This is a genomic window from Stenotrophomonas sp. GD03794, from assembly GCF_029842145.1.
Taxonomy (GTDB): domain Bacteria; phylum Pseudomonadota; class Gammaproteobacteria; order Xanthomonadales; family Xanthomonadaceae; genus Stenotrophomonas; species Stenotrophomonas riyadhensis.
In genome coordinates, this window is record NZ_JAOCFV010000011.1 from 1 (window position 1) to 56966 (window position 56966).

Below are 56966 nucleotides of genomic sequence, written 5' to 3' on the forward strand. Positions count from 1 at the left end.
TGCATGACCATGGTCATGCGGCATTGGCCGGGGTGATTGGCTACCATTGTCACCCCGTCGCTGCCGCGACGGCATCCAGCCACGCCGCGCCCGCGGCCCCGCCAGACAACTCCCTCCCCGCTGCCCGTGGTGCCGTGAACGCGCCGACGGGCCCGCATGTCCCTGCGCGCGCAGGGCGCAGGATGCCCCATGTCTGTCGCCGAAAATTCCCGCTTCCGTCGTGCCCGCCTGTTATGGGCGGTGCTGGCCATCGCCCTCGTCGCCGTTCTGGCGTGGTGGCTGTGGCCCCGGAATGGTGCCGGCAGCAGCGACGATGCGCCGGGCAAGACGGTGCCGGTACGCGTGGCACGCGCCAGCGCCGAGCCGCTGGTGCTGCGCCTGAAGGCGGTCGGTACGGTCACCCCGCTGCACAGCGTGGTGGTACGCAGCCGCGTGGATGGCGAACTGCTGCGGCTGCATTTCCAGGAAGGCCAGCAGGTGAAGGCCGGCGATCTGCTGGCGCAGATCGACCCGCGCCCGTATGAGGTGAAGCTGGCACAGGCGCAGGGTACCCAGCAGCAGAATCTGGCCGAGCTGGAAAACGCCGAGCGCCAGCTGCAGCGCTACCGCGAACTGCAGAAGCAGAACTACGTGTCCGGGCAGGAACTGAGCGACCAGCAGAGCAAGGTGCGCCAGCTGCAGGGCCGCCGCCTCAGCGATCAGGCGTCTGTTGATGAAGCGCGCCTGCAGCTGCAGTACACCCGCATCACCGCGCCGGTCAGTGGCCGCGTCGGGCTGCGCCGTTTGGACGTGGGCAACCTGGTGCGCGCCAGCGATGCCGAAGGCCTGGTGACGCTGGCGCAGACCGCGCCGATCAGCGTGCTGTTCACGGTGCCCGAACCCGAGCTGCCTGCGCTGCTCGATGCCGTGCAGGCGCAACCGGCACTGGCGGTGGAAACCTGGGACCGCGAAGAACGCCGGCAGCTGGCCCGCGGCTCGCTGTCCAGCGTCGACAACCGCATCGATACCACCACCGGCACGTTGAAACTGCGTGCGCACTTCGACAACCACGATCTGGCGCTGTTCCCCAACCAGTTCGTCAACGTCCGCCTGCAGCTGGGCGAGCAGCCCGCGCTGCTGATTCCCGATGCCGCCGTGCAGTTCGGCAGCCAGGGCAACTACGTGCATATCGTCGACAAGGACAGCAAGGCACAGCGCCGCACCGTGGTGCTCGGTCCAGCCGATGATGGACGCGTGGCCGTGCGCTCCGGGCTGGCCGCAGGGGACAAGGTGGTGATCGAAGGCATCGACGGGCTGGAAGACGGCACGGCGGTGGAGATCATCACCGAGGAGGCCGCGACCAAGGCCGGCGCATGAACCTCTCGCGCCCGTTCATCCTGCGCCCGGTCGCAACGACTCTCCTGATGGTGGCGCTGCTGCTGTCCGGCGTGCTGGCCTATCGCCTGCTGCCGGTGGCGGCGCTGCCGCAGGTCGATTACCCGATCATCCAGATCACCACGCTGTATCCGGGGGCCAGCCCCGAACTGACCACACGCACCATCACCGCACCGCTGGAGCGCCAGCTCGGCCAGATTCCCGGCCTGAAACAACTGTCGTCGACCAGTTCCGGTGGCGCCTCGGTCATTACCCTGCAGTTCGGGCTGGAGGTGTCGCTGGGTGTGGCCGAGCAGGACGTGCAGGCCGCCATCAACGCGGCGGGCAGCTTCCTGCCCGGGGACCTGCCGGTGCCGCCGGTGTACCGCAAGGTCAACCCGGCCGACACCCCCATCCTGACCTTGGCGGTGACCTCGCAAGGCCTGTCGCTGCCGCAGGTGCACGATCTGGTGGATACGCGCATCGCCCAGCGCCTGGCGCAGTTGCCCGGCGTCGGCCTGGTCAGCCTGGCCGGTGGCCAGCGCCCGGCGGTGCGCATCCAGGTCAATCCAGCGGCGCTGGCCGCCAACAACCTGGGCATGGACCACATCCGCACCGCCATCGCCGCCGCCAACGTCAACCTGCCCAAGGGCAGTTTCGATGGCCCGATCCGCGCGGTGATGCTCGATGCCAACGATCAGATGCGCAGCGTGGATGAGTACCGTGCCCTGGTACTGGCCTGGCGCGACGGCGCGCCGCTGCGGCTGGGCGATGTAGCCACCATTGCCGATGGCGCCGAGAACCGCCAGTTGGCTGCGTGGAGCGGTACCACGCCGGCAGTGCTGGTGAACATCCAGCGCCAGCCCGGCGCCAACGTGATCGCCGTGGTCGAGCAGGTGCGTACGCTGCTGCCGCAGCTGCAGGCCACGCTGCCCGCCGGCGTGCAGATGAATGTACTGAGCGACCGCACCGAATCGATCCGCGCGTCGGTGCGCGGCGTGCAGAAAGAACTGGTACTGGCCATCGGCCTGGTGGTGCTGGTCACCTGGGTGTTCCTGCGCAATCTGCCGGCCACGCTCATTCCCAGCGTCGCGGTGCCGCTGTCGCTCATCGGCACCTTCGCGGTGATGCTGCTGGCCGGCTATTCGCTCAACAACCTCACGCTGATGGCGCTGACCATCGCCACCGGCTTCGTGGTGGACGATGCCATCGTGATGCTGGAGAACATCGCCCGCCATCTGGAGGAAGGCGAAAGCCCCCGCGATGCAGCGCTGAAAGGCGCAGCCGAGATCGGCTTCACCCTGGTGTCGCTGACTGTTTCGCTGATCGCGGTGCTGATCCCGCTGCTGTTCATGGCCGACCTGGTGGGTGCACTGTTCCATGAGTTCGCAGTGACACTGGCTGTAGCCATCGGCATTTCGCTGGTGGTCTCGCTGACGCTGACGCCGATGCTGTGCGCGCGGTTCCTGAAGCCGCACGCGAAGACTGCACATGCGCCCGATGTCTTCGACCGCGTCATCGGCCTCTACGACCGCCAGCTGCGCTGGGTGCTGCAGCGCCAGCCGCTGATGCTGCTGGCCACCGTTGCCACCCTCGCACTGACCGTGGCGCTGTACTTCGCCGTGCCCAAGGGTTTCTTCCCGGTGCAGGATGCCGGCCTGGTGCAGGGCATCAGCGAAGCGCCGCAGGCGATCTCGTTCCAGGCCATGCGCGAGCGCCAGCAGGCGCTGGCGGCGGCCATCGAAGCCGACGAGGCGGTGGCCAGCGTCTCGTCCTACATCGGCGTGGACGGCAACAATGCCACGCTCAATACCGGCCGCCTGCTGATCGAGCTGAAACCGCACGGCGACCGCGATGGCGCCGCCGTGGTGATGGCGCGCCTGCAACAGCGCGTGTCGAAGATCCCCGGCATCACCCTGTACCTGCAGCCGGTACAGGAGCTGGGCATCGAAGACCGCATCAGCCGCACCCAGTACCAGTTCACCCTGACCACGCCGGATCTTGAAACACTGGAACGCTGGACCCCGAAGCTGCTGCAGGCGCTACGCCAGCAACCTGCACTGCGCGATGTCGCCAGCGATCTGCAGATGCAGGGCCGGCAGGCGCGCGTGGCGATCGACCGCGATGCGGCGGCGCGCCTGGGCGTGAGCGTGGAAGCAGTAGCCGATGCGCTGTACGACGCCTATGGGCAGCGCCAGATTTCGACCATCTTCACCCAGGCCAGCCAGTACCGGGTGGTGCTGGAGGCCGATCCTTCACGACAGCCCGGGCCGGAGGCGATCACGGGCCTGCGTGTGCGCAGCAGCAGTGGGCAGACCGTGCCGCTGGGTGCGGTGGCGCGGGTAGAGGTGGGTCCGTCCGCACTGCTACGCAATCACGTGGGCCAGTTCCCGGCGGCCACGCTGTCGTTCAACCTTGCCCCGGGTGCTTCGCTGGGCGAAGCGGTGGAGGCTGTGCACGCCGCGCGCGCACAGGTGAACCTGCCGCAGAGCATCGAACTTCGCCTGCAGGGTGCCGCAGCGGCCTTCAGCAGCTCGCTGTCGTCCACACTGTGGCTGATCCTGGCCGCGGTGGTGGTGATGTACATCGTGCTGGGCGTGCTCTACGAGAGCTTCATCCACCCCATCACCATCCTCTCCACCCTGCCCTCGGCCACCGTCGGTGCGTTGGCGGCACTGTGGGTAAGCGGACGCAGCCTGGACCTGATCGCGGTGATCGGCATCGTGCTGCTGATCGGCCTGGTGAAGAAGAACGCGATCATGATGATCGACTTCGCGCTGGACGCGCAGCGCACACGCGGCATGTCACCGCGCGAGGCGATCCATCAGGCCGCGCTGCTGCGCTTCCGGCCGATCCTGATGACCACGCTGGCCGCGCTGTTCGGCGCAGTGCCGCTGATGCTGGCCAGCGGTTCCGGCGCCGAGCTGCGGCAGCCACTGGGCTGGGTGATGGTGGGGGGGCTGCTGGTCAGCCAGGTACTGACCCTGTTCACCACGCCGGTGATCTACCTGGCCTTTGATCGCCTGCAGCGTGGCCGTGCGACGTCCCCGGTGGCCGTTGACGAGGCGAGCGCGTGACCCCCATCGCGCGCCTGGCGCAGGCCTGCGTGCAGCGCCCGGTAGCGACGATCCTGCTGGCGGTGGCGCTGGTGCTGGCCGGCCTGCTGGCATTGCGCCTGTTGCCGGTGGCGCCGCTGCCACAGGTCGATTACCCGGCCATTGAAGTCAGTGCCAGCCTGCCCGGCGCCTCGCCCGAGTCGATGGCAGCCACCGTCGCCACGCCGCTGGAGCGCGCACTGGGCAGCCTGCCCGGCATCTCACGCATCGACTCGGCCAGCACCCAGGGCCAGACCCAGATCGAACTGAAGTTCGTACTCGGCCGCGACATCGATGAGGCAGCGCGTGAAGTGCAGGCCGCCATCAATCTTGCACGCGGGCAGTTGCCCAGTGGCATGCCCGGCATGCCGCAGTACCGCAAGGTCAATCCCTCACAGGCACCGATCCTGGCGCTGGCACTGACCTCGGACACGCGTTCGCCAGGCCAGCTGTATGATCTGGCCTCCACCGTGCTGGCGCAGAAGCTGTCGCAGGTACCGGGCGTGGGCGAAGTGCAGGTGGGCGGCAGCGCCTTGCCCGCCGTGCGTGTATCGCTGGACCCGAATGCACTGAACCATGCAGGCCTGGCGCTGGAGGACGTGGCCCAGGCCATCGGCCGCGCCAACGCCATGCGCCCGCTGGGTGCCGTGGGCGATGACCGCCAGCAGTGGCAGCTGGAAGCGCCGCTGCAGCTGCGCCAGGCCGCGCAGTACCGCGAACTGGCATTGAAGGTCAGCGACGACCGCACGCTGCGGCTGGGCGATGTCGCCGCCGTTGCCGATGGCGTGGAAGACCGTTACGCCAGCGGCTTCCACAACGAACGCCCCGCCGTGCTGCTGATCGTCAGCCGCCAACCCGGCGCCAACATCATCGCCACCGTTGATGCCATCCAGGCGCAGCTACCGCAACTGCATGCGCTGTTGCCCTCCAGCGTGGACATGCGGCTGGTGATGGACCGCTCGCCGGTGATCCGCGCCACCCTGCACGAAGCAGAGCTCACGCTGGTGCTGGCGATCGTGCTGGTGGTGCTGGTGGTGCTCGGCTTCCTCGGCCACTGGCGTGCAGCGCTGGTGCCCAGCGTGGCGATTCCGGTGGTGCTGTTCGGTACGCTGGCGCTGATCGCGCTGATGGGCTTCTCGCTCAACACGCTCTCGCTGATGGCGTTGATTGTCGCGGCGGTGCTGGTGGTGGACGATGCCATCGTGGTGCTGGAGAACATCGCCCGCCATCGCGAACTGGGCGCCGACCGCTGGCAGGCGGCAGTACGGGGTGCATCGGAAGTCGGTGCCACGCTGCTGTCGATGAACGTTGCACTGGCCGTGGTGTTCGTCTCCATCCTGTTCCTGGACGACTTCGTCGAACGCCTGTTCCGCGAATTCTCGTTGACCCTTGTGGCGGCCATGACGGTCTCCGTGCTGGTCGCGCTGAGCCTGGTGCCGATGCTGTGTGCACGATTGTTCGTGGATGCCGCGCAGCAACCCTCGCGCTGGCAGCGGGGCAGCAATGCGCTGTTCGAACGTGTGCGCAGCGCCTACCTGCGCACGCTTCAGGCCAGCCTGCGCCGGCTGCGCTGGCCGTTGCTGGCCTTCGTTGCAGTCATCGCGCTTAACACGTGGCTGTTCCAGCAGGTGCCCAAGGGCATCGTGCCCAAGCAGGACACCGCGCAGCTGCGCGGCTTCGCGCGCGGCGATGACGGCCTGTCCTTCCAGGCCATGCAACCGAAGATCGATGCGTACAGGAAGCTGTTGCTGTCCGATCCGGCCATCGAGGAAATCATCGGCTACATCGGTGGCAGCAACGGGGTCAACAACGCCTTCATCATGATCAAGATGAAGCCGATGGCCGAGCGCAAGGTGTCCAGCCAGCAGGTGATCGACCGCCTGCGCGCGCGGCTGCCCAAGCTGCCCGGCGGCAATCTCTATCTGTGGGTGGACCAGGACATCCGCCTGGAGGGCGCCGGCAGCAGTGGCAAGTACGAGTTCCAGCTGCTGTCGGCCGATACAGCACCACTGCGCGAATGGGCGCCGAAGGTGGCGGCCGCGCTGCGTGGCCTGCCCGAACTGGTTGACGTGGAAGCACAGGGTGAAGCGGGCATGCGCCAGGTGGTGCTGGATATCGACCGCGAAGCAGCCGCGCGCCACGGCGTGGACCTGCGCACGGTGGCCAACATGCTCAACAACTCCTTCAGCCAGCGCCAGGTCGCCACGCTATACGACAGCCTCAACCAGTACCGCGTGGTGATGGAGCTGGACCCGAAGCACACCCAGGACCCGGGCACGCTGTCACGACTGCAGGTGATCGATGGCAACGGCCAGCGCATTCCGCTGTCGAGCATCGCCAGCTGGCGCTATGGCATGGTACCGGACCGGGTGTACCACAGCGAGCAGTTCGCCTCGATCTGGATCGAGTTCGCGCTGGCATCGGGGGTGGGCCTGGAACAGGCCACGCAGGCGATCGATGGTGCGATGTCGAAACTGATGCTGCCGCGTTCGGTCCAGGGAAAACTGTCCGGTGAAGCCGGCGGGCTGGATCAGCTGCGCGCGCGCCAGCTATGGCTGGTGCTGGGCGCCACGCTGGCGGTCTACCTGGTGCTGGGCATCCTCTACGAGAGCTTCCTGCAGCCGCTGGTGATCCTGTCCACCCTGCCTTCGGCCGGTGTCGGCGCGCTGCTGGCGCTGTGGCTGTTCGGCAACGAACTGAACCTGATCGCGCTGCTCGGTCTGTTCCTGCTGGTCGGTGTGGTGATGAAGAACACCATCCTGCTGGTGGACTTCGCGCTGGCCGGCGAGCGGCGCGGGCTGAGCGCGCAGGATTCAGTGATGGAAGCCGCGCGGTTGCGCCTGCGGCCGATCCTGATGACCTCGCTGGCGGCGCTGCTCGGCACGCTGCCGCTGATGCTGGCCAACGGCGAAGGCTGGGAGCTGCGGCAACCGCTGGGCATTGCGATTGTCGGCGGCTTGCTGGTCAGCCAATGGTTGACGCTGTACACGACCCCGGCGATGTATCTGGCGTTGGCGAGGATTCGGGCGAAGCGGTGAAGGTGGGGCGGGGAATTCATCCACGCGTGGCGTGGATCTACCGTCAATGCCGCACGACGAACCCGCCGGACCGGCCGCTGGATGGCGCCTGCAGCTCCTCGTTGAAGGCTGCCTTGATGGCCTCGACCACCACGTCACGGTCCATGCCCTCACTGGTCACCAGCGCGTCGGCAACGTGCTGGGCAACATCTGCAAGAATTCGCCCCCAGGCACGTTCTTCGCGGATGTCGGGGCGATCCTCGTACAGCCCCACTTTCAATGATGCATGCAGCCCGCGCTCAGCGATCCACACGCGAATCATCTCGACCGAAGATTCGTCGCGTTGGGCAGCTTCAGGGATGATCAGTTCTTTCATGGCGGCAGCCGCAAGGAGAAGTGATCGCATTGTGGCCCACATCCATACATGGCGTGGATCTACTGCGGACCTTGAGTAGAGTCGAGCTTGCTCGACTGCCGTTGGTGCACGTTTTTCCGCAGTCGAGCAAGCTCGACTCTACGTGTCCAAGGCGGATCATCGCACTGTGCGGACTGGACCACTTGGCGTGCCGGGTGCGACCCGACGGGCCCGCGACAAATGTGGCCTCCAGCGGGTCGTAGCCGTCATTGCCGGGGACGGCGAATCGTCCACGCATGGCGTGGATCTACTGCCACCCCGGCGATGTACCTGGCGCTGTCGCTCATGCGCAGCGCCAGGCGCATCGCCGGTGCAGATGGGCCGGTCTCCAACTCCGACCGGCCCTGATCGCGGCCGCACCCCCGCAGGCGCTGGCCGCCATCCACACACGTGCCGCACTCAGGCGGCTTCCATCAAGCTGCTTCGGACACCTTCACGTCGCGACGGGCGCGCACGGCCGCAGCCAGTCGCTCCAGCACCGTCACGGTGGTGTCCCAGTCGATGCAGCCATCGGTGATGCTCTGCCCATAGACCAGCGGCTGGCCTTCCACCAGTTCCTGGCGGCCACCGACCAGATGGCTCTCGATCATCACGCCAACGATGCGCTGTTCGCCGTCTTCCAGCTGAACGGCGATGTCGTCGATCACCTTCGGCTGGTTCTCCGGGTTCTTCAGGCTGTTGGCATGGCTGGCGTCGATCATCAGACGCGTCGGCAGCTTGGCCTTGGCCAGCACCTGGCAGGCCTCGGCAACACTGCCTGCGTCGTAGTTCGGCTGCTTGCCGCCGCGCAGGATCACATGGCAATCCGGGTTGCCGGTGGTCGACACGATGGCGGTACCGCCCTGCTTGGTGACCGACAGGAAGTGATGCGGATTGGACGCGGCACCCACCGCGTCAGCGGCGATCTTCACGTTGCCATCGGTGCCGTTCTTGAAGCCGACCGGGCACGACAGCCCCGAGGCCAGCTCGCGATGCACCTGGCTTTCGGTGGTGCGTGCGCCGATCGCGCCCCATGCCACCAGGTCGGCGATGTACTGCGGCGAGATCACGTCGAGGAACTCGACACCGGCCGGCAGGCCGAGCTTGTTGATGTCGCGCAGCAGGCCGCGGGCGATGCGCAGGCCCTTGTCGATCTTGAAGCTGCCGTCCAGGTCCGGGTCGTTGATCAGGCCCTTCCAGCCCACCGTGGTGCGCGGCTTCTCGAAGTACACGCGCATGACGATTTCAAGTTCCCCGGCCAGCGCGTCACGCAGCGGCTTCAGGCGCTGGGCGTACTCGATGGCGGCCTTCGGGTCGTGGATCGAGCATGGGCCCACCACCACTGCCAGGCGGTCGTCACGGCCATGCAGGATCTGGTGCAGGGCCGCGCGCGAGGCGCTGACGGTGTCGGAGGCTTCATCGTCACAGGGCAGCATCGCCAGCAGCTGCGCGGGCGGTGTCAGCGGTTCGATGGTGCGGATACGCAGGTCGTCGGTGTGCGGGGGCATTGCAGGAGATCTCCGGAACGTTGGGGGTCCCCAGCGTGGCGGCATGAAAAAAGCCGCCAGGTTCGCTGGCGGCTTTCGGGAATGCGTCTGAAGCTTTCTTCAGGGTGAGCGCAGTCCTTCCTCCGCCAGTGGCTTCGGAAAGTAATACCAGTAAAAGCGGGTGGCGGCTGCGTTCATGGGATCTATTGATAGCACAGCTTTTGCGCAGTGCAAAATGTTTCATCCGCAACTGGGGACGCGGTTCAGCGAGGTGCGCGCCAGCCCTGCCTACGCGGCAGCAGCCACGCAATGTTGCTCATTTGCCATGCACTTCCACGTCCAGCAGCAGGCCCTCATGGATGTCGGCCCAGCGCTCCAGCACGCGGTCCAGCTCCAGCCTGGCCTCGTCCAGCTGCTCGGGATTAAGCAGGGAACGCGCGGTGTAGAGGTCGGAGACCAACTGCCGCAGGACCGATTCCGGGATGGCCACCGACGGCCCTTCCAGCCCCGGCAACTGCAACGCCGGGCTGTCGCCAAGAGGGCCGAACAGCGTGACCTGGAGCGTGCTCTGCATGATCGACTTCCCTGCGGATGGACATGGGCAATGTCCTGTTTACCGTGTCTGGGTGACAGGCGCATGTGCCACTCATGCCGAGGACCGGGATCTGTCGGCGTCTGCCACGCCGCTACAACCCCGCCAGGTCGGCCAGGTGCTGGTCCATGCTGTCCACCGCGCCTGTCGCATGGGTAGTGGTGAAGTACGCATGCCAGCCGGTCGCGGCAATGCCGGCGACCAGCGCATCGACCTCCTCGCGGCTGGCGCAGCGCCAGACCGCATAGAACTGCTCATCGCTGCCGTGCGGTACGTCCGTGGCAATGCGGCCCATCGCCAGCGGCGTGATGCGGGCTGGATCGAACTGCTGCATGCCGGCTCCGATACGAGCGAAGAAGGCATTCCGCTGCTCGGGCGGGAGTGCGGTCCAGGCAGGTGTGGCGGTGTAGAGCTCGATGAAGGTATGGGACATGAGGTTCTTCCTTGAGGTTTACGAGGTTGCGGGGTTGCCGGCCAGCGGCCGGCACTACCGGAACGAGCGCAGTGCGCGTTTGCGGATGTAGGTGTTGGCGTCGCTGTGGCGCTCGTGCTGCCAACGCGTGCACAGCTCGCGCAGCCACTGCGGCCGAGTCTTGCCGGCGTCATTGAGCCAGTTGCCGACCGAGTCCTGCACGTAGCGTTCCGGGTCGTCAGCCAGTGCTTCCAGCAGCGCGGAAGCATGCTCCGGGTGCTGCTTGAACAGCGCGATATGCGTGGCCCAGACACCGCGCGGACGCAGTGCTTCACAGGCAAAGCGACGCAAGTACGGCGACGCTTCCAGCGTCCACGGTTGCAGGTACTCAAGCGCCTGCATCGGCGCGGCAACGATGTCCGTGCGTAGCGCCAGCCACGCCCATTCGCGCACACCGAAGTGTGGGTCATCGGCCAGCGTGCGCATCTGCTGCAGCTTCTCTGCCAACGTTGCGCGGGCATCGCTGCCGATCAGGTAGCAGGCCCAGCCGCGCACGGTATCGGAGCGGTGATGCTGCCAGAGCAGAGGCTCGCCCTGCCCCGCCTCACGCAGCAGTTGCGCGGCCAAGGCCATGCGCAGCGTGATGCCCTTGCCTGAGGCATCCCGCATGCGCTGCAGCGCTTCCGGTGCAAGCGCAGTCGCCACCACCTGCAGCAGTGCGGCGAAATCCACTGCCAGGCATTCGCCCAGATGGGTGGCGGGGACGTTGCCGGTGTTGAGTTCATGCAGCCGTTCCGCCGCAATCGCCGGGCTCATGCTGCGGGCTCTCGTCCAGCATCGGTGTGCTGCCAGACCTTGTGCAGCAACCGCGACAGCTGCTGCTGTTCATCGGTGTCCAGACCATTGAACAGGCCACCGATCCACTGCGTGTGCTGATCGAACAGCGTCTCGGCCAAGCGTTTTCCCTGTGCGGTCAACACGATCTGGAGACGACGGCCATCTTCGGGATCGCTGCGCCGCTGCAGCTGGCCTTCGCGCTGCAGGCCATCGAGGAGGCCGCTGATGGTGGCGCGGGTGACGCCAGCGCGCTCGGCAAGCTCATGGGGCGGCAGCGTGCCACCGGCGCCGTGCAGCAGGAACAGCACGATGAAGCGCCCTTCGCTGAGCCCATGTGGCGCCAGCCGGGTGGCGCAATCGTGGTCGATGGACGACGACAACGACAGCAGCTGGAAGCACAGGCGCAGCTGCGCGACATTGGCATGGCCGCGTCGCAGCGCCTCTTCCAGCAGGGCATTGTGCTTGGCTTCGATCATCATCCATACCGATATGATTAGGCGCCTAATCATAAATCGAAAGGGCGGGGCCGCGTCAATCCGTACGTGCTGTCAGGGAGCCGTCCCCAGCAGCAGGCGGGCGATCAATCCACCGCCATCACGTTGCAGCAGCTGCAGTTCGCCTGCATGCCGCCGTGCCACGTTGGCCGCCACTGCCAGCCCAAGTCCCGCTCCGCCGGTGGCGCGACTGCGCGAACTCTCGCTGCGCTGGAACGGTTGCAGCAGGCGTACACGGTCGCCCTCGGCGATGCCCGGTCCGCGGTCCATCACATCCAGCTGCGCCCTGCGCCCCACCACCGCGACCCGCAGTTCCACTGCGCCGGCATAGCGAGCGGCGTTGTCGATGAGGTTGTCGATCGCCCGCCGCAGCAGGAGCGCATCGCCCTGCCAAGGCAGCACGTCCGGTCCCTCGGCGGAGATTTCGATGCCGCGCAGGAGAGCACTCTGCACGCACTCTTCCAGCAACGCCGCCAGGTCAAGCCGCCGCAACTCCAGCGGTTGCAGTTCGCCGCGTGCGTAGTCGAGCACCTGCTCGATCATCGTATCCATGCGTTCGATGTCGGCCACCATCCGTGCGGCCTGTGCCGGTGGTGCGAACTCCGCACGCAGGCGCAGGCCGGTCAGCGGCGTGCGCAGGTCGTGCGCTACAGCAGCCAGCATGCGGGTCATGTCCTGTGCCTGTTCGCGCAGCCGCCCACGACCCGCGCTGATCGCCGCAGCCAGCACCTGCACTTCGCGCGGGCCGTCATCCGGCAAGGGTGTGTCGGCCTGCAGATCCACACGTGCACTGGCTTCGGCCAAGCGTCGCAACGGGCGCCCCAAGCGGATTGACGCCCATGCTGCCAACGGCGCCAGCAGTACGGCACCGCCCAGCAGGGCAAGCACCACCTGGCGGCGCCAGGCCGCCAGATCGCTGTGATCGCTGCCCACCACCCGCCAACGGCCATCGGCCTGGCGCACGCCCAGTTCGAACGGCGGCCATTGCATGGCGGTCAGCACTGCTGACTGCGCCTTCAGTACGCCGGCCCGCGCCGTGGCATCCAGCACCGCGCCACCTTCGATGATCTGCACATCGGGCGCCTTGCCTTGTCCACTCCATACCAGCCGAACATCCTCCACCGGCGAGCCCAGCTGCAGCGCCGCCAGCTGCGTAAGCCAGTCGCTGGCGCTGCCTTGCGGCGGCGCTGCCTGCGTCGCCAGATGCAGGCCCAGCGACGCCGGCGCCTGTTCCCCCCGCAGCACCTGCGTGGCCTGGTCCAACCGCATCGGCGGCGGCGCGGGGCGTGGCATCCAGCCCACCACCGCGACGCTGACCAGGGTGGCCAGCAACAGGCTGGCCAGGGCCAGCACCGCGATCCAGCGCGCAGTGGACCAGCGCGTATTCACAGCACCTGGACCTCGGTACCGAAGCGATAGCCTTCCCCGCGCAGTGTCTGCACCAGGGTTTCAGCGCCGGGCACAGCGTGTCCCAGCTTGCGGCGCAACCGGCTGATCGCCAGATCGATGGCACGATCGACGCTGTCGCTGGGTTCGCCGTGCATCAGCTGCAGCAACTGCTCGCGGCCGAGCACCCGCCCGGGGCGCTCGGCCAGCACCAGCAGCAGGGAGAATTCACCACGGCTCAAGGCCAGCTCAGCGCCATCCGGCGTGATCAGGCGGCGCTGCCCAGGAAGCAACCGCCATCCAGAAAAGCGCAGCTCGTTGGCCACCTGCTCACGCAGCTTGTGCTGGCGGCGCAACAGCGCCCGCACCCGTGCCAGCAGCTCACGCGGATCAAACGGTTTGGCCAGGTAGTCGTCTGCCCCCATCTCCAGACCGATCACCCGGTCCGGCGCGCTGCCCATCGCCGACAGCATCAGGATCGGGATCGCCCGCGCCTGCAGCCGGCGGCAGACCGACAGGCCATCCTCGCCGGGCATCATCCAGTCGAGGATGATCACGTCCGGGCGCTCGGCCTGCAGCAGCACATCCAACGCTGCCGCACCGCCCGCCACCCGCACATCGTAGCCATGCAGCTGCAGGCAGTCGGCGATGGCATCACGGATGCTGGCGTCGTCATCGACAACGATGACCCGGGCGGGAGCGTTCATGGGGTCAGTATCGGGCCGTTGTGTATCAGGACGGTATCAGCGCCGATATTCCCGCGATACGCCAGGGCGCGCCAATGGTCGTCATCGATCACTACGGAGATGGCCCTTGCGCCTCACCCTGCTTCCCCTGCTTCCCCTGCTTGCCCTCCCGCTGCCTGTGCTGGCAGGCGATGCCCCCGAACACGTGTTGCCGATGTGGATGCAGGGCGGGCATCCGGCCGTGGCCGTCTCGCTGGACGGGCGTGCGGAGCCGTTGCGCTTCGTGGTCGACAGTGCAGCCGGTGCGACCCTGGTGGATGACCGCGTGACCCGGCGCTATGGTCTGGAGGACGCCGATGCAGCGGTGTCGCATGCGCAGGGTGCCAGTGCGAAGACGGCCCAGCTGCGACGGATGCGCAGCACGTCCTGGCGGCTGGGCAGCTGGCAGCTGCAGGCCAGTGGCGTTCAGGCCGATCTGTCCTCGTTGGCGAAGGATGATGAGGCGGTCATTGATGGCCTGGTCGGCAATGACCTGACCGGACGCTGGGATACCCGCTGGGACTTCGGCCGCCAAGAGCTCGCGCTGTGGACCCCGGGCCGGCTCGCGCTGGATGGAAACGGGTGCCAGGCCAACGCGCTGCCGGATCGCAAGGCTGGATTGCGCCACTTCGGTTTCATCACGGTGGCACTGGGTGATGCCGGTGTGGAAGCCATCACCGTGGTCGATACCGGCGCGGCGCAGACCGTGCTCAATGCCGAAGCCGCACGCGCATTGGGCGTGCGTACCGACGGCAGCGACCAGCGCGTGCGTGTTCGCGGGAAAGGCACTGAAGGCCTGGGTGGCGGAAGCCAGGCCACCTGGCTGTACACCCTGCCCAGCATGACCAGCGCTGGCTGGCGACATCCCCCGATGGAAGTACGGATCAGCGAGCTGCCGGTATTCAAGGCCATTGGCCTGGAGGCACGGCCGGCGCTGATCCTCGGTGCCGATGCAATGCGCGGCGGCCAGGTGGACATCGGTGCCGGCGCCGCACGGATCTGCCTGCGTCGGCCGGCCAACTGAGCAGCGGCCGGCGCCTGCGAACGTGCTACCAGTCCATCACCTTCGGCGCCGGCCCCGGATGCGACGGGAACAGCGGCAGCACCTCCTCCGCCAACTCCTGCAGCACGTCGCCGGCAGGACGCGCGGCGAACTGGATACCCAGCGCCGCGTGATTCACGCCGGCGCGCTGCCAGGCCTGCAGCAGGTCGATGAGGCCCTTGCGGCCGGTGCGCAGGGTATAGCCCCCTTGCAGCGGCGTGCGTGGATGATCCGGGTCATCCACCAGGTCGATCCACTCGTTGGTCATGTGCGGACGGAAGCCGCCATCCGGAATCAGCGCGCGCCAGGCGCCGATCTTCGCGGCCAGCCGCTGCGGACCGGCGTTGTCATGGGTGGCCTCTGGATAGGTCAGCCACCCATCGGCATGCTGGCCGATCCACTCCAGTGGCTGACGTGCGCCACCGGTGACAACCAGCGGAACGCGGCCACTGACCGTGGGCGGCAGCAACTGCACGCCCTGCTCGGCCCAAGCATGCGTCATCCGCCCACCCACCCCCGGTTGCAGCCAACGGCGCATCTCATTCATGGCGATGGCGAAGCGCTCTCCGCGCGCCGCGTGCTCCACCCCATAGGCCGGGAACTCCAGCGGTCGATCACCGGACGCCACACCCATCACCAGCCGCCCACCGGACAGCTGATCGATCGACGCCGCCGCCTTGGCCAGATCGATCGGGTGGCGCAGCGGCAGCACCACACTGCCGGTGGCCAGGGCCACGCGCTGCGTGCGCGCTGCCAGCCACGCAAGGTAGGTGAATGGATCGAACAGCTGGCCTGCATCACCGAACAGCGGATCGAACAGCGGTACGTCACGCACCCATACCGCAGCGAAGCCATGGCGGTCGATCTCCTCCACCAGCCGCGCCTGGCCCTGCAGCACGGCCATGTCGCCCTGGTAGAAACGCAGCGGCAGGTAGATGCCCAGGGTCAGCGCGTCGGCGCGGAACATGCGCTGGTAGCCCGGGTGCGTGGCAAAGGCGGGCGCCGATGCGCCCGGCATCGCAAGGGAATCATTCATCAGCATCGCCTCCTTACGGTCCGGTGGCCGGTTCGGGCAGCTGCACGCCGCGCTGTACCGCAGGGCGTGCGGCAACCCGTGCGTACCACGCATCCAGATGGCGATGCCGCGACAAATCGATGCCGATGATGCGGGCGATGTGCAGCCAGCCGAAGTGGGCGATGTCGGCAATCGAGTAGTGATCGCCAGCCAACCACTCGCGTCCCTGCAGGCGCTGGTCGAGTACGCCGAACAGCTCGTCGCTCAGGCGGCGGTAGCGTTCGATTGCCGCGGAATCGGGCTGTTGTGCGAAGTGCTCGAAATGCACGCGCTGGCCGAGGATCGGGCCGACGCTGGCGGCATGGAACATCAGCCAGGTCAGCGTCTCCCAGCGTGCAGCCGGTTCGGAAGGCAGCAACGCATTGCCCTGTTCGGCCAGGTACATCAGGATCGCCGCCGATTCGAAGACAACGATGCCGCGCGCGCGATCTTCCAGCACGGGAATGCGGCCATGCGGGTTGAGCCGCAAGAAGTCGGGATGGCGATGTTCACCATCGGCGATGTGGACGTGGTGAAGGTGATAGGGAAGACCCAGTTCTTCCAGTGCGATGGTGGCCTTGAAGCCATTGGGCGAGCTGTCGGTATACAGGTGCAGCGATGGTTCGTTCACGAGGATTCCTGGACGGCAGGGAGCGACGGCACGCACCGGCCTTCGATGGACGAGGCCAGGCGATGCGGAAACGGGCGCTGCAGCAGCCGTGCGGGCAGTCTAGGAAAGACCTGCATCGTGGGGAAACGATGTCTCCTGCACGGGGAGTTGAGCGGGGCTCAACGTGCGCGACGCGCGCGCGACAGCCTGCAGTGCGGTCGATATGCTGTCGTCGCTCGGCGGGTGCCGACGCGGTTACAGGAGAGTGGAGATGGGTGCGGTGCTGCCGCTGCTGGGCCTGCGGGCCTTCGTTGAAACCGGCCGCCATGGCAGCCTGACCGCCGCCGCCGATGCGATGGGGGTGACACCTGGTGCAATCAGCCAGCAGCTTCGACAGCTGCAGGAGCGGCTGGGCGTGAGCCTGTTCGACCGCACCCGGCATGGCGTGGTGCTCAGTGCAGCCGGCACGCGCGTGTATCCGGAGCTGCTGCAGGCCTTCGATCAGATCGCACAGAGCCTGCAGACACTCGAACGCTGGGAAACACGGTGCACGCTACGCATCAGTGCCGCACCCAGTTTCGCCGCACAGTGGTTGGCGCCGCGACTGGGCGGGTTCAGTGCGTTGCATCCGCAGGTGGACGTTCAGCTGGATGCGAGCGCGGCGTTGTCCAACCTGCGCCGCGACGGCGTGGACATCGCGATCCGTCATGGACTGGGCCGCTACCCTGGCCTGCATGCCGAGCATCTTCTGGCGCCGGTACTGCTGCCGGTGGCCAGCCCTGCGCTGCTGGCCAGCGCGCCTGCCGTGGGTACGGTGCAGGATTGCCTGCAGTTGCCGCTGCTGCAGGACGCCGACCGCAGCGACTGGCGGCTGTGGTTCCAGGCACTGGATCTGCCCATCGATGAACGACTGGAGCGCGGCCCTGCGTTCGATGACGACCTGTTGCTGATCCGCGCGGCGGTGGCCGGGCAAGGCATCGCCCTGGTGCGCGACATCCACGCGGCCGAAGAACTCGCCAATGACCGGCTGCAGGTGGTGATCGAGCAGCCCTGGCCACAGGCCTTCGCCTACTACGCGGTGACGCGTGCGGACGGCGAGGCCAACGCGGCGATACCTGCTTTCATGACCTGGTTGCATGCAGCACTGATGACGCCGCAGGAAGCAAGCACACACACCCTGCAGGACGCAGGATGAGCCGCTCGGAAAGCGATGCCATCGCAGCCGGCCACAAAAAACCCCGCCTTGCGGCGGGGTTTTTCATTGCGGGGCGAACGTGGGGACTTAGAAGTCCATGCCGCCCATGCCACCCATGCCGCCCATGCCACCGGCGCCACCCATGGCCGGCTCGTCCTTCTTCGGAGCTTCGGCAACCATGGCTTCGGTGGTGATCATCAGGCCAGCGATCGAGGCCGCGTTCTGCAGCGCCGAACGGGTCACCTTGGTCGGGTCCAGGATGCCGAACTGCAGCATGTCGCCGAACTCGCCGGTGGCGGCGTTGTAGCCGAAGCTGCCGGTGCCTTCCTTGACCTTGTTGATGATGACCGACGGTTCTTCACCGGCGTTGGCCACGATTTCGCGCAGCGGGGCTTCCATCGCGCGCAGGGCGATCTGGATGCCGTGGTTCTGGTCTTCGTTGGCACCCTTCAGGCCGGCCAGTGCGGTGACCGCACGGACCAGGGCCACGCCGCCGCCCGGGACCACGCCTTCTTCAACGGCTGCACGGGTAGCGTGCAGGGCGTCGTCGACGCGATCCTTCTTTTCCTTCATCTCGATTTCGGTCGAAGCACCGACCTTGATCACGGCAACGCCACCGGCCAGCTTGGCCACGCGTTCCTGCAGCTTCTCGCGGTCGTAATCCGAGGAGGTGTCCTGGATCTGGGTCTTGATCTGGCCGACGCGTGCGTCGACGGCAGCCTTGTCACCCACGCCATCGATGATGGTGGTGTTCTCCTTGGAGACCTGCACCTTCTTGGCGCGGCCCAGGTCCTTGATGGTGGCCTTTTCCAGCGACAGGCCCACTTCTTCGGAGATCACGGTGCCGCCGGTCAGCACGGCCATGTCTTCCAGCATCGCCTTGCGACGGTCGCCGAAGCCCGGCGCCTTGACGGCCACGACCTTGACGATGCCACGGATGGTGTTGACCACCAGGGTCGCCAGCGCTTCGCCTTCGACTTCTTCGGCCACGATCAGCAGCGGCTTGCCGGCCTTGGCGACGCCTTCCAGCACCGGCAGCAGGTCACGGACGTTGGAGATCTTCTTGTCGTGCAGCAGGATGAACGGGTCATCCAGGTCAGCGGTCTGCGACTGCTGGTTGTTGATGAAGTACGGGGACAGGTAGCCGCGGTCGAACTGCATGCCCTTGACCACGTCCAGCTCGTTGTCCAGGCCCGAGCCTTCTTCAACGGTGATCACGCCTTCCTTGCCGACTTCCTTCATCGCGTCAGCGATGATCTGGCCGATCGACTCGTCCGAGTTGGCCGAGATGGTACCGACCTGGGCAATCGCCTTGTCGTCGGCGGTCGGCTTGGAGATGGTCTTCAGCTCGGCAACGGCGGCCACGACGGCCTTGTCGATACCACGCTTGAGGTCCATCGGGTTCATGCCGGCGGCAACAGCCTTGGCGCCTTCGCGGATCAGGGCCTGGGCCAGCACGGTGGCGGTGGTGGTGCCGTCGCCAGCGTCGTCGTTGGTGCGGGAAGCAACTTCCTTCACCATCTGCGCACCCATGTTCTCGAACTTGTCAGCCAGTTCGATTTCCTTGGCGACGGAGACGCCGTCCTTGGTGATGGTCGGCGCGCCGAAGCTCTTTTCCAGCACGACGTTGCGGCCCTTCGGGCCCAGGGTGGCCTTGACGGCATTGGCGAGAACGTTGACGCCGCGCACCATGCGCGAACGGGCGTCTTCACCGAAACGAATATCCTTGGCAGCCATTGCAATTACCTCATTGGTAGCGCCGGACGATGCCCGGCGGCTGGGATTTGGGGATCAGGTTGAAACAGGTCGCGCCGAGGCTCAGCCGATGACGGCGAGCACGTCGTCTTCGCGCAGGACCTTGTACTCGACGCCTTCGCTCTTGTACGAGCTGCCGGCGTACTGGCCGTAGATGACCTTGTCGCCGACCTTCAGCGACGGAGCGCGCACGCTGCCGTTGTCCAGCGGCTTGCCCGGGCCGACGGCCACGACTTCACCCTTGGTGGACTTTTCCTTGGCCGAATCCGGAATGACGATGCCACCGGCGGAGATTTCGTCGGCTTCGATCGGCTTGACCACAACGCGGTCGTGCAGCGGCTTGATGCTCATGAGAGACCTCTTAAGTTATTGATTGGTCTGAAAAAGTCTGGCGATGTTAGCACTCACCCCAGGTGACTGCCAGCATTGCTCGCGAAAAAGCCCGATGAATCGGGAGCAGGACAGAGATGGAGCTGGCCCCGGACCTTTCAAGGCCGCTCGCGGAAAAAATTTCACTGCCCCGGGCCCGCTCGATCCGCGCTGGTGTGAAGGCCTGGAGGCCGGTGCAACGCGGCAACCCTGTCGCTGGAACCCTCGACTTTTGGTGACTGGCGTCGCACTGTCAGATATCTGACGTTCATTTACGACAAAGTGTCACTGGATCGGCCTTAGGCTCGGCCGCGCATTCCCAATCACAAGGAGTAGTCGATGCGATTGCTGTCCCCGCTTGCCGCCGCCTGCCTGCTGGCGCTGGCCGCCGCGCCGGCCCAGGCCGAGGTCTTCATCAACGAACTGCACTACGACGACAGCACCGCCGCCGGTGACGTCGGCGAAGCGATCGAGGTCGTGGCCACTGCCGGTGAGGACCTTTCCGGCTACCGCCTGTATCTGTACAACGGCGCCAACGCCTCGGCCGCGGTGGTCTACGCCAACAACCCGGTCCCGGCAGGCACCGCCGCCGGCTGCGGCAGCGCCACCATCGCCGTGGTCAGTTACCCGACCAACGGCATCCAGAATGGCCCCAACGACGGCATCGCCCTGGTCGACGCCAGCGGCAAGGTGGTGCAGTTCCTCAGCTACGAGGGCGCCATCACCGCCTCCGGTGGCCCCGCCGCCGGCATGACCAGCCAGAACATCCCGGTGGCCGAGACCAACAGCACGGCGCCGGGCACCTCGCTGCAGCTGACCGGCAGCGGCAGCCAGTACGCCCACTTCACCTGGGCCGAGTCGGCCAAACAGACATTCGGCAGCTGCAACAACGGCCAGACCTTCAGCGGTGGCGGCACCCCAGGCCCGAACACGCCGCCGTCAGTGTCCACCACCACCCCGGCGCAGGGCAGCAGCACCTTCCCGGCCGCGGCCGATCTGGAAGTGGTGTTCAGCGAAACGGTGAACCTGGCCAGTGGTGCGTTCGCACTGAGCTGCGGCACTTCCGGCAGCGTACCGCTGACCTACCCGACCAGCGGCCGCAGCGTGAAACTGTCCACCAACTCCGCGCTGGTGGCCGGTGAAGCCTGTCGCTTCGACATCCGCGCCGCGCGCATCACCGACCTGCAGGGCGCGCACCCCGCCGCCGACAGCCGCATCGCCTTCACCGTGGCCAGCACCGGCGGCAACCCGGACCCCGGCAACCCGGGCGTGCCGGCCGGGTACTACTCCAAGGTCAATACCAGCAGCCCCAGCCAGCTGCGCTGCTCGCTGCACGCGACCATCAAGGGCCACACCGCCTACCCGTACAGCGGCTCGGGCACCAGCACCTGGACCATCCTGGAAATCGCCGACGAAGATCCGAACAACAGCGGCAGGATCCTGGATGCGTACCGCAACCGCAGCTACGCCAAGGTGACCGATCGCGCCGGCAGTGGCAGTGGCCTGAAGTACAACCGCGAGCACACCTGGCCGAACTCGCTGGGCTTTGCCAGCACCACCGGCGACAAGGGCCTGCCGTACGCGCCGTACACCGACACCCACATGCTGTACCTGACCGACGCGCAGTGGAACGCCGACCGTGGCAACAAGCCGTTCGGCAAGTGCGATGCGAGCTGCGGCGAACGCGCCACCGAGGCCAACAACGGCCAGGGCGGCGGCAGCGGCGGCTACCCGGGCAACTCCAACTGGGTGCGCACGCCGGACGGCAACACCGGTACCTTCGAGGTGTGGGGCAAGCGCAAGGGCGACATGGCGCGTGCGGTGATGTACATGGCGATCCGCTACGAGGGCGGCAAGGATGCAGCCACCGGCCAGTCCGAGCCGGACCTGGAGCTGACCGACGACCGCAGCAAGATCGTCAAGACCAGCAGTTCGCCGGCCTACATGGGCCTGCTGTCAACGCTGATCGACTGGCACCTGTCCGATCCGCCGGATGATGCCGAGCGTGCGCGCAATGACGTGGTCTACAGCTTCCAGGGCAACCGCAACCCGTTCATCGACCACCCCGAGTGGGCGACCCCGGCCCTGTTCACCTCGGCCAAGCCGGCCACCTGCCAGCTGGCCAACTGACCGCGCAACGCAGCGGTCCACTGCCGCCGCCGGGCCCTGACCCGGCGGCGGCCCTATACTCGACGGTCATGTCGACCGTCGATCCCGTCCTGCTGCTGTTGACCACCTGCCCGGACCGGGCCAGTGCCGAGCGCATCGCGCACGCGCTGGTCGGCGAGCGCCTGGCCGCGTGCGTGACCCGCCTCGATGGCGCGCAGTCGACCTACCGCTGGCAGGGCGAGGTGACCACCGACGCCGAGCTGCAGCTGCTGGTGAAGACCACCGCGAGTCGCGTCGATGACGCGATTGCCCGGATCGTCGAACTGCATCCGTATGAACTCCCGGAGTGCATTGCGGTCGAAACCCGGGCCGGCCTGCCGGCGTATCTGGACTGGATCCGGGCACAGACCCGGGAGGACACTGATTGAAGACTCTGTTTGCGCGTGGCGCCGCCCTGTGCGCCCTGTTGTGGCTCTCGCTGCCGGCGTTCGCCCTGGATGAGAAAGACCTGCTGCCGGTGGACCAGGCGTTCGCACTGACCGCGACCGCCGCCGAGCGTGGCCAGGTGCAACTGCAGTTCAAGATCGCACCGGGCTATTACCTGTATCGCCACCGCACCAGCGTCAAGGCGGACCCGGCCTTCAATGCCGGCGCGCTGCAGATGCCCAAGGGCGACAAGCACCACGACGATTTCTTCGGCGAAGTCGAAACCTATCGCGAACGCCTGCAGGCCACCCTGCCCGGCACGCCGACCGACGCCGCCGGCACCATCAGCCTGGAAGTGCGTTACCAGGGCTGCGCCGATGCCGGTGTCTGCTACCCGCCGCAGAAGCGCGTGGTGCAGGTCACCCTGCCCGGTGCCGGTGCACAGGCCAACGCCCCGGCTGCACGCACCGGTGCGGCCAGCCCGTTCAACAACCCGCTGGCCGGTGCCGGCAACAGCGGCGGCCTGCGCCTGCCGGGTGCGGCCAGCAACAGCCAGGCGCTGCCGCTGCCGTCGGAGCAGGCGTTCGGCTTCGACGCCATCGCCAGCGACGGCAATACCCTGCTGCTGCGCTTCAGCCCGGCGCCGGGCTACTACCTGTATCGCGACCGCACCTCGCTGAAGCTGGAAGGCAGCACCGGTGTGCTGGCCGACAAGCCGCGCTGGCCGGCCGCGCAGTCGCATCGCGACGAGCACTTCGGCGATGTCTCGGTCTACTTCAACCAGGTGGAAGTGCCGCTGCCGCTGCGCCGCTCCGTCGCCGATGCGGTCGACAGCACCCTGGTGGTGACCTTCCAGGGCTGCCAGACCGATGGCATCTGCTACCCGCCGATGACCCGCCGGGTGAAGCTGTCGATCCCTGCCGGCAAGATCAGCGCCAGTGCCGATCAGGCGCCACCGCGCAACGAGGTGATCAGCCCGCTGCCCGCTGCCAGTGGCGCACCGCGCGAAGCCGCCAACGGCGCCCCGTTGCGCCTGCTGCCGACCGTGCCCAACGATGGTGCAGCGGCCCCGGCAACCGTCGGCAGTGAAGGCGCAGGCAATGAATTCGCCCCCGACGCGCGCGGTGACAACGCGCTGCGCACGCGACCGCCGGTGACCACGCCGAATCCGGACCGCTCGTTCGTCTGGGTGCTGCTGCTGGCGCTGGCCGGTGGCCTGGTACTGAACCTGATGCCCTGCGTGCTGCCGATCCTGTCGCTGAAGGTCCTGAGCCTGGCGCAGAGTGGCGAAAGCCCGCAGCGCGCGCGCAGCCACGCCCTCTGGTACACGCTGGGCGTGCTGGTCGCATTCGCGGTGATCGGTGCGTTGATGGTTGGCCTGCGCGCGATCGGCAACGCCGTCGGCATCGGCTTCCAGCTGCAGCACCCGGGCGTGGTGGCGGCGCTGGCCTACATCATGTTCGCGGTGGGCCTGAGTCTGTCCGGCGTGTTCACCCTCGGCGGCGGCATCGGCAACCTCGGCCAGTCGCTGGCCAGCCGCAGTGGCCCGGCCGGTGATTTCTTCACCGGTGCGTTGGCCTGCGTGGTCGGCAGTGCCTGCGTCGGCCCGTTCATGGGCGGCGCGATTGCCTACGCCTTCATTGCCCCGCCGCTGAAGGCGATGACCGTGTTCCTGTTCCTCGGCCTGGGCCTGGCCCTGCCGTTCCTGCTGATCGGCTTCGTGCCGGCGCTGGCGCGCCGCCTGCCCAAGCCAGGCCCGTGGATGGAAACGCTCAAGCACGTGCTGGCCTTCCCGATGTATGCCACCGTGCTGTGGCTGCTGTGGGTGCTGGGCAAGCAGCGCGGCGTGGACGGCATGGCGCTGGTACTGGGTGGCCTGCTGCTGCTGGCCTTCGGCCTGTGGCTGTTTGAACGCAACCGCTGGACCGGCTCGCGCGCCGTCACCCTGCTCGGCGTGCTGCTGGCGATCGGTGCACTGGTCCCCGCCTGGGGCGTGACCCAGCTGGCAGCGCCGGCGCGTGCCGCACAGACCGCCAGCGACAATGTGGTGGAGTATTCGCCGCAGCTGCTGGACCGCCTGCGTGCCGACAACCGCGTGGTGTTCGTGAACATGACCGCCGACTGGTGCGTGAGCTGCAAGGCCAACGAACGCGCCGTGCTGTCGCGGCCGGAGTTCAAGGAACTGCTGAAGCGCACCAACGCGGTGTACATGCGCGGTGACTACACCAATGTGGACCCGCAGATCACCACGTTCCTGGAAGAGCACAAGGCCGTGGGCGTGCCGCTGTACGTGGTGTACGGCCCCGGCGCACCGCCGACCGTGCTGCCGACCCTGCTGACCCAGGCGGTGGTCGAGGAAGCGCTGCTGCGCACCGCACGATGAAATGGCAACGGCCAGCGCTGCTGTGGACAGCGGTGCTGGCCGCCGGCCTCGGCCTGTGGGCCGGGCATCGGCTGGCACCAGCGCCAGCGGCATCCGACACACCGCCTGCCGCGTCCCCTGCTGCCGCCGCGACGCCTGCGCTGCAGGTAGGCGACCTGCTGCCGGCGCTGACGCTGCCGGATCTCGATGACCGACCGCTGGACCTGCGCCAGCGCTTCGCCGGCCGCCCCCTGCTGATCAACGTCTGGGCCAGCTGGTGCGCGCCCTGCGTGGAAGAAATGCCCGAGCTGGCCCGCTTCGCCCGCGGCCAGGGCGACAATGGTGTGCAGGTTCTTGGCCTGGCGCTGGATACCCCGGAGGACGTGCGTGGCTTCCTGCAACGGGTGCCGGTGGGCTACCCGATCGTGATCGAGACACCCGGGCCGCGCGATGCCAGCGTGCAGCTGGGCAATACCCAGGGCCTGCTGCCCTACAGCGTGCTGTTCGATGCACAGGGGCGGCTGGTGAAGGCGAAGCTGGGACCGTTCGCCCACGGCGAGATCGACCGCTGGGTGAAGTGAGGGTGTTTTTTGCAGGGCTTGCAGCCCTGCACCCTGCTCAATGCAACGGCAACGGCAACGGCAACAACCAAAGCCAAAGCGGGCATTCCGTGGGATGGCGGGGCACTGTGGGTGGTCAGGACACGCCGTAAACCCGTCCATGGGGGCTCGATGGCGCCATCCATGGCGCCAACGGTCCTGACCACCCACACCGCCCCACCTCTGACAGATCTTCGCGGCTGTTGGTAGGTGTCGACCTTGGTCGACACATCTGTCAGATATCGATATTCAGAACGGAATCAGACCCCGTGCCGACCAACGGTCGGCACCCACCAAAGCAGAACGCCGTTCCGACAGATCGCAGGAAACTGTCGAAGGCGGGGTGGGTCCGGTTGAGGGGGCGTGAGCGCCATGGATGGCGCGACCGAGGCTACATGGACGTATTCACGCCGTCCCCCGCAACCGGACCCACCCCGCCTCCTCACAGGAAACCCGCTGTTGCTTCGGCTGTTGCTTCTGAGGTTGCCGGCCAGCGGCCGGCACTACGGCCGGTGCCGGGCGCAGCCCGGCCGGTACCCCCCTGCTTGACCGCAGCCGGAGCGCCACGGAGAATTCCGCGACTAATTCTCATTTGCTGTTGCGCAGGATGCGGGCGGCAGCCTTCCAGGCCCTCCTTCTTCGATGTTCAAGAACGTCCTGTTCCAACTGCACTGGCTGCTGGGCATCACCGCCGGTGCCGTGCTGGCCGTGATGGGCCTCAGCGGCGCCGTGCTGTCCTTCGAGGATGAACTGCTGCGGGCGGCCAATCCCGGCTTCGCCGAGATCGCCGAGCACCATGCCGACGGCCAGCTTCCGCTTGAACTCAGCGAACTGGTGCCGCTGCTGCAGGCCGGCAGTGATCGCCCCCTGCAACGCCTGCGCGTGGATGCCACCGGGCAACGGCCGTCGGTGGCGCGCTTCGCCGGCGGCAAGGAACACTGGGTCTACTTCGATCCGTACAGCGGCGAGCGCTTCAGCGCCCTGCGCGGGCAGGCGTTGTTCGATTTCGTCGAGGATCTGCATCGCCACCTCGCCGCCGGCGAGCGCGGCAAATGGATCACCGGCAGTTGTGCCATCGCGCTGCTGTTCTTCACCCTGTCCGGGCTCTACCTGCGCTGGCCGCGGCGCTGGTGGCACTGGCGCAGCTGGCTGGCGGTGGAATGGACGCGCAGCGGCCGTGGCTTCCTGTGGAGCCTGCACTCGGTGGTCGGCACCTGGGTGCTGTTGATCTACCTGATGAGTGCGCTGACCGGCCTGTGGTGGTCGTTCGACTGGTATCGCAGTGCCGCCAACACCCTGCTGGGCGTCGCACCGGCCGCCAGGCACAAGGTCGCCACCGACGCCGCCCTGAACCTGGAACGCATCGAAGCCACGCTGTACGCACTGCCCGGCGTGCGCACCGGCTACATCGACCTGCGCCTGCCGGAGAAGCCGGGGCAGGCACTGAACGTGCGGGTGATGGCCGGTGATCCGTCGCAGCGCGGCGGCCAGCATGACCGCGCGCATGATCTGCTGCAGCTGGACCCAGGCACGGGGGCCACGCTCGATGCCCGCCCCTATGCGCGCCAGGGCGCCGGCGCGCAGCTGGCCACCAGCGTGTTCGCGCTGCACTCGGGCAGCTACTTCGGCGTGCCCGGGCGTGTCGTGGTGATGCTCAGCAGCCTGGGCATGAGCCTGTTCTTCATCACCGGCTGGATGCTCTACCTGGACCGCCGCCGCAGCCAGCGTGCGGCGCGAGGGCTGCGCCGCTCGCTGCCCACGACGCCTGCCGAGGGTGCCGGCGCGCCGTGGCTGGTGGTGCACGCCAGCCAGAGCGGCCTGGCCGAACAGCTGGCGTGGCGTGCGGCCGCACAGCTGCAGGCCGCCGGTCATGCGGTGCAGGTGCTGCCGCTGGCCCGCGCCGATGCCGCGAAGCTGCAGGCCACCTCCCAGGCACTGTTCGTGCTGAGCACCTTCGGCGACGGCGAGCCACCGGATGCAGCGCGGCGCGCTGCACGGCTGCTGCTCGCGCAGCGCCTGGACCTGTCGCGCCTGCAGTTCGGCCTGCTCGCACTGGGTGACCGCCAGTACCCGCAGTACTGCGGCTTCGGCCGCCAGTTCGATGGCTGGTTGATCGGCAACGGCGCGCGGCCGCTGTTCGAGCGCATCGATGTCGATGCCGCCTCGGTGCCGACCCTGCGCCAGTGGCAGCAACAGTTGGGTGCACTGACCGGTATCACCACCGATGACAGCGTGCTGCCAGCCGCCACGCAGATGCATGACTGGCGCCTGCTCGGCCGTGACCGTCTCAACCCGGGCAGCATCGGTGGCGCGATCTGGCGTATCCGCCTTGCCACGCCGGCCGATGTGCAGTGGCAGGCAGGTGACATCCTGCACATCGCGCCGCGCCACAACGCGCGGCATGCCAGCGCGGTGTTGAAGGCGCATGGATTGGATCCGCTGCAGCCGCTGCTGGTCGACGGCCATCCGCGCACACTGCTGGCGCTGGCCAGTGAACGCGAGCTGCCCGATGCCGATGCCGCGCTGGCGGTGCAGGACGCCTGCCTGTGGCTGGCAGCGCTGCCGCTGCTGCCTGGCCGCGAGTACTCGATCGCCTCCTGTACGGATGATGGCGTGGTGGAGCTGGTGGTGCGGCTGGTACAGGACGCCTCAGGGCGGGCAGGGCTGGGTTCGGGCTGGCTGTCGCTGCATGCGCCGATCGGTGCCAGCATCGTCGCCCGTGTGCACCACAATCCTGGATTCCATCGTGTCGGCACTGCCCCGATGGTGCTGATCGGCAACGGCACCGGCATTGCCGGCCTGCGCAGCCTGTTGCGCGAAGCTGCCCACGCAGGCGAGCACGGGCACTGGCTGCTGTTCGGTGAGCGCCAGCGCGCACACGACTTCCTGTTCGCCGACGAGATCGAGGCCTGGCAGGCCGACGGCCATCTTGCACGGGTGGACCTGGCGTTCTCGCGCGATGGTGAGGGTGGCTACGTACAGGATCGCCTGGGTGCGGCCGTCGATGCGCTGCGCGAGTGGATGCAGCGCGGTGCGGTGATCCATGTCTGCGGCTCGCTGCAGGGCATGGCCGAAGGCGTGGACCAGGTGCTGCGCGCCGCGCTGGGTGATGACGCGGTGGAAACGCTGCTGGAGACCGGGCGCTACCGCCGCGACGTGTATTGAGCCACAAGGGTAGTGCCGTCCGGCGGCCGGCACTACCGGAACAGAATCAGGCCGCAGCGCGCGCCCGTGGCATTGGCTGCAAACGGAACGCGCCCACGGCTTCTGCCAGGGCATGCACCTGCGCCTGCATCTGCGCAGTCGAGGCTCCCGCCTCTTCCACCAGACTGGCGTTGCGCTGGGTACTGGCCTCCATCTGCACGATGGTCTGGTTCACCTGTGCGATGCCGGCATGCTGGTCCTGCGACGCGCTGCGGATCCCGGCCAGCAGATCCGCCAGCTGCTGCACGCTGCCGACAATTTCGCCCATCGTGGTGCCAGCCTGCTCGGCCTGCTGGTTGCCCTGCCCGACACGCGTCACCGAATCCTCGATCAATCCCTTGATCTGCTTGGCCGCCTCGGCACTGCGCTGTGCCAGCAGGCGCACTTCGGCAGCCACGACAGCGAAGCTGCGGCCCTGCTCTCCGGCACGTGCCGCTTCCACCGCCGCGTTGAGCGCGAGGATGTTGGTCTGGAAGGCGATGCCATCAATCAGCTGGGTGATGTCACCGATCCGCCGTGAGGCTTCGCTGATGCCATGCATGGTTGCCACCACCTGGCCGACCGCCTCACCGCCGCGCTGGGCCACTGCCGCCGCGCCCTTGACCAGCGCGTCCGCGCGGCCAGCGGCGTCAGCATTGCGGCCCACGGTATCGGTCAGCTCATGCATCGACGCTGCGGTCTCTTCCAGGTTGGCGGCCTGCTGCTCGGTGCGCTGTGACAGGTCGTGGTGACCGGCGACGATCTCGCCAACGCCGGTATCGAGGCTGGACGTGGCCTGCTGGATCCGGGTGACGATGCGACCCAGTTGCGCGACGGTGGCGTTGGCATCATCGCGCATGCGCGCGAACACGCCCTGCAGTTCACCCTCCATGCGTACGCTGAGATCACCACGGGCGAGCGCAGCCAACAGTGCCTGCAGATCGCCGAGGTTGGCCTCGAAGGTGGCCAGCAAGCGGTTGATGCTGGTGGACAATGTACGTACGAAGCCCTGCTTGCCCTCCAGCGCGATGCGCCCGTGCAGGTCACCGTGCGCGGCCGCGTCGACCAGGGCCGCCACTTCGGTTTCCAGCAGGGTTTCCAGCGCGCGGCTGCGCCATTCCACCGCCACGCCGAGGAAATGCTCCTCGTCGACAATGGGATTGGCGACCAGCTGATAGCGCACACCGGAATGGCCGATCTCGCGTTCTTCGCGTTGTCGCACGCCAGCCAGGCTGGCCAGCGCCGGATGCAGGCCTACTGCATCGCTGCCCACCAGCTCATCGCCCTGGCGTTCCAGCTGCAGCAGCAGCGCCGGGTTGGCATAGGCCACCTGGCCTTCGGCATCGACCACCATCAGCCCGGTCTGCGCACTGTCCAGCGCCTGGCGCACGCGGGTGTTGCCGCGCGCCACAGCACGTTCGGTCTCGATGCGCGCGCGCAGGCGCTGCTGCATGTCGACCAGGCGCTGGGCAAGCTGACCGATCTCATCGTTGGCGTTGTACACACGCAACGTCGTGTCCAAGCGGTCGTCGGCGATATCGCTGGCGAAGCGCAGGGTGTCCTGGATCGGCTGGCGCACCGCGCGCAGCACCAGCACCAGGCTGGTGATCAGCACGCCAGCGACCAGCAGCAGGGTCAGTACGAACAGCACGCTCATGGTGCGTGCGCCGGCCTGCTGGCGCGCCTGCGCCCTGGCCAGCGCCGCCACCTGGGCCTGCTGGAAGGCGGCCAGCGCCGGTGCCACGCCGGCAGCGGTATCCAGCAGCGACTGCGCCTCCACATCCAGGCCGACGCGGGCCGCGGTGTAACCCAGCAGGGCAACCTGGTAGCCCTCCATTCCGCTGCGCAGGGCATCCTGCACGTCGGTGGACAGGCCCGCCAGCGCGAGATCGAACGGCAGCTTCTCCTCGCTGGCGCGGTCGGCATGGACGGAGTCACCATCCAGCAGCAGCAACGCCTCCTGGCGGCGCATCTTCTGCAGGGACAGCGCCAGCGCGGGCCGCTGCTGCGCATCCACCTGCGCCTGCAGCGTGTCTGCAGCCTGTTGCAGTTGCGCAGCGAGGCCGGCCTCACCGCGGCCCATCTCGTCGACCCGTTCGAACAGGGCCGCCACGCCCTGCGAGAAGGCGTCGGCGGCTTCGGTCAGCGCCTGCAGCGCCTTGCGCCGGCCGGCATCCATCGGCATCGCGCGCAGCGCCTGCAGGTCGGCCTGCAGCGCCTTCTGCATGGCCAGCAGCTGGCTGCGGTCAGCATCATCGAAACTGCGTGCATACTGGGTCTGCAGGCGACGCGCTTCCGCCACGCGGGTGGCCAGGCTGGCGGCCAGGTCACTACCGCGCTGGTAGCTGGCCTGGGTGCGTGCGGCCTGCGCACTGCCATGTCCAGTCCAGGCGTGGACGGCGGCGATCGCCACCAGCCCCAGGCCACAGACCCACAGGGTCGCCTTGAGCTTGTTGGCTACGCTGAGCCGGTGTGGTTGCAGCCACAGCAGCAGGCCGGGGGACACCGAACGCAACGTGGCAAGACGCGTGCGCAGGGACCGGAGGTGGGGAACAACGGCCGACATGACAGACTCCAGGCGGAAGGACGCACCTGTATCGGCTGGATATGGAGCAACTTTAGGGGTTTTTTTGGTTCAGTCGCACCGACTGCTGGCGGACGCCGCCTTTGTACCCGGCACACGCGACGGGGCGATGACACCAGCACGGTGCTTGACCTCAACCCCGGTTGGGAGAGCACAGTGGACCTCCCTTCCCCGCCCGGTGCCCCCATGACGACGCTCGATGTTCCCCGCTACCTGCAGCGCCTGCAGCTGGATGCGCCGCCGCCGCTGACGCTGGCCGGCCTGACCCTGCTGCAGCAGCGCCACAACGCGCTGCTGCCGTTCGAGACCCTCAGCTGCCTGCTGCGCGATGCGGTACCGATCGACCTGGACAGCGTGCAGCGCAAGCTGCTTGACGACCGCCGTGGCGGTTACTGCTTCGAGCTCAACGGCGGCCTGCTGGCGCTGCTGCAGGCGCTGGGCTTCGATGCGCAACCGTTGAGCGCGCGCGTGCTGCTGGCCGCCCAGGACGGCCAGCTGACGGCGCGTACCCACCTGCTGCTGCGCGTGCACGTGGACGGTGATGACTGGCTGGTGGACGCCGGTTTCGGCAGCCTGACCCCGACCGTACCGCTGCGCCTGCATGACCCGCAGCCGCAGGCCACGCCGCACGAACGCTACCTGTTGCAGCGGTTGGAAGACGGTGGTGATTTCGTGCTGTCGGCCGAATCCAGCGAGGGCTGGCGGGCGATGTACCGCTTCGATCTGCAGGCGCCGGCGCCGATCGACAACGTGGTGGGCAACTGGTACGTGTGCACCCATCCCGACTCCAGTTTCCCCGGCCAGCTGCGCGCATCGCTGACCGGCCCGGACTGGCGCCGCACCATCGGCAGCGGCAACTACACCGAGTATCGCCTCGGGCAGGCGCCGGACAAGCGCCCGCTGCATGACGTCGGAGACGTGCGCGACGTGCTGGAGCAGCGCTTCGGCATCCAGCTTCCGGACGACCCGCGGCTGGATCCCGCGATCAACGACTGGCTGCAGCGCTCACGCGCCGCGACGGTGTAGAGCCGAGCCGATGCTCGGCTGAGCGTTGGCAGCTGGGTCAACAGCAGCCGAGCATCGGCTCGGCTCTACAGAACCGCGCGCGCCTGCAATGCAATCCGGTTGCCTTCGCTGTCGCGGATCTCGGCCACGCGCCAGTCGCCGGCATCTGCCGGGCCGAAGCGCAGCTCGGCCCCGGCCTGCAGCGCACGCTCGAGGCTGGCATCCAGGTCATCGACACCGATATAGATGCGCGTGCCCTGCTCGGAGGGCCGGTAGTCCGCTCCCTGCACCAGCGACATGCTGGCGCCGGCGGCCTCATCGGCAAACGGCAGGTACGCCATCCTGCAGTCGTGCAGCAGGACCGGCTCATCCACCACCACCTGCAGCCACTGCTGGTAGAAGGCGATCGCACGGGCCAGGTCAGTGGCCGGGATCTCGACATGCAGGATCGGGTTCATTGGCGCTCCTTGCGCGGCTGACTCAGATGATGCGCAGGGTAATCGCCTTCAGGACCGCGCGGGTACGGTCGCGGGTGCCGAGCTTGTCCAGGATGGCGGACACGTAGTTCTTCACCGTGCCCTCGGCCAGGAACAGGCTGCGCGCGATCTCCTTGTTGCTGTAGCCCCCGGCCAGCAGGCGCAGGATTGCCACTTCACGTTCGCCGAAGGTATCGGTGGGCGGCGCTTCATCGTGGAAGCGGTAACGCGCGCGCACCGGATCGGTACTGACCGGCAGCAGCAGGGTCTCGCCAGCAGCAACGCGTTCGATGGCCTCGCGCAGGTCGGCCGGCGCGGCATCCTTGAGCAGGAAGCCCTGCGCACCGGCCTCGCTGGCGCGCAGCAGCAGATCACTTTCATCGAAGGTGGTCAGCAGCAGCCACGGCGTGGCATCGCCGCGCGCGCGCAGCTGGCGCAGTGCCTCGATCCCATCCAGCCCGGGCATGCGGATGTCACTGAGCACCACGTCCACGCGCTGCGTATTCAGCGCATCCAGCAGGGCCTGGCCATCCTCGGCCTCCAGCACCACGTCCACCCCCAGGCCCTGCAGCAGCGCACGCAGGCCTGCACGCACCAATGCCTGGTCGTCGGCCAGCGCTACGCGGATTGCCGCCGGGCTCATGCCGGCAACCGCGCGGTCAGATGCATGCCGCCCTGCGCGGTTCGGGCCAACTCCAGCCGCCCCTGCACAGCCGCCAGGCGCTCGCGCATGCCGGCGATGCCATTGCCCTCGCGGATGCGTTCGGCGCGCTGGCCATCATCGCGAATATCGATACGCAACTGGGATTCCTCTTCATTGATCGTCAACCACACGGTGTCTGCATTGCCGTGCCGGGCGGCATTGGTCAGGGCTTCCTGTACCAGCCGCAGCACGGTCTCGGCCATCAACGGGTCAGCCACGCGCACCCCGTCGCCGATCTGCAGCTGCAGCTTCGGTCGTGGGAAGGGTGCGGCCAGCGCATGCAGCGCGGTGGCCAGATCGAGGCCGCGATCATCGCGCATCGATTGCACTACCTGGCGGATGTCGGCCAGCAACTCGCCGGACAACTGTTCGGCCAGCACCAGCCCTTCGCGACCGGCCAGCGCAGGGTCAGCGGCCAGGGCGCGCAGGTTGAGCCGCATCGCGGTGAGCTTGTGCCCGGCCACATCATGCAGTTCGCGGGCCAGGCGCAGGCGCTCGGCATCGCGTGCACTGTCAGCCAGCAGCGCGCGGGTGGCCAGCAGGTCGGCGTTGACCCGGGCCAGGTCATCGCGGGCCAGCGCCGTGCTGCGGGCATAGTGCGCGGTCAGCGCGGCAAAGGCCTGGAAACCGCCATACAGCAGCACCACCAGCAGGGGCTGGCTGAAGCCGCTGTGGCGCAGCACGGCATACACCGCCAGGTTGGCCAGCAGCGCAACACCCAGCACAAAGCGCGGCGGCCAGTGCTCGGCCAGCTGTGCAACCAGCACCACCAGCAGCACCGGGGCGGTGCCGGTACGCGGCTGCAGCGCAACCAGCACAACCGCCAACAGCGCCTGCAACACCGCGGCGGCGGCGCGCACGCGGGATGGCATCGACGCCCAGCCGTGCACCACGAACAGCAGCAGGAACACAGCAAGCAGCAGCAGGCTCAGCCCGGCGCCGCTGCGCTGCACTGCGAACGACAGGCCGACCACCAGCACGGTGACCAGACCGGCGAGGCTGAGCGGACGCAACAGATGGCGGAACAGGCTGGGCATGGCCAGATGCTGACGGCCGCGCACGCCGGCGGCAATGGGTCCGGCGCAGAAAGTGACTTCTGGCACGTCGAATCGATGACCACTGGCCCTGAACCCGGTGCACCGCCCCACGCAGACTGGCTCCACACCGCCTCACCCACTTCCGGAGCCACCGCCATGATCCGCACCGCCCTGCTCAGCACCGCCCTGACTGCCCTGGCCCTGGCCGGCAGTGCCCACGCCGCCGACCTGGCCGTGACCGTGCACGACGTCCGCGTGCAGACCGGCACCCTGCGTGCTGCCCTGGTTGACAGCGCGGCCGCCTGGGACGGCAAGGCCAGGCCCGTGCAGGCCCAGCAGGCGGCGCCCAGCGGTGACAGCGCCCGCTTCGTGTTCAAGAACCTGCCGGCCGGCACCTATGCCGTACTGCTCACCCACGACGAGAACGACAACGGCAAGCTCGACACCAACCTGGTCGGCATGCCGGTGGAAGGCTACGGCTTCAGCAACAACCCGCAGGTGATGCGCAAGCCGACCTTCGACGAGGCGCGCGTCGACGTGCCGGCCGCTGGCACCGCCATCGACATCACCCTGCGCTGATACCCGCATCCAGACCCGAGGCCACCATGGACCGTCGCCGCTTCCTTCGTACCCTGCTCAGCAGCAGTGCCTGCCTGGCCCTGGGCGCCACCGCGCTGCGCAGCGCTCCCGCCTTCGCCGGCGACCCGACGCGGTTCGCGCAGGGCATGCAGGAACACCCGTGGCTGCTCGGCTGGCGCAGCGTCGGCAGCGAAAGCCTCGGCCCGGCCACCGTGCAACTGCAGGGAAAGCTGCCAGCGGGCCTGGCAGGCACGCTGTACCGCAACGGCCCGGCCTGGACCGAGCGCGATGGCTTCCGCTACGACCACTGGTTCGACGGTGACGGCATGGTGCATGGCTGGCGCTTCAATGGTGACGGCAGCCTGACCCATCACGGGCGCATGGTCGCCACGCCGAAATTCACCCGTGAACAGAAGGCCGGCCGCTTCCAGTATCCAGCTGCCGGCACCAGCGTTCCCGATGCGCTGGCAGTTCGAAACAACGACGATGCCAACGTGGCCAATACCTCGGTAACCATGATCAATGGCCGCCTGTTCGCGCTGTGCGAGTCCGGCTCGGCATTCGAAGTAGACCCCGATTCCCTGCAGACACTGGGTCCGGTGACCTGGCGTCCGGACCTCGCCGCACTGCCGTTCTCGGCGCACCCGCTGCGCGACCGCGACGGCAGCGTCTGGAACTTCGGCTCGATCAGCCTGATGGGTGGCCATGGCCTGCTGGTCTGGCACATCGGTGCGAACGGCCAGCTGCGCAGCGCCAATGTGATCGAAACACCCGAGCATGGCTACCTGCATGCCTTCGCGATGACCGACCAGCACCTGGTGTTCGTGATGATGCCGTTCGATTTCACCGGCACAGGCGGCAGCTTCTTCGAGCGCATGCAGTTCGCACCGCAGCGCCCCGTGCGCATCGCGGTGGTCGCCAAGGATGCGCCGGACAAGGCGCAGTGGTTCGAAGCCCCGTTCGCGGCGATCTACCACTTCGGCGATGCGTTCACCCGCGATGGCGGCATCGTGCTGCGTGCAGTGCGCCACGATGACATCAATGAGGCGCGCTCGCCGATGAAGGAAGCGATGGCCGGTGATGGCGCACACGCCGCCAACAGTGGCGCCAGCCTGGTCGAGCTGCATCTGGACCTGCGTCGTGGCCAGGCCCGCTGGCAGCCGCTGGGCATCAGCGCGGTGGAGTTCCCGCTGTTCGACCCCCGTTCCGCCGATACCCGCGGTGCGCGCCTGTACGCGCCGACCATCGACGGCCCGGCCACCGCACCGTACTTCAATGCGGTGGCCGCGTTCGACATCGAGCGCGGGCGCCGCCAGCTCTGGAACTATGGACCGGACATCATGGCCGAAGAGCATGTGTTCGTACCGCGCCCGGGCAGCCGCAACGCCGATGATGGCTGGCTGATCGGCACCCTGCTCGATCCGGTGAACAAGCGCAGCGGCCTGGCGGTGCTCGATGCCCGTCACCTGGACGACGGTCCTCTGGCACAGGCCTGGCTGCCCTATGCGGTACCACTGGGCTTCCACGGCACCTTCGCCGCGCGCGGCTGATTCCACGCCACGCGGACACCGTTGTTGGCATGCTGGGTCTCCCCTGCCCCGTGGAGTTCTGCATGTCCCTGGCCGACCACCGACGTACGCTGGCACCGCACGGTTTCCTGCGCGTGGCGATCAACCTGGGCAACCCGGTGCTGGCACAGGGCGATGCGCGCTCACCGCGCGGCCCCTCGCTGGAACTGGCCACAGCGTTGGCGCAACGGATGGGGGTGCAGGCACGCTTCACCTGCCACGATGCCGCAGCCTCGGTGGTCGCCGCAGCAGGCGAAGACGGTTGGGACCTGGCCTTCCTGGCCATCGATCCTGCACGCGCCGACCGCATTGCCTTCAGTGCCCCGTACGTGGAGATCGAAGGTACCTATCTGGTTCGCGCGGACAGCCCTGCGCAGCAAGTAGCCGACCTGGACCGCGACGGACTGCGCATCGCGGTCGGCCGCGGTGCGGCCTACGACCTGTTTCTCAGCCGTGAACTGCGCCACGCCACGATCGAGCGGGCGGAGACCTCGGCGGCGGCCATCACGCTGTTCGATCAGCAGCGCCTGGATGCCTCCGCCGGTGTACGCCAGCCGCTGGAAGCATGGGCGCAGGCGCATCCCGGCCACCGTGTGCTGGCCGGCCGTTTCACCGCGATCCAGCAGGCGGTGGCGGCACCGGCCTCACGCCCGGCCGATGCATTGCGGGCGTTGTTCGAGGAAGTGGAGGCGATCAAGGCCGGCCCGTTGCTGGGCGAAGCCTTCGCGCGTGCTGGGCAGGAAGTCACGCTGGTGCGATGACTGTAGCGTCGGGCACAGGCCGTCGAGCATGGCTCGATGCTGCAGGGCGCGCATACGGCTTACTGGAACAGATACTTCAAGCCGATCTGCGCGCGACGGCCGTAGTACTCCACCTGCAGCGGGCGCTGTGGGCTGCCCTGGTAGTACTTCAACGGCTCGTTGGTGAGATTGCTCAGCTCGGCGAACACCGTCCAGCGATCGAAGGTATAGGAGGCGCTGAAGTCGACCGAGGTGTTGGCGCCGTACCAGGCGTCGGTGACGCTACTGTCGCCGTGCGCTTCGATGTAGGCACCCTTGTGGTTGGTGGCCAGGCGGGCTGCGAACGCGCCGTCGTCGTAGTACACGGTAACGTTGTACAGGCGGTCGGCCTGGCCGGTGATCGGCACGTTGCCATTACGACCCGGAATGCGCATGCGCGAGTCCATCAGGGTCAGGTTGGCGTTGATGCCGAAGTTGCTCCATAGGCCGGGCAGGAAATCGAAGCGGCGCACGAAGGCGAACTCGGCCCCCCACAGCTTGGCATCGTCGCCGTTCTCGGGCCGGTAGAAGGTGACGTTGGGATTGCCGTTGAAGCTGCCAGTGCTGCTGCTCTGGAACACCGGATTGCTGATGTTCTTGTAGAACACGCCGCCGGACAGCAGGCCCAGTGGACCCGCATACCATTCGGCCATCAGGTCCAGGTTGTCCGAATAGGTCGGGTCCAGGTTGGCGTTGCCGGAGGTGAAGGTGCCATCGGCTTCCATGAACGAGCCACCCGGGTTGATGTCACCGAAGTTCGGGCGGGCGAAACTGCGGGTCAGGCCCAGCCGCAGGTTGAGATCGCTGCGTGGTGAGAAGCGCACGTTGAGCTGCGGCAGCACCGAGGTATAGCGCTTGCGGCCCAGGTTGGGCACCAGCGCGCTGCTGCCATCGGCATCGCGCTCCAGCACCAGCCCACGCACATCGGTGGCGGTCCGCTCCAGGCGCACACCGCCCACCACGTCCCAGCGTTCGTCCGGCTTCCAGGTGGCCATCGCATACGTCGCGTACTGCTTCTCGGCCACGTCGAAGTTGCGGCCCAGCGCTGCACCGTTGGCCACCAGCGCCGAATCGCCCGGTACCAGCACCAGATGCTGCTTGTTCTGCCGGTACCACTCGGCCAGTGCCTGCATCGGCACCACCTGCGAGAAATCGCGGGCGTAGTCACGGCCATTGCCGACGTCGTAGCCCCTGCGGTCCGGCTGCTCCATCAACGGGAAGTCGGCCAGGGTCGGCACCGGGCCGCCGGTGGCGGTGTTCCAGGCATAGAACTCGTCGGAGAAGCGCGCGCGGCGCTGCTTGTCGCGGTACTTGGCCCCCATCTTCCAGGCCAGCGTGTCGCTCGCGTCGAAACTGAAGTCCAGCTGCGCGACCGCCTTGTCCTTCTCATTGATCGCCACCCGGTACAGCTCGACCGCGCTCAGCGACATTTTCCGCGGATCCATCGCGAAGCCCGGCGGCAGATGGGTATCAGGGGTGTCGGCGGCAACGTTGCCGCCATCGACGGTGTTGTACGAATTGCGGCCCACGCCACGGTCCTGCAGGCCCTGGTAGCCGACCTTGCCCTGGTTGAACTGGACCACGAAGTACGCATTGTCGGCACAGGTGGGAATGCAGCCGTAGCGGAAGTCGTTCTCGGCGCTGGCCAGCTTCCAGTCCACCTGGCCACGACCGAAGGTGTGCTGGCCACCCAGCTCGAAGGTCTTGAACTCGGTGATCAGCTCGTTGTGGATGTTCTGCAGCTCCACGCGGTCCTTGTCGAACCGGTAGCGGTGCTTGTAGTGGGTCTCATCGTCGCTCAACTCGCCATACTGGCCACGCACGTACAGGCGATGGCCGTCGGCCGGAAGGAACTCCAAGCCGCCGTTGACGCCGCGGGTGGTGCGCTCGCCAGTGTAGTCGCGCAGCTCCAGTCGGTAGACACCCAGGCCGTCGGCACTGCGGCGCGGCTCGAAGTTGTCGGTCGCCCACGGGCGCTTCCAGTAGGTACCGTTGATCAGGAAGCCGAAGCGTCCATCGGCACTGCGGTCACCGTACAGCACGTTGGCGCTGGTGCCGGTGTCGACCGCCTTGTCGTTGTAGTTGCCGGCCACGCTGGCGGCAAACGTGCGTCGTGTCGGTGCGGTGCGGGTGACGAAGTTGACCTGGCCACCGATGGCGTCGCCTTCGCGATCGGGCGTCAGCGTCTTACTCACCTCGATGCGCTCGATCAGTTCGGTCGGGAAGAAATCGAATGCCGTGGCACGGCTGGTGGTTTCCTCTTCGGCGGTCGGCAGACGGTCACCGTTGAGGGTGGTCGAGTTCCACTGTGCCGGCAGGCCACGCACGGCAACGAAGCGGCCTTCGCCCTGGTCGCGTTCGATCGACACACCGGGAACCCGCTGCACGGCTTCGGCCGCGTTGTGGTCGGGCAGCTTGCCGATGCCATCGGCGCTGACCACGTTCATCAGGTGACTGGCCTCACGCTGGGCATCCAGTGCCTGTTTCTCGCCACTGACGATGCTGCCGACCACGGTGACGGTATCCAGGTCGACGGCGGAGGTGGCGGGCACGGTATCGGTCGCGGCCGGCGCGGCGGCCTGGGCGGCCAGCGGGGCATGCAGCAGGGCGAGCAGGCCCAGGGTAAGCGGGTGGCGCAAGGGCAGTGTGGACATGGCGATGGCGGCGGCAAGGGAAAGTGGGCCGCTCCGGCGGGAGCGGCGATGGCGGCCACTTTCGATCAGTGCGGTGAAGCGCAGGCGGCATCCACTAGGCAGGTCGGGGCAGTTGTCTAGGTGTTCGCGCCGTAGCGGCTACTGGGCCAGCAGACGACGGCCGGCCACCCAGACCTCGGCCACGTAGTCCGGCGCGGATCCACGCACCCGCAGCAGATCGGCGCGCAGGCCTTCGCCGATGCGACCGCGATCCTGCAGGCCCAGCACCTGCGCCGGTGCATGGCTGACCGTGGCCACCGCACGTGGCAGGCTCCAGCCCAGCTGCGCGCACAGCACGCCCAGCGCCGGCAGCAGGCTTGCAGGCACATAGTCGGAGGACAGCACATCCAGGCAGCCGGCGCGGGCCAGTTCCAGCGCCGCCACGTTGCCGGAATGCGAGCCGCCCAGCACCAGGTTGGGGGCGCCGGCGACGATCGTCAGGCCGGCCGCGCGTGCGGCCGCAGCGGCCTCCAGCGTGGTCGGGAACTCGCAGATGCGCGCCCCGCAGGCCACGGCTTCATCCACATCCGCAGCCACTGTGTCGTCGTGGCTGGCCAGGCACAGGCCGCGCCCACGCACCCACTGCAGTACCTGTTGCAGGTGTGCGGGGCGATGGCGCGCCTGCTGCGCACGGCGTGCCTGCAGCAGGTCGTCCAGGTAACCGGTCTTCGTGTCGGTCGGCAAACCGTAGTAAGCCGCATAGCGCTGCAGGTTGCGGAACTGGCGCTGCCCCGGTGTGTGATCGGTCAGCGACAGCAGGCGCACCGCCGGATCATCCAGCAGTGGCTCCAGCAATGGCAGCAACCCGGGATACGGTAGCTCGGCACGCAGGTGCAGGTAGTGGTCGCTGCGCAGGCCGCCGGCGCGGCGCGCCTCGACCAACGCGGCATGCGCGGCCTGCAAGGTCCGTACGCGCACGCTGTCGGCTTCCACGTCACCCACCGCCAAGGCATCGCAGGCGGTGGTGATGCCGGCCGCCAGCAGCTGCGCATCGTGCGCTTGCACCGCCGCTCCAGCCGGAAACGCCACCCCAGGACGCGGCACCAGGTGTTTCTCCAGATTGTCGGTGTGCAGCTCGACAAACCCCGGCATCAGCCAGTCGCCGCCACAGTCTTCGGCACCCGGCAGGGCCACCCGCCCCTGCCCCACCGCGCGGATGCCAGGTCCATCCAGCACTACATGGCCGTGCACGACCTCGTCGGCCAGCACCAGCTTCAGGTTGTCGAGGATGCGTTCGCTCATGGATTCCGCCATCTGTGTCATGCCGTTGCAACCGCAACGCGTTGATATGCCTGCACGTGCAGTGCACCTGTCTAGTCCAGCAGCCGCAGATGGAGGTTTGATGACCATGACCGACACGGTCCTGACGCCGCGCGATTCGGCGCTGCCGCTGTGGCAGCAGATCGAGCAGGCGCTGCTGCGGCAGATCCGCGAACGCCAGCTGGTGGAAGGCGACCAGCTGCCCTCCGCGCAGGTGCTGGCCAAGCGCTTCGCGGTCAACCGCCACACCGTACGGCGTGCGATCGAGGCGCTGGAGGAGCGCGGCCATGTGCGCACGGAGACCGGCCGCGGCAGCTTCGTGCAGGAGCATCCGTACCACTACCCGATCAGCCGACGCACGCGCTTCGGCCGGGCCATGCATGACCTGAACGTGGAAAGCCACTACACCCTGCTCGATACCCGGGTGCAGGTGCCGAGTCGGCAGGTCGCGCGCGCACTTGGCCTGATCGCCGGCGAGCGGGTGCATCGGGTGGTGTACTCCAGCCAGGTGGAAGGCCGCACGGTAGACCACAGCGAAGCCTATTTCCCGGCCACCCGCTTTCCAGGGCTGGGCGAGGTGTTCGCGCGCACGCCGTCGGTGACCCGTACGCTCGCCGCGTTCGGAGTCACCGACTACCTGCGCCGGCATACCACGGTGATGGCGCGCCTGCCCGATGCCGAGGTCGCGCGCGTGCTCGGGCAATCGACGCGCCGGCCGGTGCTGTGCGTGCATTCGCTGAATGTCGATCCACAGGGGCAACCGGTGCAGTTCGGCATCACCTGCTTCGCCGGGGACTGGGTGCAGCTGATGGTCAGCAGCGACCTCTAGGGAAAGCGCGGCGGGCATTGCACCCGCCGCGTGCAGCGCGTCACGCTGCGCGGCGCAGTGCCGTGTAGCGACCGTCCACCAGTTCCTCGGCCAGGCCAAAGCTGAGCGTCATGCCCAGGCCACCGCCGCCGATGGCGTTGACGATGGTCACGCCCGGTGCCGGCTCGGCGACGAATTCGCTGCTGCCATCCAGCAGCTTGGGATAGATGCCGTGCCAGGTCTGCGCGATGCGCGCGTCGGGTACCTGCATGAAACGGGACAGGTAATCGAGCACCTTCTGGTTGATGGTGTGCTCGTCGAACGGATCATGCGTATGTGCGTAGGCATGCGAATCACCAATGGTGATCTCGCCGAGGCCGTTCTGTGCGGCCATCACGTGGATGCCGAGCTCGATCAGGTCGGCATGCTCGGCCTGGTAGCGCGCCTGCAACGGTGCGACATCGGCGGCCTCGCGGAATCCGGCGTAATGCACCAGCGACAGGCCGCCACAGAGGGCAGCGCCCAGGTGGAACCCGGAAGGCTGTGCGGCCAGCCGCAGCATCTGCAGCTTGCAGCGGGTCAGCGGCGCCGCCGCGTACAGCTCCGGATACAGCTGTTCGAATTCCGGACCGCTGCAGACGAACACCTGGTCGGCCTCGAACAGGCGGCTGCCGGACCACGCCCGACCGCTCTCCACCGCCGTCACCGGCGTGCGCCAATGGAACTGCACACCGTGCTGTTCATGCAGCACGTCCGGCAGCGCGCGAATCGCCTGGCGCGGATCGACCACCAGCTCATCGGCATTGAACAGCGCGCCGCGCAGCTCCCGCGCGACCAGCGCCGGTGACTTCGCCAGTGCCGCATCCCGATCCAGCAGGCGGCATGGGCGCAGCGGCGCGTTGGCTGCCGCGTACTGCTGCAGCACGGCCCATTCGTCGTCGGCGTGGGCAACGTGCAATGAGCCACTGGGGTCATGCCAGAGGCCGGCGACATCGATCAGCTCCTGCCAGATCTGCCGTGAGCGCAGCGCGCGCTCATACAGCGGGCCATTCGGCACGCCGATCGGCCAGACCATGCCGAAGTTGCGGATGGAAGCGCCGACAGCGCGTTCATGGCGCTCCAGCACGGTGACCTTGCAGCCACGTACGGCCAGCGCACGGGCCACGGCCAGGCCGACGATGCCGGCACCGACCACGAGGGCGGTTGTGTTCTTCATGGGGGATGGACTCAGACGGAGGCGAGTGCCGGCATGCGGGCCAGGCGCAGGGCCTTGTGGTGGAAGTACAGCAGGGACAACAGCAGGCAGGCACCGCCCAGCAGCGACAGATGGATGACCGCACTGGAGAAGAAGCGCACCCACGACAGCTGCAGGCCGGAGAATTCGTGGCCAAGCAGGACCAGCACACTGCCCAGGTAGCCGAACGCATCGGCCAGGTACATCACGAAGCCGACGTTGCCGGCGATCTTGAAGGTGGCGATCAGGCGTTCGAAGAACACGCAGTTGAACGGCACGTAGGCCAGGTACAGGCCGAAGCCCACCAGGCCCAGCCACGCCAGCGGATGCAGCATGCCTTCGCGGAATGCCAGCGTGCTCAGTCCTGCAGTGGCCAGGCCAATGAACATCAGCGCGTGCAACGCCATCAGGCCGTTGAGGTTGTTGCGGAACCAGGTCAGGCCGGCGGTCAGCGCCAGCACCGCGAACGCCACCGGCGTTTCGATGGCGGCAAAGACACCGGCACTGCCACCGTAGCCCAGCTCGCGGAACAGCTCGGCTTCAAAGCTGTCGCGGAAATCGCGGACTACGGTCAGGCACACGTAGCACAGGATCATCAGCGCCAGCCCCGGCAGGAAGCGGCGCACGAAGGCACGACGCTGCGCGCGGTCCATCGGTAACCGCGGCGAGCGCTCGCGCAGGTCGGCGGCATCCGGAGCGGGAATGCGTTCCAGCATGCGTACCGACACCAGCAGCAGCGGCAGGAACAGCAAGCCGCACAGGAACGGCATCCAGAACTCGCTCACCCCCTGCAGCAGCAGCCATTTGCCGACCGACTTCACCACGCCGGACGCCATGATGAAGCTGGAGGCGAGGATCGCGCCCATCGCTTCGGTGGTCCGTCGCCCTTCCAGGTAGCTGAACACCAGGCCCCAGACCATGCCCAGCGGCAGGCCGTTGAGGAACAGGAACGGGATGTTCCAGGGCGCCGGCACAAGTGCGAAGCCAAGCAGGGCCAGCCAGGACATGCCGATCAGGCCCAGCAGCAGGCTGGCGCGGCGCTCGGCGCGCAGTTCGCCGATCACCCGCACGCCGATGAACTTGCTGCACATGTAGCCCAGCACCTGCGCCACCACCAGCCACACCTTGTAGTCGGCGCCGAACAGGTGCTGGCCATCGAACGACGCGGCGGCAAACGGTTTGCGGAAGGCATACATGCACGCATAGGTGGACAGCGCGGCACTGCCGGCGAACACCGTCAATGCCAGCGGATGCCCGTGCAGCCGCGCCCGCAGCGAGGGCCTGCTCATGCAGCGGCAACCGTGCCGGAAGGTACCAGCCCGAGCAGTGCCGGCAGGCGGTCGAGGTGGTCGATGATGTGGTCCGGGCCATGCGGCAACAGCTCGGCGCGGGTGAACGCGCCGGTGGTGACCGCCACGTTCAGGCCGACGCCGGCATTGCGGCCTTCGTTGATGTCGACTTCGGTATCGCCCACCTTCACCACGGCGGCGGCATCATCCACGCCGGTGCACTGCATCAACGCCTGGATCATGTGCGGTGCGGGGCGACCCGCCGGCACCTCGTCGCTGGCCACCAGCGCATCGATGCGATCCTGCCAACCGAGCCGCTCGATGATCACCTCGGCGATGTCGCGCGAGAAGCCGGTGTCCAGGCCAATACGGATCCCGTGTACGCGCAGCGTGTCGAACAACGCCTCGGCGCCCGGCAGCGGCGCAATGCCCGGTGCATGGCGATAGCACTCGAGCATGCGCGCCACGAAGTCGGTGTGGATCGGTGCCACACGCGGGTCGTCCACCGCGGTCCCCAACAGCCGCGCGATCGCCTGCGGCTTGGGGTAGCCCATCAACGGGCGCACGTCCTCCACCTCGATGGCCCGGCCGGCGGCGGCCATCGCTTCGGCGAAGGCATGGGCGACCAGCCCCGGGTCGGCAACGGTGGTTCCGGCGATATCAAGGACGACGAGGCGGTAGCGCATGGCGGCAGGGGGTGTTGAGCGGAGGTGCCCAGCATCGCCGCACCCGGCCACGCCCTGATGACAGTGCCCGGACAGGCCGGTGCACCTGTCTAGCCGGGCGGCCCCTGCGCTGCCATGTGCCGCACGTGCTCGGCGGCCTGCGCATGCAGCCAGTCGCGGAACGCGAGGAAGCCACGATGGCTGGCCGAGCGCTGCGGGTACACCAGCCAATGCGGCCAGGCGGTTTTCAGGCGCAGGCTGGACAGCGCGACCAGCTGGCCGGATTCCAGCAGCAGGCGTGCCCGCGTCACCCGCCCGAGCGCTACGCCTACCCCGTCCAGCGCCGCACGGTGGTGTGCCTCCGAATCATCCAGCACCGCCACGAAGCGCGGTGGCGGACTCTGCCCACTCAAGGCGAACCAGGCGCCCCACGCGCCGTCGGGATCACCGAGCAGCGGCCACTGGGTCAGCGGTACACGGTCGATGCCCCCCATGCGTTCGATCAGTGCCGGGCTGGCCATCGGCAGCAGCCACTCGTCGAACAGCGGTTCCACCACCAGCCCGGGCCACTGCCCGGTGCCCAGCCGCAGCGCGGCGTCGAACTGGCGCTGCCGCTCGAAATCGACCAGGCGTTCACTCGACTGCAGGTTGATCTCGATCTGCGGGTGCGCGGCCACGAAGTGGCCCAGGCGCGGCACCAGCCAGGCCGAGGCCATCGACGGCACCGCACTGATCGTCAGCACGTGCTCGGCGCGTGCCGCATAGGGTTGGAAGGCTTCGTTGATCGCATCCAGGTGCGGTCCGACCTGGTCGAGCAGGCGCTGCCCTTCCAGGGTGAGGGTGACACCACGCGCCTGGCGGATCAGCAACGGTTGGCCAAGGCGCTCTTCCAGCTGCCGCATCTGGTGGCTGAGCGCGCTGACAGTCACATTCATCGACGCGGCGGCACGCGACAGGTTGCCGAGCCGGGCGGCAGCCACGAAGCCCTGCAGGGCATGGAGTGGAGGGCGGGACATCAGGCTTGAATTCCTCTCAAGGCCACCTTGCGGAAATGTCGCTTTTTGCCCGTCCATGCTGCCCGTATCGTGCAATCCACTCAAGTGGAGGCACGCTCATGAACATCTTCAGCGGCTTGTTGTTCCTGCACGGCCACGTGGCCAGCGCCGAGCTGGCACGCCAGCTTGCCAGCCCGTCTCCGCCGCCCAGCACCATCCCCGGTAGTGCCGGCCGCTGGCCGGCAACCTCGTCGACCGGGAAACCTGCAGCTGCCAGCCAGCGCCCCGCGCACCCTTAACGCTGCAGTGCCTCCTGCACCGCCGCAGCCACATCGGTGTTGTCGATGTAGCTGCCGTCGTTCCAGCGCACATGCTGGCGGTAACCGGCATCGACGCCCCGCACGCGCTGGCCCAGCAGCTCCGCGCCCGCGCCCTTGGCCCACAACGGCACCAGCGCATTGGAATGGTTGCCGGTCGGGCGGAAGCTCATCCCCGGCATGCGTCCACGGCCGTTGTTGCGTACCGGCTCGAAGGCAACGTTCTGTGCATCCGGGCCCATCGGCATGCTGTTGTCGTGGTCGGTGGTGACGATCAACAGGTTGCGTTCCCAGCCACCGTTGCGCTCGATCCAGTCGACCACCGCCGCCACCGCGTCGTTGAACTCCACGGTTTCCTCGATCAGCCGGCCGTACTGCGGCTGGTCGCTGCATTGGCCGTAGTGCCATTCAGTGCCGCAGGCACTGGTATGGGCGGCCCAGTCGGTGGCGCCGCCTTCCACCATCAGGAACAGGCCGTTGGACGAACGCTGCTGCAGGAACAGCAGCGCGCCACGGGTCATGGTCGCAAGATCGGGCACGCTGTCGATCTTCCTCACACCGGAAGGCGTGGCCGCATCCTTGCCCAGCACCTGCAGCTGGCGCGCCTGCTGCAGCGTGTTGGCCACGCGCGGCACGCCGATCAGCGGCCGGTCGGCCGGCAGTCGTCCCTGCGCCAGCGCGGCGAACGCCTCCTTGCTGCGGATCAGGCGCCACGGCCCCGACGGATTGCCGGCAATGGTGCTGCCCGCTTCCAGCTGCTGCCAATCCTGCTGCGACACCCATTCCCACGGGTTCGCGCAGCCCTCGGCCTTGGCCGCGCCGGCACTCTCATCACAGGCGCGACCATCAACGCTGTAGCCGGGACCGCCGGTGCCCATCACCAGGTCCATGTGGCCCTGCGCCAGCATCTGGTGCGCGATCGCGTGATAGTTGTTGCGCGATTCGTTCTGCGCCGCGAACGCGGCCGGCGTGGCATGCGCGAACGGTACCGAAGTCACCACACCGGTCGCCATGCCCAGCCGCTTGGCGCGCAGCGTGTTGAACTCGACCGGATTGCCATCGTTGTTGTAATTGATGGCGTTGTTGTAGGTCTTGATGCCCGAGGACAACGCCGTACCGGCCGCAGCACTGTCGGTGGCGACTGCGGCCAGGTACTGGTAGCCGACGAATGGCAGGTCCTGCGCCGGTACCGGTTCGCCGTCCCAGGCCTTTCCCGCGTCGTAGCCCAGGGTCTGCGCGTTGTCGCGGGTCGGCTGGCTGCTGGCGTTCAACGGGAAGGTGGTCACCGCCAGGCGCTGCGGAAAATCCGCATACGGCGCCCCTTCGCGGCTGCCGTATTGCCAGTAGGCGGCGGCGTCCCAGGTGCCCCAACCGGCACCGTCGTTGATCATCACGATCACGTTGTGCGGGCGCGCTGGGCCGGAAGCAACAGCCTCGGCGCGTAGGTTGGGCTGGCAGCCACCCAGCGTAGCCAACGCAAGCAGCAGCGAGGAATGGAGCCAACGGCGTGGCATGCGTGCAGTCATCGGATGTCCCGTCGGGCCAACGGCGGCCCACAATGACGGTACGTTATATCGTTTCAATATTGCAGCTTCATGCAGCCGCCGCGGGCTATCCTGCAGGCCCTCCTCCATCGGCCCATCCATGCCGTCTCCTGCTACTGAGCGCGCGCCGTTGTCCTCGATCACCCTCGATGCGGCAACTTTCGCGGTGGTCCATCAGCACAACGCGGACATCGCGCGGCAACCGGCCTCGCTGACCAAGCTGATGACCGCCTATGCGGCGTACGAATGCGTCGAAGAGAACGGAGGCGCGTGGGACGAAGCGGTCACCATCGCCGCCGAGGATGTGCAGGCGGTGGCCGATGATGAAACGCGCATGGGCCTGGTGCCCGGTGAAACAGTCACCCTCGCGCGCCTGCTGGAAGGACTGATGATCGTCTCCGGCAATGACGCGGCGCTGGCCATCGCGCGCCATCTGGACGGATCACAGCCTGCGTTCCTGGACCGCATGAACCGGCACGCACGCCAGCTCGGCCTGCGCAGCAGCTGGTTCGCCAGCGTGTCCGGCATCACCACCCCGCACCATGCTTCCAGCGCGCGCGACATGGCAGTACTCGCCGCCTGCCTGCTGAATGACCATCCGCAGATACTGGCAATCACCGCGCAGCGCGCGTTCGCGCATGGCAGCTTCGGCCGCAACAACCAGAACGCGCTGCTCGGTGATGACGGCGTGGATGGCTTGAAGACCGGCTACACCCAGGCCGCAGGCTTCTGCCTGGCCGCCACCGCATGCCGGGCAGTGCCCGGGCGGGATCAGCCGGTACGCCTGATCACCGTGGTGCTGGGTTCTGAAAGCCGCGACGCACGCGATGCCCTTGTGCGCGAACGGCTGGCCGCCGGGTTTGCGGCGCTGGCCGACAGCACCGCCGACGCCTGAGCGGCTCAGCGTCGCTTGACCGTTGCCACGATCAGCCGCTGCAGCTCGGCTTCGGCTGCGGCCTTGTCCAGCGCGCCTGCTGCTACGGCTTCGGACAGGGCTTCGGCCGCACCGAGAATCGCCCAGCGCCCGGCCAGTGGCACCGTGCCGTCGGCAGCAAACGGGCCCAGCCAGGTGTCGCAGTTGTCGATGAAATCCTGCTGGTAGCGCCGCCGCACCTCGTGCAGTTCAGGTGCACCGACCAGCGCGGCAAGGATGCCCTGCACTTCACTGCCCTGGCTGAGGATGCAGTCGATGTAGCCGGAGGCGATGGCCGCCGCACGATCGGCCAACTGCGCCCGGGCGCGGCCGATGCGCTCGTTGAAGACCCGCGTCTGGCGGCCGTCGTAGTCATCGTAGAGCGCGGCCAGCAGCCCATTGCGGGTCACGAAGTGATCGTAGGCCACCGGCTTGGTCACGCCCGCAGCCTCGGCCAGCCGCCCCAGCGTCAGCGCGTCGGTGCCTTCGTCGCCGACCAGCGCCCAGGCCACATCCAGCAACTGGCGGCCGCGTTGCTCACGGGTCAATCGGCGGCGCGTGGGAGCGGCATTGGCAGGCATCGGCAGGGCACGGCGGTCAGCGCATCGGAGTACCGATTTTACGTCCGATCGACTCTGCCGACTGCAGATGCACCTCGGCCGCACCGGAATCCGCATCCAGCAGCAGTTCGGACGACAGCACGCGCGCGCCGCAGTAGTCGAAGATGCCCATGTCGATCTGGGTCTTCATCGCCGCGCCGTAGCCGCGCCGTTCGATCATGTCCGCGCCGGCCCCACCGATGCCGACCAGGTGCACGCGCAACCGCTGCAGCTTCTTCTGCACCTTGCCGTCGGCACCGTCCTGGTAGGCCCAGCCCTGGGTGAACACGCGATCGATCCAGCCCTTCAGCAGTGCGGGGAACGACCACCAGTACAGCGGATAGACCAGTACCAGCGTGTCGGCAGCATCCAGCCGCGCCTGCTCGGCGGCAACGTCGGCTGGAGGTGCGCCGGTGCCACGGAACAGCGCCTGGTCGTGCGTGTTGAAGCGCGGATCGAAGCCTTCGGCCATCAGATCGGCGAGGGTCACGGTGTTGGCGGCATCCGTTGCGGTGATGGCTTCGCCGATGCGCCTGGCGATGGCATGGGTCAACGCGGCGGATTCAGGATGGGCGGCAACGATGAGGGTGTGCATGGGGGATGTCCGGAATTCACTAACTACTAATAGTAAGTAGTGACGCCCGGGGCACCAGCGCCATGCGTGGGACGCTGTTTCCGCATCCACCGTATAGTGCGCCGGTTCCCGCTGAGATACCCGACGATGCACCGATACCTGCTTGCCCTTCTGCTGGCCCTGCCGATGGCAATGGCCGTTGCGCCAGCGTTGGCCGGTGAACTCAGCCCGGAAGACTCAGCCACATTGCGCAAGGAGGTGCAGGCGATGATGGACGCCTTCGCTCGTGGCGATACCGAGCTGATCATCGCGCGCACCCATCCCAGCCTGAAGCAGCTGGCCGGCGGTGATGAGGCCTATGCACGGATGACCCGCGACACGGTAAAGGAACTGCGCAAGGCCGGCGTCACCATCATCAGCGACGAAGCGGGCGTGCCGGGCCGCACCTATGCGGCCGGTGACGAGGAAGTCTGCTTCGTACCGCGCCAGTCACTGCTGCGCGTGCGCGAAGCGCCGATGCGCAGCACGTCATTCATGGTCGCTGTGCGGCGCGTCGGTACCACGCAATGGCGCTATCTGGATGGCGCCGCGCTGCCAGACAACCCCGGGCTGTTGCAGCAGCTGCTGCCCGACCTGGAACCGGGCGTGGTCCTGCCGGAGAGTGAGACGGAAGCGCTGTAGGCGTAGGCGCATCCATCCACGCATGGCGTGGATCTACTGTCCCTGCTGGTCAGAGTCCGCACCGAGGTTTCCGTCAATGGAACAGCGCGTTCAGCGCCGCACCCGAGGCCGCCTGCTGCAGGCCATCGAAGCGTCCGTCCTGCACGATCGGCTGGGTCGCCTGCATCAGCCCACCCCACGCCGCACGCGCCAGCGCACCGCCCAGGCTGACCCGGCGCACGCCGAGTGCGGCGATGTCCTGCAGGCTCAGCGGTGTCGGTCCACCGACCAATAGGTTCACCGGCTTCGATCCCGCAGCGGCGACCACCGCGCTGATCTGCTCGCGTGTGTTGATGCCCGGCGCATACAGCACATCGGCACCTGCCTCGGCATAGGCGCGCAGGCGCTGCAGGGTGTCCTGCAGATCCGGCACGCCGACGAAGAAGTTCTCGGCACGGCCGACCAGCAGCACGTCGCCACCCGCGCGGTCGATGGCTGCACGGGCAGCGCGCAGGCGCTCGACCGCCTGATCGATCGAACGCAGCGGTGCATCGGCGACGCCGCTGGCATCCTCGATCGACAATGCCGCGATGCCGGTGTCGATCGCCGCCGCCACCGCCTCCTGCACCGCCTGCGGCGTATCACCGAAGCCATCGCCGAAATCGGCGTTCAACGGCAGCGGCGTCGCTGCCGCCATCAGGCGCAGATGGTCCAGCGTGGCCTGCAGCGAAACCGCTCCGTCCGGCCGCCCTTCACTCCAGGCGCAGCCGGCACTGGTCGTGGCCAGTGTCTGGAAGCCCTGCCGCTGCAGGTAGCGGGCACTGCCCACGTCCCACGGATTGGGCAGTACGAAGCACCCAGCTGCATGCAGCTGGCGGAAGGCCGCGCGCTTGCGTTGGGTATCGGCATCGGGCGAGGTCATGGCGAGCTCCGGGGCGAAAGACCTGCACCCTAGCCCGCCCCGCAGCCGCGCTCAATGACGACCAGGTCGAACCTGCATGAGGTGATGCCGCCTGCTTATTGGACGCTGTGGATGCAGGTGCCCGAGCGTGCTTGCCTGCCCACACGATGCCGCCACGGAGCCCTCCATGCACCCGGACCCGCAGACCCTCGTCGACGCCGGCGACGATGACGCCCACTGGGCCGACCTGCTCTCACCCACGCGCCGGCGCCTGATCGCCTCGGCCGGACTGGCCGCCGGTGGGCTGGCCAGCGCGTCGACCGCCACCGCAGCCCCGCGCGGCGACAGTACGGTGAACACCACCGAACCCGGGCGCCCGGGCTTCCGCGCCATCGTCCCGCCGCCGGTGAAGGGCAGCAGCCCCTGGGGCCAGGCCACGGCCAGCGAACCGACCCCGCGCCCGGCCAGTGTGCGTCCCGGCGAAGCCACGCTACCCAGCGCCCCGCGCGCGTACACCGACATCAAGAGCTACCACGCGCATATCTATTTCGACGAGGACAGCTTCGAGAAGGCGGCCCTGCTGCGGCGCTGGGCCGCCGAGCGTTTCCCGGTGGAGCTGGGCAACTGGAACCTGGAGCCCCGTGGACCGCACGTCACGCCCTCGTTCTATTTCGGCTTCACCAACGACCTGCTGCCGGTGCTGGTGCCCTGGCTGCAGCTCAACAGCCTGGGCCTGACCATCCTGATCCACCCCAATACCGGTGATGGCCGCGCCGACCATCTGTATTACGCGTTGTGGGTGAACCGGGCGCAGCCGGTCAATGCCTACAACTGGCCGGCGCCGAAGCCCGGGGAACGGGAGCCGCTGGAGGAGGTGTTCCCGAACGTGGTACCGACGGTGCCGCTGGAGACCTGAGCGGCCCGATACCAGAAGGCTTCGTGGTGGGTGCGTCGCTCGCTGCGCACCGAACTCCGCCATCCACGCATGGCCTGGATCCACGGCATCACGGCCCATGGCGGCAGCCGCCATCGCCCGGCCTGCCGCCATCGTCGGCCTACGTGCATGCATCCCCGGCCTGCAAGGCGTTCAGCGCGCCTTGATCCAGCGCCCGCCATACGGCCACAAGCGCTCCGGTAGATTTCAAACGTTCGATTGAAACGCTGCAAACTTCGCCGAACTGGACAGCATCCACCGGTTCCGCCAGACTGCCGCCCTTTCCCGTCTTCCGGATCCCATGGCGAAGCTGCTGGTCCTGCACGGCCCCAACCTCAACCTGCTCGGCACCCGCGAGCCGGAGGTCTACGGCCACACCACGCTGGCCGACATCGACCAGGCCCTGGCCAGCCAGGCATCGGCCGCCGGGCACGCGGTGGAGAGCCTGCAGTCCAATGCCGAGCACGTGCTGGTGGACCGCGTGCAGGCCGCACGCAACGACGGAACCGCTTTCATCCTGATCAACCCCGCCGCCTTCACCCACACCTCGGTTGCCCTGCGCGATGCGCTGGCAGCGGTGGCGGTGCCGTTCATCGAGATCCACCTGTCCAACCCGCATACCCGCGAACCGTTCCGCCAGCACAGCTACTTCAGTGACAAGGCGGTGGGAGTGGTGTGCGGCTTCGGTGCCGACAGCTACCGCTACGCGATGGACGCGGCGCTGCTGCGGGTATCCGCCACCTGATTGTCGACCCGGGCGCCCACGGCGCTCTCCTCACCTAGATAGAAACCAAAGAGGCCCTCATGGATCTGCGCAAAATCAAGAAGCTGATCGACCTGCTGGAAGAGTCGAACCTGGCTGAAATCGAAATCAAGGAAGGCGAAGAGTCGGTGCGCCTGTCGCGTGCCCCGGTGGCCGGCTATGCCGCCCCGATTGCGGCCCCGGTGTACGCCGCTCCGGCCGCTCCGGCACCGCAGGCGATGCCGATGCAGTCGCCGACCGAAGCCTCCACCGGCGGCACCGCCAAGCCGGGCCCGGCGCTGCCGGAAGGCCACGTGCTGCGCTCGCCGATGGTCGGCACCTTCTACGCGTCGTCCGCCCCGGACAAGCCCGCCTTCGTCACCGTTGGCCAGCAGGTCAAGGAAGGCGAGACCCTGGCCATCATCGAAGCGATGAAGATGTTCAACCCGATCGAAGCCGACAAGTCCGGCACCATCGTCGCCATCCTCGGTGAGAACGGCCAGCCGGTGGAGTTCGACCAGCCGCTGTTCGTGATCGGCTGAGGGGCACGCCATGCTCGACAAAGTCGTCATTGCCAACCGAGGGGAGATCGCGCTGCGCATCCTGCGCGCGTGCCACACCCTCGGCATCCGCACGGTGGCCGTGCACTCCACGGTCGACCGCAACCTCAAGCACGTGGCCATGGCCGACGAGTCGGTCTGCATCGGCCCGGCACCGTCGCCGCAGAGCTACCTCAACATTCCGGCACTGATCGCCGCCGCTGAAGTCACTGACGCCCAGGCCATCCACCCGGGCTACGGCTTCCTGTCGGAGAACGCCGACTTCGCCGAGCGCGTGGAGGAATCCGGCTTCATCTTCATCGGCCCCAAGGCCGACACCATCCGCATGATGGGCGACAAGGTCGAAGCCATCCGCGCGATGAAGTCCGCCGGCGTGCCGTGCGTACCCGGTTCGGGCGGCCCGCTGGGCGAAGACATCGTCGCCAACACCAAGATCGCCCGTGAGATCGGCTACCCGGTCATCATCAAGGCGGCCGGTGGCGGCGGTGGCCGTGGCATGCGCGTGGTGCACGCCGAAGCCTCGCTGAAGACCTCGATCGAAACCACCAAGAGCGAGGCCAAGGCCGCGTTCGGCAATGGCGAGGTCTACATGGAGAAGTTCCTGGAAAATCCGCGCCACGTGGAGATCCAGGTGCTGGCCGACGGCCAGGGCAACGCCATCCATCTGGGTGAGCGCGACTGCTCGATGCAGCGCCGCCACCAGAAGGTGGTGGAAGAAGCACCGGCACCGGGCATCACCGCCGAACAGCGCGAGCAGATCGGCAAGGTGTGCGTGGAAGCCTGCATCCGCATCGGCTACCGCGGCGCCGGCACGTTCGAGTTCCTCTACGAGGACGGCCGCTTCTACTTCATCGAAATGAACACCCGCATCCAGGTGGAGCACCCGGTCACCGAAATGGTCACCGGCATCGACCTGGTGGCCGAGCAGCTGAAGATCGCCGCCGGCCAGAAGCTGTCGATCAAGCAGAGCGACGTGGTGCTGAACGGTCATGCGATCGAGTGCCGCATCAACGCCGAGGACGCTGAAACCTTCGTGCCGAGCCCGGGCACCATCACCGGCTTCCATCCGCCGGGTGGCCCTGGCGTGCGCGTGGATACCCACATCTACAGTGGCTACCGCGTGCCGTCGAACTACGACTCGATGATCGGCAAGCTGATCGTGCACGGCCCGGACCGCGAAACCGCCATCGCCCGCATGCAGGTGGCGCTGAGCGAAATGGTGGTTGATGGCATCAAGACCAACGTCGCACTGCAGCAGCGGATCATGCGCGACAAGGGCTTCCAGGCCGGTGGCCAGAACATCCACTACCTGGAAAAGCGCCTTGCCGAGCGCAAGAACAAGCCGATCGCGTTGACCTGATCGGCAGCAGGTGCTGGACATGAAAAGGGCGGGGAATTCCCCGCCCTTTTCTGTTGCTGTAGCGCCGAGCGTGGGCTCGGCTCTATGGCAGGCGCTTCAGCGCTTGTCGGCAGCTTCGGCCGGAATCTGCGAGTTCGCCAGCGGACGCACGCCATTGGGCGAGGTCGGATCGACGATCACCATGGTCTCGGTCGAGCCATCGGGCCACACCACCTGGAAAGTGCTGCCGGCCGGCAACGAGGCGAACGGCATGCCACTCTGCGCGCGATAGACCGCGGCGACCTGGCTGGCACCCGCGCGGCGCACGTCTTCCTGCGCCTTCACCGTGGTCAGTTCCACTTTCGACAGATGCCGGTAACGATCTTCGTAGGTATCGATCATCAACAGCCCGACCGCACCGGCCGAGTAAGCCACGAACAGCGCCACCCAGAACCAGAACTTGGCCCCATGCAGGAATCGACGGTAATTCATTGCCCGTCCCTCTTTCCAACCAATCGCTTGATCCACTGCTTCATCTTCCCCGCACCTTGCCGCGAAACCGCAGCGTCATACACAAAATCCCGGAAATCCTGCGTCCCATCCTGCGAACAGATCCCTCCATTCGCACAAAAACTGTTGACCAGCACACTGTCGGCCCCACACGGTAGACCGAGTTCGCAGGCCGCAAGCCGCCATGCCAGTTCACTGAGCTGCTCCCCGGCCACCAGCCCATCGAGTGCGCGGTCCCCCGCCGCGCGCGCGCCCATGCCCGGCGCGATCGCCATGAAGGCTTCCGGATCACGCGAAGTGCGCACCCGCTCGACCAGGTCACGGCGGTACTCGGGGCTGTCCTGCAGCGGCTCGCCTTCGGCGAACAAGGATGCTTCCGCGGCCAGGTTGCCCTGCGCGGCCGCCGTGCGACGTTCAGCCAGCACCAGGGCCGACCCCAGCTTGTCGCCCGGCACGAAACCACCGCAGCGCTGTGCCACGCGCTCACGCGCCTGCACCATCGCCGGTGCGGCGGTCAGGCCCAACCCGGCCAGCACGTTGTTGTCCAAGCGGTAGCCACCGGGATCGATGGCGTACTGCGCGCAGTAGTCATAGACCCGGCTCAGCATCCAGCGCGCCTCGTGGTTGCCGTCGTCGGCCTGCACGCGCAGGCGCTGCGCATAGGCGTAGAGATCGGTGGCATCCTCGATGTCGGCGCGCAGGTCCAGCGGCAGGCCCGAAGGCAGCGCATTGCCGCGCTCGAACGCCGCCAGGCGACGCGCCAGCGCTTCCGGTATCACCGGCAACGGCGGGTTGCTGTCACCGGCAGCCAGTGCCGTCGACAGTTCCGGCGAAGGCACAGTGACCGCCCCGGCATGCCCGCTGGCCCGATACCCGGCCACGCCCAGCACGGCCACCGCCGGCAGCACGAGCAACCAGGTTTTCAGGGTCGGAGCCAAGGCCATCGGCAACAGTGAGCGTTCACGGCGCACAGGAAAGCACGGAGTTTAGCAAGGCCCGGCAGACCTGTCTGAACTGGCCCCGTTCATCCCCGGGCAGCATCTCAGGCAATACGGAGACGCCCCGATGGTCTAGCATGGCCCCCTTTCCCGTGATTGCCCCCACCGCCATGCCGTTCCTGGAACTGACCCTGCGTTGCACCGAAGCCACCCAGCCCCGCTATGAAAATGCGCTGGAGGACGTCGGCGCACTGGCCGTCACCC

The 56966-nt window shown here is 67.5% G+C and carries 51 protein-coding genes (1 of these 51 running past the window's edge); 23 read left to right on the plus strand and 28 right to left on the minus strand.

The features are described from left to right. Positions 1–189 precede the first annotated feature (189 nt). Genes N5D91_RS08230 through N5D91_RS08240 form a run of 3 tightly spaced genes read left to right on the plus strand, consistent with a single transcriptional unit; the run spans position 190 to position 7486 of the window. On the plus strand, positions 190–1356 hold the full coding sequence (locus tag N5D91_RS08230) for an MdtA/MuxA family multidrug efflux RND transporter periplasmic adaptor subunit (RefSeq protein WP_012512239.1): 1167 nt from the start codon (positions 190–192) through the stop codon (positions 1354–1356). Beyond that, the gene (locus N5D91_RS08235) at positions 1353–4430 is read left to right on the plus strand and encodes a multidrug efflux RND transporter permease subunit (protein ID WP_180854001.1); all 3078 of its coding nucleotides are present in this window, start codon (positions 1353–1355) and stop codon (positions 4428–4430) included. The genes N5D91_RS08230 and N5D91_RS08235 overlap by 4 nt, the downstream gene beginning before the upstream one ends. Continuing rightward, a complete protein-coding gene (locus N5D91_RS08240) occupies positions 4427–7486 on the plus strand; it encodes an efflux RND transporter permease subunit (protein ID WP_180854002.1) in 3060 nt (1019 codons plus the stop codon). The genes N5D91_RS08235 and N5D91_RS08240 overlap by 4 nt, the downstream gene beginning before the upstream one ends. Before the next feature lie 43 nt (positions 7487–7529). Here N5D91_RS08240 and N5D91_RS08245 read toward each other — a convergent pair whose 3' ends face one another. The 8 genes from N5D91_RS08245 to N5D91_RS08280 form a co-directional block, all read right to left on the minus strand. Then, positions 7530–7841, minus strand: a complete 312-nt coding sequence (locus N5D91_RS08245) for a DUF5076 domain-containing protein (protein WP_080356512.1) — start codon at positions 7839–7841, stop codon at positions 7530–7532. A 452-nt stretch (positions 7842–8293) separates the two neighbouring features. Then, on the minus strand, positions 8294–9367 hold the full coding sequence (locus N5D91_RS08250; RefSeq protein ID WP_071227875.1) for a 3-deoxy-7-phosphoheptulonate synthase: 1074 nt from the start codon (positions 9365–9367) through the stop codon (positions 8294–8296). 295 nt (positions 9368–9662) lie between these two features. Then, the gene (locus N5D91_RS08255; RefSeq protein WP_180854003.1) at positions 9663–9920 is read right to left on the minus strand and encodes a hypothetical protein; all 258 of its coding nucleotides are present in this window, start codon (positions 9918–9920) and stop codon (positions 9663–9665) included. Positions 9921–10032: 112 nt separating this feature from the next. After that, entirely contained in the window at positions 10033–10371 is a 339-nt protein-coding gene (locus N5D91_RS08260; protein WP_180854004.1) for a DUF6616 family protein, read from the minus strand. 54 nt (positions 10372–10425) lie between these two features. After that, on the minus strand, positions 10426–11166 hold the full coding sequence (locus N5D91_RS08265; protein ID WP_180854005.1) for a DNA alkylation repair protein: 741 nt from the start codon (positions 11164–11166) through the stop codon (positions 10426–10428). Beyond that, on the minus strand, positions 11163–11663 hold the full coding sequence (locus N5D91_RS08270; protein ID WP_110713900.1) for a MarR family transcriptional regulator: 501 nt from the start codon (positions 11661–11663) through the stop codon (positions 11163–11165). Before N5D91_RS08270 ends, N5D91_RS08265 begins: the two co-directional genes overlap by 4 nt. Positions 11664–11735: 72 nt before the next feature. Beyond that, positions 11736–13034 (minus strand): ATP-binding protein, encoded by a 1299-nt coding sequence (locus N5D91_RS08275; RefSeq protein WP_180854027.1) that lies wholly within the window; start codon positions 13032–13034, stop codon positions 11736–11738. Positions 13035–13066: 32 nt separating this feature from the next. Next, positions 13067–13774, minus strand: coding sequence for a response regulator transcription factor (locus N5D91_RS08280; protein WP_097048632.1), 708 nt, complete (start codon positions 13772–13774; stop codon positions 13067–13069). 106 nt (positions 13775–13880) lie between these two features. Here N5D91_RS08280 and N5D91_RS08285 point away from each other — a divergent pair, with 106 nt between their 5' ends. Then, entirely contained in the window at positions 13881–14816 is a 936-nt protein-coding gene (locus N5D91_RS08285) for a retropepsin-like aspartic protease (protein WP_180854006.1), read from the plus strand. A 25-nt stretch (positions 14817–14841) separates the two neighbouring features. On the opposite strand, the gene N5D91_RS08290 is transcribed toward N5D91_RS08285, so the two are convergent. Then, positions 14842–15870, minus strand: coding sequence for an LLM class oxidoreductase (locus tag N5D91_RS08290; protein WP_180854007.1), 1029 nt, complete (start codon positions 15868–15870; stop codon positions 14842–14844). Between the two features lie 13 nt (positions 15871–15883). Then, entirely contained in the window at positions 15884–16519 is a 636-nt protein-coding gene (locus N5D91_RS08295; RefSeq protein WP_180854008.1) for a glutathione S-transferase family protein, read from the minus strand. 250 nt (positions 16520–16769) lie between these two features. On the opposite strand from N5D91_RS08295, the gene N5D91_RS08300 reads away from it, so the two are divergent. Continuing rightward, entirely contained in the window at positions 16770–17693 is a 924-nt protein-coding gene (locus tag N5D91_RS08300) for a LysR substrate-binding domain-containing protein (RefSeq protein WP_180854009.1), read from the plus strand. 87 nt (positions 17694–17780) lie between these two features. Here N5D91_RS08300 and groL read toward each other — a convergent pair whose 3' ends face one another. Continuing rightward, positions 17781–19430, minus strand: coding sequence for a chaperonin GroEL (gene groL, locus N5D91_RS08305; protein WP_014038666.1), 1650 nt, complete (start codon positions 19428–19430; stop codon positions 17781–17783). Between the two features lie 81 nt (positions 19431–19511). After that, on the minus strand, positions 19512–19799 hold the full coding sequence (locus N5D91_RS08310) for a co-chaperone GroES (RefSeq protein WP_006396661.1): 288 nt from the start codon (positions 19797–19799) through the stop codon (positions 19512–19514). Positions 19800–20156: 357 nt separating this feature from the next. Here N5D91_RS08310 and N5D91_RS08315 point away from each other — a divergent pair, with 357 nt between their 5' ends. The 5 genes from N5D91_RS08315 (at position 20157) to N5D91_RS08335 (ending at position 28478) form a co-directional block, all read left to right on the plus strand. Beyond that, positions 20157–21947: an endonuclease gene (locus N5D91_RS08315; RefSeq protein WP_180854010.1), complete on the plus strand. Its 1791-nt coding sequence runs from the start codon at positions 20157–20159 to the stop codon at positions 21945–21947. Positions 21948–22015: 68 nt separating this feature from the next. Next, positions 22016–22354 (plus strand): divalent-cation tolerance protein CutA, encoded by a 339-nt coding sequence (cutA, locus tag N5D91_RS08320; RefSeq protein WP_010481118.1) that lies wholly within the window; start codon positions 22016–22018, stop codon positions 22352–22354. Further along, positions 22351–24735 carry a protein-disulfide reductase DsbD gene (locus tag N5D91_RS08325; RefSeq protein ID WP_180854011.1) on the plus strand — a complete coding sequence of 795 codons (2385 nt, stop codon included), beginning with the start codon at positions 22351–22353 and terminating at the stop codon, positions 24733–24735. Before cutA ends, N5D91_RS08325 begins: the two co-directional genes overlap by 4 nt. Then, entirely contained in the window at positions 24732–25295 is a 564-nt protein-coding gene (locus tag N5D91_RS08330) for a TlpA disulfide reductase family protein (protein WP_180854012.1), read from the plus strand. The genes N5D91_RS08325 and N5D91_RS08330 overlap by 4 nt, the downstream gene beginning before the upstream one ends. Before the next feature lie 660 nt (positions 25296–25955). Further along, the gene (locus N5D91_RS08335) at positions 25956–28478 is read left to right on the plus strand and encodes a sulfite reductase flavoprotein subunit alpha (RefSeq protein WP_180854013.1); all 2523 of its coding nucleotides are present in this window, start codon (positions 25956–25958) and stop codon (positions 28476–28478) included. Between the two features lie 46 nt (positions 28479–28524). Here the strand turns inward: N5D91_RS08335 and N5D91_RS08340 are convergent, their stop codons facing one another. Beyond that, positions 28525–31062, minus strand: a complete 2538-nt coding sequence (locus tag N5D91_RS08340) for a methyl-accepting chemotaxis protein (RefSeq protein ID WP_110713911.1) — start codon at positions 31060–31062, stop codon at positions 28525–28527. 204 nt (positions 31063–31266) lie between these two features. On the opposite strand from N5D91_RS08340, the gene N5D91_RS08345 reads away from it, so the two are divergent. Continuing rightward, entirely contained in the window at positions 31267–32106 is an 840-nt protein-coding gene (locus tag N5D91_RS08345; RefSeq protein ID WP_110713912.1) for an arylamine N-acetyltransferase, read from the plus strand. Positions 32107–32171: 65 nt separating this feature from the next. Here N5D91_RS08345 and N5D91_RS08350 read toward each other — a convergent pair whose 3' ends face one another. From N5D91_RS08350 to N5D91_RS08360, 3 genes are read right to left on the minus strand one after another with little or no spacing between them, the layout of a single operon-like run. After that, entirely contained in the window at positions 32172–32543 is a 372-nt protein-coding gene (locus N5D91_RS08350; protein ID WP_110713913.1) for a VOC family protein, read from the minus strand. A gap of 22 nt (positions 32544–32565) precedes the next feature. Continuing rightward, positions 32566–33204 (minus strand): response regulator transcription factor, encoded by a 639-nt coding sequence (locus tag N5D91_RS08355; protein WP_110713914.1) that lies wholly within the window; start codon positions 33202–33204, stop codon positions 32566–32568. Continuing rightward, the gene (locus N5D91_RS08360) at positions 33201–34301 is read right to left on the minus strand and encodes a histidine kinase (protein WP_219634900.1); all 1101 of its coding nucleotides are present in this window, start codon (positions 34299–34301) and stop codon (positions 33201–33203) included. The genes N5D91_RS08355 and N5D91_RS08360 overlap by 4 nt, the downstream gene beginning before the upstream one ends. Positions 34302–34457: 156 nt before the next feature. On the opposite strand from N5D91_RS08360, the gene N5D91_RS08365 reads away from it, so the two are divergent. The 3 genes from N5D91_RS08365 (at position 34458) to N5D91_RS08375 (ending at position 37209) form a co-directional block, all read left to right on the plus strand. Then, positions 34458–34880 (plus strand): DUF2141 domain-containing protein, encoded by a 423-nt coding sequence (locus tag N5D91_RS08365; protein ID WP_110713916.1) that lies wholly within the window; start codon positions 34458–34460, stop codon positions 34878–34880. Positions 34881–34906: 26 nt separating this feature from the next. Beyond that, entirely contained in the window at positions 34907–36430 is a 1524-nt protein-coding gene (locus N5D91_RS08370) for a carotenoid oxygenase family protein (RefSeq protein ID WP_180854015.1), read from the plus strand. 62 nt (positions 36431–36492) lie between these two features. Beyond that, the gene (locus N5D91_RS08375; protein WP_180854016.1) at positions 36493–37209 is read left to right on the plus strand and encodes an ABC transporter substrate-binding protein; all 717 of its coding nucleotides are present in this window, start codon (positions 36493–36495) and stop codon (positions 37207–37209) included. A gap of 59 nt (positions 37210–37268) precedes the next feature. Here the strand turns inward: N5D91_RS08375 and N5D91_RS08380 are convergent, their stop codons facing one another. Together N5D91_RS08380 and N5D91_RS08385 are read right to left on the minus strand one after the other, a co-directional pair. After that, positions 37269–39881 (minus strand): TonB-dependent receptor, encoded by a 2613-nt coding sequence (locus N5D91_RS08380; RefSeq protein WP_180854017.1) that lies wholly within the window; start codon positions 39879–39881, stop codon positions 37269–37271. A gap of 138 nt (positions 39882–40019) precedes the next feature. Then, positions 40020–41162 (minus strand): alpha-D-ribose 1-methylphosphonate 5-triphosphate diphosphatase, encoded by a 1143-nt coding sequence (locus N5D91_RS08385; protein WP_164160895.1) that lies wholly within the window; start codon positions 41160–41162, stop codon positions 40020–40022. Positions 41163–41268: 106 nt separating this feature from the next. Between N5D91_RS08385 and phnF the strand changes: the two genes are divergently transcribed. Beyond that, positions 41269–42009: a phosphonate metabolism transcriptional regulator PhnF gene (phnF, locus tag N5D91_RS08390; RefSeq protein WP_164160897.1), complete on the plus strand. Its 741-nt coding sequence runs from the start codon at positions 41269–41271 to the stop codon at positions 42007–42009. Positions 42010–42049: 40 nt separating this feature from the next. On the opposite strand, the gene N5D91_RS08395 is transcribed toward phnF, so the two are convergent. The 4 genes from N5D91_RS08395 to N5D91_RS08410 all read right to left on the minus strand — a co-directional run bounded on the left by N5D91_RS08395 (position 42050) and on the right by N5D91_RS08410 (position 46192). Then, positions 42050–43204: a TIGR03364 family FAD-dependent oxidoreductase gene (locus N5D91_RS08395; RefSeq protein WP_219629414.1), complete on the minus strand. Its 1155-nt coding sequence runs from the start codon at positions 43202–43204 to the stop codon at positions 42050–42052. Positions 43205–43215: 11 nt separating this feature from the next. Then, complete coding sequence (locus N5D91_RS08400) at positions 43216–44511, minus strand: DUF5690 family protein (RefSeq protein ID WP_180847459.1); 1296 nt, start codon at positions 44509–44511, stop codon at positions 43216–43218. Beyond that, complete coding sequence (locus N5D91_RS08405) at positions 44508–45197, minus strand: HAD hydrolase-like protein (protein WP_164160901.1); 690 nt, start codon at positions 45195–45197, stop codon at positions 44508–44510. Before N5D91_RS08405 ends, N5D91_RS08400 begins: the two co-directional genes overlap by 4 nt. Before the next feature lie 89 nt (positions 45198–45286). Next, the gene (locus N5D91_RS08410; RefSeq protein ID WP_164160903.1) at positions 45287–46192 is read right to left on the minus strand and encodes a LysR substrate-binding domain-containing protein; all 906 of its coding nucleotides are present in this window, start codon (positions 46190–46192) and stop codon (positions 45287–45289) included. Between the two features lie 98 nt (positions 46193–46290). Here N5D91_RS08410 and N5D91_RS08415 point away from each other — a divergent pair, with 98 nt between their 5' ends. Continuing rightward, positions 46291–46470, plus strand: a complete 180-nt coding sequence (locus tag N5D91_RS08415; protein ID WP_071229370.1) for a hypothetical protein — start codon at positions 46291–46293, stop codon at positions 46468–46470. Here the strand turns inward: N5D91_RS08415 and N5D91_RS08420 are convergent. After that, positions 46467–48014 (minus strand): alkaline phosphatase, encoded by a 1548-nt coding sequence (locus N5D91_RS08420; RefSeq protein ID WP_180854018.1) that lies wholly within the window; start codon positions 48012–48014, stop codon positions 46467–46469. The two genes, N5D91_RS08415 and N5D91_RS08420, sit on opposite strands and share 4 nt — an antisense overlap. A 118-nt stretch (positions 48015–48132) precedes the next feature. Here N5D91_RS08420 and N5D91_RS08425 point away from each other — a divergent pair, with 118 nt between their 5' ends. Continuing rightward, the gene (locus tag N5D91_RS08425; protein ID WP_180854019.1) at positions 48133–48927 is read left to right on the plus strand and encodes a D-alanyl-D-alanine carboxypeptidase family protein; all 795 of its coding nucleotides are present in this window, start codon (positions 48133–48135) and stop codon (positions 48925–48927) included. Between the two features lie 5 nt (positions 48928–48932). Here N5D91_RS08425 and N5D91_RS08430 read toward each other — a convergent pair whose 3' ends face one another. Next, a complete protein-coding gene (locus N5D91_RS08430) occupies positions 48933–49526 on the minus strand; it encodes a TetR/AcrR family transcriptional regulator (protein ID WP_180854020.1) in 594 nt (197 codons plus the stop codon). Positions 49527–49542: 16 nt separating this feature from the next. Next, entirely contained in the window at positions 49543–50139 is a 597-nt protein-coding gene (locus tag N5D91_RS08435) for an NAD(P)H-dependent oxidoreductase (protein ID WP_180854021.1), read from the minus strand. 126 nt (positions 50140–50265) lie between these two features. Between N5D91_RS08435 and N5D91_RS08440 the strand changes: the two genes are divergently transcribed. Beyond that, a complete protein-coding gene (locus N5D91_RS08440; protein ID WP_110713925.1) occupies positions 50266–50799 on the plus strand; it encodes a hypothetical protein in 534 nt (177 codons plus the stop codon). A 73-nt stretch (positions 50800–50872) separates the two neighbouring features. On the opposite strand, the gene N5D91_RS08445 is transcribed toward N5D91_RS08440, so the two are convergent. After that, the gene (locus tag N5D91_RS08445; RefSeq protein ID WP_180854022.1) at positions 50873–51700 is read right to left on the minus strand and encodes an isocitrate lyase/phosphoenolpyruvate mutase family protein; all 828 of its coding nucleotides are present in this window, start codon (positions 51698–51700) and stop codon (positions 50873–50875) included. Between the two features lie 166 nt (positions 51701–51866). On the opposite strand from N5D91_RS08445, the gene N5D91_RS08450 reads away from it, so the two are divergent. The 4 genes from N5D91_RS08450 to accC all read left to right on the plus strand — a co-directional run bounded on the left by N5D91_RS08450 (position 51867) and on the right by accC (position 55275). Then, entirely contained in the window at positions 51867–52595 is a 729-nt protein-coding gene (locus N5D91_RS08450; protein WP_110713927.1) for a DOPA 4,5-dioxygenase family protein, read from the plus strand. 319 nt (positions 52596–52914) lie between these two features. Beyond that, entirely contained in the window at positions 52915–53358 is a 444-nt protein-coding gene (aroQ, locus tag N5D91_RS08455; protein ID WP_110713928.1) for a type II 3-dehydroquinate dehydratase, read from the plus strand. Positions 53359–53417: 59 nt separating this feature from the next. After that, complete coding sequence (accB, locus tag N5D91_RS08460; protein WP_049443248.1) at positions 53418–53897, plus strand: acetyl-CoA carboxylase biotin carboxyl carrier protein; 480 nt, start codon at positions 53418–53420, stop codon at positions 53895–53897. Positions 53898–53907: 10 nt separating this feature from the next. Next, a complete protein-coding gene (accC, locus tag N5D91_RS08465; RefSeq protein ID WP_049446715.1) occupies positions 53908–55275 on the plus strand; it encodes an acetyl-CoA carboxylase biotin carboxylase subunit in 1368 nt (455 codons plus the stop codon). Positions 55276–55371: 96 nt separating this feature from the next. On the opposite strand, the gene N5D91_RS08470 is transcribed toward accC, so the two are convergent. Both N5D91_RS08470 and N5D91_RS08475 read right to left on the minus strand, forming a co-directional pair. Next, complete coding sequence (locus N5D91_RS08470) at positions 55372–55746, minus strand: hypothetical protein (protein WP_010481078.1); 375 nt, start codon at positions 55744–55746, stop codon at positions 55372–55374. After that, complete coding sequence (locus tag N5D91_RS08475) at positions 55743–56708, minus strand: hypothetical protein (protein ID WP_110714389.1); 966 nt, start codon at positions 56706–56708, stop codon at positions 55743–55745. Before N5D91_RS08475 ends, N5D91_RS08470 begins: the two co-directional genes overlap by 4 nt. 164 nt (positions 56709–56872) lie before the next feature. Between N5D91_RS08475 and prmA the strand changes: the two genes are divergently transcribed. Further along, positions 56873–56966, plus strand: partial view of a 50S ribosomal protein L11 methyltransferase gene (prmA, locus tag N5D91_RS08480; RefSeq protein WP_110713929.1) — the start only. It continues 827 nt past the right edge of the window; 94 of the gene's 921 nt are visible here — the first part of the coding sequence; the start codon lies at positions 56873–56875; its stop codon lies beyond the right edge, outside the window.

Coding starts and splice junctions, on each gene's coding strand:
- N5D91_RS08345 (WP_110713912.1), top strand. CDS start 31,267: ATGACGACGCTCGATGTTCCCCGCTACCTGCAGCGCCTGCAGCTGGAT.
- N5D91_RS08475 (WP_110714389.1), bottom strand. CDS start 56,708: ATGGCCTTGGCTCCGACCCTGAAAACCTGGTTGCTCGTGCTGCCGGCG.
- N5D91_RS08375 (WP_180854016.1), top strand. CDS start 36,493: ATGTCCCTGGCCGACCACCGACGTACGCTGGCACCGCACGGTTTCCTG.
- N5D91_RS08450 (WP_110713927.1), top strand. CDS start 51,867: ATGCACCCGGACCCGCAGACCCTCGTCGACGCCGGCGACGATGACGCC.
- N5D91_RS08235 (WP_180854001.1), top strand. CDS start 1,353: ATGAACCTCTCGCGCCCGTTCATCCTGCGCCCGGTCGCAACGACTCTC.
- N5D91_RS08365 (WP_110713916.1), top strand. CDS start 34,458: ATGATCCGCACCGCCCTGCTCAGCACCGCCCTGACTGCCCTGGCCCTG.
- N5D91_RS08395 (WP_219629414.1), bottom strand. CDS start 43,204: ATGAAGAACACAACCGCCCTCGTGGTCGGTGCCGGCATCGTCGGCCTG.
- N5D91_RS08260 (WP_180854004.1), bottom strand. CDS start 10,371: ATGTCCCATACCTTCATCGAGCTCTACACCGCCACACCTGCCTGGACC.
- N5D91_RS08340 (WP_110713911.1), bottom strand. CDS start 31,062: ATGTCGGCCGTTGTTCCCCACCTCCGGTCCCTGCGCACGCGTCTTGCC.
- N5D91_RS08470 (WP_010481078.1), bottom strand. CDS start 55,746: ATGAATTACCGTCGATTCCTGCATGGGGCCAAGTTCTGGTTCTGGGTG.
- N5D91_RS08355 (WP_110713914.1), bottom strand. CDS start 33,204: ATGAGCCCGGCGGCAATCCGCGTAGCGCTGGCCGACGACCAGGCATTG.
- N5D91_RS08410 (WP_164160903.1), bottom strand. CDS start 46,192: ATGTCCCGCCCTCCACTCCATGCCCTGCAGGGCTTCGTGGCTGCCGCC.
- N5D91_RS08310 (WP_006396661.1), bottom strand. CDS start 19,799: ATGAGCATCAAGCCGCTGCACGACCGCGTTGTGGTCAAGCCGATCGAA.
- N5D91_RS08270 (WP_110713900.1), bottom strand. CDS start 11,663: ATGATCGAAGCCAAGCACAATGCCCTGCTGGAAGAGGCGCTGCGACGC.
- N5D91_RS08330 (WP_180854012.1), top strand. CDS start 24,732: ATGAAATGGCAACGGCCAGCGCTGCTGTGGACAGCGGTGCTGGCCGCC.
- N5D91_RS08380 (WP_180854017.1), bottom strand. CDS start 39,881: ATGTCCACACTGCCCTTGCGCCACCCGCTTACCCTGGGCCTGCTCGCC.
- cutA (WP_010481118.1), top strand. CDS start 22,016: ATGTCGACCGTCGATCCCGTCCTGCTGCTGTTGACCACCTGCCCGGAC.
- aroQ (WP_110713928.1), top strand. CDS start 52,915: ATGGCGAAGCTGCTGGTCCTGCACGGCCCCAACCTCAACCTGCTCGGC.
- N5D91_RS08420 (WP_180854018.1), bottom strand. CDS start 48,014: ATGACTGCACGCATGCCACGCCGTTGGCTCCATTCCTCGCTGCTGCTT.
- N5D91_RS08300 (WP_180854009.1), top strand. CDS start 16,770: ATGGGTGCGGTGCTGCCGCTGCTGGGCCTGCGGGCCTTCGTTGAAACC.
- N5D91_RS08265 (WP_180854005.1), bottom strand. CDS start 11,166: ATGAGCCCGGCGATTGCGGCGGAACGGCTGCATGAACTCAACACCGGC.
- N5D91_RS08335 (WP_180854013.1), top strand. CDS start 25,956: ATGTTCAAGAACGTCCTGTTCCAACTGCACTGGCTGCTGGGCATCACC.
- N5D91_RS08435 (WP_180854021.1), bottom strand. CDS start 50,139: ATGCACACCCTCATCGTTGCCGCCCATCCTGAATCCGCCGCGTTGACC.
- N5D91_RS08255 (WP_180854003.1), bottom strand. CDS start 9,920: ATGCAGAGCACGCTCCAGGTCACGCTGTTCGGCCCTCTTGGCGACAGC.
- N5D91_RS08360 (WP_219634900.1), bottom strand. CDS start 34,301: ATGCCCAGCCTGTTCCGCCATCTGTTGCGTCCGCTCAGCCTCGCCGGT.
- N5D91_RS08440 (WP_110713925.1), top strand. CDS start 50,266: ATGCACCGATACCTGCTTGCCCTTCTGCTGGCCCTGCCGATGGCAATG.
- phnF (WP_164160897.1), top strand. CDS start 41,269: ATGACCGACACGGTCCTGACGCCGCGCGATTCGGCGCTGCCGCTGTGG.
- N5D91_RS08445 (WP_180854022.1), bottom strand. CDS start 51,700: ATGACCTCGCCCGATGCCGATACCCAACGCAAGCGCGCGGCCTTCCGC.
- N5D91_RS08430 (WP_180854020.1), bottom strand. CDS start 49,526: ATGCCTGCCAATGCCGCTCCCACGCGCCGCCGATTGACCCGTGAGCAA.
- N5D91_RS08350 (WP_110713913.1), bottom strand. CDS start 32,543: ATGAACCCGATCCTGCATGTCGAGATCCCGGCCACTGACCTGGCCCGT.
- N5D91_RS08290 (WP_180854007.1), bottom strand. CDS start 15,870: ATGAATGATTCCCTTGCGATGCCGGGCGCATCGGCGCCCGCCTTTGCC.
- N5D91_RS08405 (WP_164160901.1), bottom strand. CDS start 45,197: ATGCGCTACCGCCTCGTCGTCCTTGATATCGCCGGAACCACCGTTGCC.
- N5D91_RS08280 (WP_097048632.1), bottom strand. CDS start 13,774: ATGAACGCTCCCGCCCGGGTCATCGTTGTCGATGACGACGCCAGCATC.
- groL (WP_014038666.1), bottom strand. CDS start 19,430: ATGGCTGCCAAGGATATTCGTTTCGGTGAAGACGCCCGTTCGCGCATG.
- N5D91_RS08400 (WP_180847459.1), bottom strand. CDS start 44,511: ATGAGCAGGCCCTCGCTGCGGGCGCGGCTGCACGGGCATCCGCTGGCA.
- accB (WP_049443248.1), top strand. CDS start 53,418: ATGGATCTGCGCAAAATCAAGAAGCTGATCGACCTGCTGGAAGAGTCG.
- N5D91_RS08250 (WP_071227875.1), bottom strand. CDS start 9,367: ATGCCCCCGCACACCGACGACCTGCGTATCCGCACCATCGAACCGCTG.
- accC (WP_049446715.1), top strand. CDS start 53,908: ATGCTCGACAAAGTCGTCATTGCCAACCGAGGGGAGATCGCGCTGCGC.
- N5D91_RS08385 (WP_164160895.1), bottom strand. CDS start 41,162: ATGAGCGAACGCATCCTCGACAACCTGAAGCTGGTGCTGGCCGACGAG.
- N5D91_RS08245 (WP_080356512.1), bottom strand. CDS start 7,841: ATGAAAGAACTGATCATCCCTGAAGCTGCCCAACGCGACGAATCTTCG.
- N5D91_RS08425 (WP_180854019.1), top strand. CDS start 48,133: ATGCCGTCTCCTGCTACTGAGCGCGCGCCGTTGTCCTCGATCACCCTC.
- N5D91_RS08315 (WP_180854010.1), top strand. CDS start 20,157: ATGCGATTGCTGTCCCCGCTTGCCGCCGCCTGCCTGCTGGCGCTGGCC.
- N5D91_RS08370 (WP_180854015.1), top strand. CDS start 34,907: ATGGACCGTCGCCGCTTCCTTCGTACCCTGCTCAGCAGCAGTGCCTGC.
- N5D91_RS08415 (WP_071229370.1), top strand. CDS start 46,291: ATGAACATCTTCAGCGGCTTGTTGTTCCTGCACGGCCACGTGGCCAGC.
- N5D91_RS08230 (WP_012512239.1), top strand. CDS start 190: ATGTCTGTCGCCGAAAATTCCCGCTTCCGTCGTGCCCGCCTGTTATGG.